This window comes from Sulfitobacter sp. JL08 (genome assembly GCF_003352045.1).
In the GTDB taxonomy this organism is placed as follows: domain Bacteria; phylum Pseudomonadota; class Alphaproteobacteria; order Rhodobacterales; family Rhodobacteraceae; genus JL08.
This window is the reverse complement of record NZ_CP025815.1, coordinates 3,186,207-3,241,710: the sequence shown is the minus strand read 5'-3', so window position 1 is coordinate 3,241,710 and position 55,504 is coordinate 3,186,207. Positions and strand designations below refer to the sequence as shown.

Sequence of the window (55,504 nt, the reverse complement as noted above, 5' to 3'; positions counted from 1 at the left end):
GATATAGGCCGATCCGGCCCCGCCACGCACCTGATTGGCGGCCAGATTGACCGCTTCCATGCCCGAGGCGCAAAACCGGTTAATTGCGAGGCCGGGAATGGATTCATCCAGATCCGACGCCAGAACAGCCGATCGTGCCAGACAACCACCCTGTTCCATCACTTGCGTGACGTTTCCCCAGATCACATCCTCGACGGCGTGGCCGTCCAGATTGTTACGCTCTTTCAGCGCGTTCAGTGTCACGGCGGACAGGCGCAGAGACGTCACTTCGTGCAGGGCACCATCCTTGCGGCCCTTGCCACGGGGGGTGCGCAATGCGTCGTAAATATAGGCTTCGGTCATGTTTAACTCCTTCAGGCGCGGTCGGCGGGAGAGCCGGGCATAAGATCATAGGGGTGTTTCCACCCTTCGGTTTGCGAAATACGGGTCAGCCAGGCGTCGATATGGGGCCAGTCGGCCCGATCAAAGCCGAACGGCTCGGGGTAGAAAAGATAGCCGCAGCAGGCGATATCCGCGATGGTCAAACGGTCGCCCACCAGCCAGTCCTTGTCGGCCAGTTCATCATTCAGAACGGTATAGGCCGCCTTCAGGCGACCCTGCAAAAAGGCGATAACCTCTTTGGGACGTTTGTCTTCGGGCAGAAAATTCATCAGAAACCGTGTGGTTCCGGCGTTCGAGCTCAGCTTGTGATTGTCCCACAGGATCCAGCGCATGATCTCGCGACGTTCGTTCGCGCTGTGGCCGCCCATCTTGCCACCCTTGGTGCTGATATAGTCCTGAATGGCCCCGGATTGCGACAGGGTCAGATCGCGATCGATCATGACCGGCACTTCGCCCATGGAATTGATCTTGCGGAATGCTTCGCTGCGGGCTTCGCCGTTGAAGAAATCCACGAAAACCGGCTCCCATTCCAGACCTGACAGTTCCAGCGTCAACGCGGCCTTGTAGGAATTCCCACTTTCGCCGAAGCAATAGAGTTTGATGGTCATGGTCGCCTACTTTCTGTTGTGGCCCTTTGGGCGGTCGTTGTGCAGTCAAGTATTTTTGAAAAGATGAAGAGCTTGGGTGGCGTTTCTTAACCTCGGTTTAACCTTGATCGTGTGTGCTCGCAGATGCGGTACAGGCGGAAGCGCCGATGGCCGTAAAAGGTGAAGGCACCCTTGTCCTGATGATCATGACCCCGTGGCAAGGGTGTTTTTCCTTTCATCTTTTCATAAATACTTCCGCCGGAGGCATCCTGTAATCTCGGTTTGCGGAACGGTGCGATATGACGTGTCAAAGCGTACGTGAAATCAGTTCCTTCATGATCTCGTTCGTTCCGCCGTAGATGCGTTGCACGCGGGCATCTGTCCACATTTCGGCAATCGCGTATTCCTGCATGTAGCCATAGCCACCGTGCAATTGAAGGCATTCATCCAGAACTTCTCCCTGTGTGTCGGTCAGCCAGTATTTTGCCATGGCGGCCTTTTCCGCCGTCAGGTCGCCGCGCAGGTGTTCGCTGATGCATTCATCCAGAAAGGCCCGTGCAACCATAGTTTTGGTTTTGCACTCCACCAGCTTGAAACGGGTGTTCTGGAACTGGATGATCGGCCCGCCAAAGGCTTCGCGTTCCTTGCAATATGCAATTGTGCGCTCTACCGCGCCTTCCATCGCGCCCATCGCCCCGCAGGCAATGATCAGGCGCTCCTGCGGAAGCTGGTTCATCATCTGGTAGAACCCCTGATTTTCCTGCATGCCAAGAATGTTTTCCGGCGCGATTTCGACATTGTCGAAAAACAGCTCGGATGTATCGGCGGCGTGCAGGCCGATCTTTTCCAGATTGCGTCCGCGGGCAAAGCCGTCGGCATCGTCCGTTTCCACAACCACCAGCGACGTGCCCTTGGCGCCTTGTGTCGTGTCGGTTTTGGCCGCAACGATGATCAGGTTCGCGTGCTGTCCGTTGGTGATAAAAGTCTTCTGGCCGGTCAGCTTGTAATTGTTGCCATCCCGTACCGCGCGGGTTTTGATCCCCTGTACGTCCGACCCGCCGGTGGGTTCCGTCATCGCCAGCGCGCCGACGATTTCGCCGCTGATCATTTTGGGCAGCCAGCGCTGTTTCTGGTCTTCGGTGCCGTAGGCCAGAATATAGTGGGCGACGATGCCGGAATGGATCGCGTGCCCCCACGACGCGAGGTTGGCGCGGCTGCTTTCGATCAGAATGGCTGCTTCGTGGCCAAAGTCACCGCCCGGGCCACCGTATTCCTCGGGGAGCGAAGGGCAGAGCAGCCCCAGTTCACCCGCTTCGGCCCAGGTCGAGCGGTCCATCTCGCCCTGTTTGCGCCATTTGTCGAACCGCGGGGCCCATTCGGTATTGATGAATTGCGCGGTCATGTCCGCGATCATCCGGTGCTCTTCGGTCATCCAGCTGGAACTGTGTTGGGTCATGTCGGGCTTTCGTTCGATTAACGTTTGCGATCATCAAGTTCGGCGTTGAACAGGCGCATCCGGGCGATCAGGTTTTCCGAATTTGTCACGCTGTCAAAGTTTTCGAACAGGAAAGACAATGCCTCGCCTTCGTCCAGACCGGCCTCGGTTGCGAACCGTTTCAGGCGGCGGTAGCCGTCTTCAGTCATGGCCACGGGAAACCGTCGGGTCAGTCGAAAACGTTTGGGCATTGTCGTCCTTTCGGGTTGCTGGCGTTAAAACTGGTCGGCCTCAAGCGCCATGACCGTGTCCGCGCCGCTTTGGATACGGGCAAGATGCATGGACGTCGCGGGCAGTTGTCGTGCCATATAGTAGCGCCCGGTTGCCAGTTTTGTCTCGTAAAACGCGGCGTCAGACGTGCCAGTGGCAAGTGCATCCCGGGCAGCCTTGCCCATGCGGGCCCACATCAGGCCAAGACAGACATGCCCGAACATGTGCATGAAGTCATATGATCCGGCCAACGCGTTATTGGGGTTCTTCATGCCGTTTTGCATAAAGTACATACCAGCGGCCTGCAGATCCTTGGACGCAGCCTTGAGCGGGTCGAGAAACGTGGCGTCGTATTCGGCGTTTTGGCCGGCGTTGTCCTTGATGAAGGATTTCACCAGATCAAAGAACGCCATGACATGTTTGCCGCCATCCTGCGCCAGTTTGCGACCGACCAGATCAAGCGCCTGAACGCCGTTGGCCCCTTCATAGATCATCGCGATACGCGCATCGCGGGCGAACTGGGACATGCCCCATTCTTCGATATATCCGTGACCGCCATAGACCTGCTGGGCCAGAACCGTCATGTCAAAACCCTGATCGGTCAGAAAGCCCTTGATGACAGGGGTCAGCAACGACACAAGGCCGTCGGCTTCCTTGTCCTGACCACGATGCGCGGCATCGATCAATGTGGCGCCCCACAGGATAAAGGCGCGCGCACCTTCGGCAAAGCTTTTCTGATCCATCAGGCTGCGCCGGATATCGGGATGTACGATCAGCGGGTCGGCGGGGCCATCGGGGTTTTCATCGCCGGTGACGGCGCGCCCCTGCAGGCGGTCCTTGGCGTAGATCAGGGCGTTCTGATAGGCGGCCTCGGCCTGGCTCAGACCTTGCATGCCAACACCGATGCGCGCTTCGTTCATCATGGTGAACATTGCGCGCATGCCTTTGTGTTCTTCGCCCAGAAGATAGCCGGTCGCGCCGTCATAGTTCATCACGCAGGTGGAATTGCCGTGAATGCCCATTTTTTCTTCAATGCTGCCCACGGCGACGCCGTTGCGCGCGCCAAGTGAACCATCTTCGTTCACCATGAATTTCGGCACGATGAACAGCGACACGCCTTTGATGCCTTCCGGTCCGCCTTCGATTTTGGCCAGAACCAGATGGATGATGTTGTCCGCCATGTCATGTTCACCGGACGAAATGAAAATCTTTTGCCCGGTGATCTTGTAGCTGCCATCGTCTTGCGGTGCTGCCTTGGTACGCATCAGGCCCAGATCGGTGCCGCAATGCGGTTCGGTCAGGTTCATTGTGCCTGTCCAGTCGCAGGCAACCATTTTGGGCAGGTACATATCCTTTTGCGCATCGGTTCCGTGCACCAGAATGGCCGATGCCGCGCCATGCGTCAGGCCCTGATACATGGTGAAGGCCATGTTTGCGCTGGAAAACATCTCGCCCACGGCGGAACCAAGCACATAAGGCATGTTCTGCCCGCCATATTCTTCTGGCATGTCCAGGCCGGGCCAGCCACCGGCCTTGACCTGTTCAAAGGCGTCCTTGAAGCCGGTCGGTGTGCGGACAACACCGTTCTCCAGTGTGCAGCCTTCTGCATCGCCGACCACGTTCAAGGGGGCCAGAACCTCGGTTGTCAGCTTGCCTGCTTCTTCCAGAACAGCGGCGGTAAAATCCGGTTCCAGTTCGTCATATCCGGGAATATCGGAGTGCGAGACATTCAGAACGTCGTGCAGAACGAATTGCATGTCTTTCGTCGGAGCAGTGTAGCTGGGCATGGTGGTTTTCCCTTGAACGTTGTGGTTGTGGCCTTATTCGGCGGCTTTTTGTCGTGTCGTCATCGAGGCGATCATGTCTTCGCCCCATTTCAATTGGTCTTTCAGATCGTCGATGGCTTCTGTCAGTTCATCGCGCTGGGATTCCATGTCTGCCAACCGAGCACGGGCAATTTCGTAGGTGCGCACCAGCTGCGTGTGCTGCTGATCGCCGGCGTGGTAAAGATCCAGAAGCTGGCGAATTTCTTCCAGGCTGAACCCAAAGCGTTTTCCGCGCAGGATCAGTTTCAATCTGGCCCGGTCCCGTTTGGTAAACAGGCGTTTTTGCCCTTCCCGGATCGGAAACAGCAATTCCTTCGCTTCGTAAAATCGCAATGTGCGCGGTGTCACTTCGTAGGCGTCGCACATTTCGCGAATTGTAAGGGTTTCGGTTGTCATCGTCTTTCTCTCATGGTTGTGGAACTCTCGGTGTCTTGGACCTGAGATGGAAACCACCTGATCCTGTTACAACACCGGTTGACGTTGACGTAAGCTGAACGTCACGTCACTTTTCAGGGTGACGTAGCATAAAGCCGCGTCAACTATGAGGAATCAGGTCTTAAGGGGGAATTGGGGCGAAAATCGCCCCCTAGCGGATTTCCGCAGCGATACTATCACGCAAGGATTGCAGCTCGTCCATGGCTTCGTTCAGTTGCGATTTCTGCTCCGCAAGTTCCAGCAACTGCCGGTCTGCAAGTTCAACCCACGCCTGCATCTGCGCCTTGGTGCCTTCGTTTTCATAAATCAAAAGCCACTGCCGAATGTCTTCAAGCTGAAACCCGAATTTGCGCCCCCGCAGGATCAGTTTCATGCGGGCGACTTCACGCGGGCCATAAAACCTCGACCGGCCTTCGCGGTCGGGTTGCAGTAATTCGATGTATTCGTAATACCGCAGCGTACGTGGCGTCACGTCAAACTCGGCGCACATTTCTTTGAATGAACGGCGTGACTCGGTCATGAAAAAATCTCCCTGACGAATCGTAAAACGATGTCACCGAAAGCGCAACACATGGGCTTGCCCTCGGGCACTGGCGGGGATCATAAAGGCGTGACAGACCAGACAAGGATTTGGGTATGGTAGACAAAACCAAACTGGCACGGCAGTTCATCGAAGCAATTCCCCATTCGCAGGCTCTGGGAATGCATTTGACGGAACTGCAGGACGGGACGGCAGTGATTACGATGCCCTATGCGCCGCATCTGGTCGGGGATCCGGAAACAGGTGTTTTGCATGGGGGGGCCGTTTCGGCGCTGATGGATACGTGCTGCGGGGCCGCGGTGATGAGCCACCCCGCCGCGCCGGCGGGCACCGCGACCATTGATTTACGCATCGATTACATGCGCGCGGCAACGCCGGGGCAGGCGATCACAACCCGCGCAACCTGTTATCATGTGACCCGTTCGGTTGCGTTTGTGCGTGCCACTGCATGTGATGATGACACCGAAAACCCGGTGGCAACAGCCACCGGGGCCTTTACTATCGAAGGGCGATAACATGGCGCGACCAACCCCAGAACCTGTGCAAGTCGTTAAACAGCGGCGCGATGCGGCCCTGCGCGCGCTGGCCAAAGGTGTCCCTTACATCCAGTTTCTGGGTATTGAGTTTGACAGGCGCGGCGACGAACTGACCGCGATCCTGCCATTTGACGACAAGCTGATCGGCAATCCGCTGCTGCCGGCGTTACATGGTGGTGTTACTGCCGCCTTTCTCGAGGTGACTTCGGTTATTTCGCTCAGTTGGACCTATCTGTGGGAAGATATCGAATCCGGTGCGATCCAACTGGATCAGCTTGAAGCGGGGGAATTGCCGCGACTGCCGAAAACAATCGATTTCACAGTGGATTATCTAAGATCCGGTTTGCCCCGCGATGCCTATGCGCGCGCACGGGTCAACCGGTCCGGGCGTCGGTACGCGTCCGTGCATGTTGAAGCATGGCAGGACAACCGCCACCGTCTTTTCGCGCAGGCCACAGGGCATTTCCTGATGCCTTCGCGAAATGGCTGAAGCGATCGAATTTCGGGATAAGGCAAAACCGGTCACCCACCGGCGTGTTCTGAACATTGCCCTGCCAATCGTACTGTCAAATGCGACCGTGCCGATATTGGGCGCGGTTGATACCGGTGTGGTCGGGCAGATGGGGCTGGCAGCGCCAATTGGCGCAGTGGGGATCGGTGCCATCGTTCTCAGCGCGATCTACTGGATATTCGGGTTCTTGCGGATGGGCACCGTGGGATTGACGGCGCAGGCCGTCGGCCAGCGCAATGACGGAGAGGTGGCTGCGTTGCTGACTCGCAGCCAGATCATCGGATTGTCCGCCGGTCTGTTGTTGATCCTGTTGCAGGTGCCGGTGTTCTGGACGGCGTTCATGGCGGCCCCCGCCAGCGCCGAGGTCGAGGCGCTGGCGCGGGATTATATGCAAATCCGGATATGGTCGGCGCCGGCGGCCATCGGGCTATATGGCATCACAGGCTGGCTGATCGCGCAGGAACGCACCCGCGCGGTTCTGGTCATGCAGGTCTGGATGAACGGATTGAACATCCTGCTTGACCTGTGGTTCGTGCTTGGTCTGAACTGGGGCGTGCAGGGCGTTGCTTTTGCAACATTTCTTGCTGAATGGAGCGGCTTTGCGCTGGGCCTGTGGCTGTGTCGTTCGGCCTTTGCCGTACCTGCTTGGCGCGACTGGTCGCGGGTGTTTGACGCGGTTCGCCTGAAACACATGGCGGTGGTGAATTCGGATATCCTGATCCGCTCGCTGTTGCTTGAAGCGATATTCGTGTCGTTCCTGTTTGTCGGGTCGGGTTTCGGCGATGTCACGCTGGCCGCCAATCAGGTGCTGGTGCAATTCATGATGATCACGGCCTTCGCACTGGACGGGTTCGCCTTTGCCGCCGAAGCGATTGTGGGGCAGGCCATGGGTGCAAGGGCGCGGGCGACATTGCGGCGCGGTGCTTTGCTGACCAGCGGTTGGGGACTGTTCTGTGTCAGTCTCCTGTCCCTCAGCTTTGCCTTTTTCGGGGGATGGATCATTGATGTCATGTCCACTTCACCCGATGTCAGAGAAGAGGCGCGTATCTATCTGATTTACATGATTTTCACACCACTTGCGGGCCTTGCCGCATGGATGCTGGACGGTATCTTTATCGGCGCAACACGAACGCGCGACATGCGCAACATGATGGCGATCAGCTTTGTCATTTATGTTGTTGCCGCCAGTCTGATGGTTCCGGCCTTTGGCAACCATGGATTGTGGCTGGCCCTGATCATTTCCTTTGTCGCGCGCGGTATCACGCTGGGCGCGCGATACCCTGCACTGGAACGGTTGGCCGATTAGCCGCTACACCAGATTCAGCACGTTTTCCGGCGGTCGCCCGATCACGGCGTGATTGCCTGCAAAAGCAATGGGTCGTTCGATCAGGATCGGGTGCTGTGCCATCGCCGCGATCAGGGTCGTGTCATCCGTGGTCTTGGTCAGGCCCAGTTCTTTGAACAGCTTTTCACCAATGCGCATCATGGTGATGGCAGGCGGGTGACCCAGCGCGGCGAGGGTCGCGCGAATTTCCGCTTCCGATGGTGCATCGTCAAGATATCTGCGCACTGTGACATCTGTCTTGCCTTCGATCAGGGCAAGCGCCTGACGGGATTTGGAACAGCGCGGGTTGTGCCATATCGTGATCATGTCCATTCCTTTTTGCCGGTGCCGACAGCGTCTGCGACCGTATCAAACCCGTCGCGGCGCAACAATTCGTCCAGCCCGCGGACGATGTTGGCACCCAATGACAGACCGCCATATACAAGCGCCGTATAAAGCTGGACGGCCGATGCGCCGGCGCGGATTTTTGCATAGGCCTGATCGGGCGAACCGATACCGCCAACCCCGATCAGCGGCAGATCGCTAAGCGTTGCAAGCTGCGCAAGAACGTGTGTCGATTTTTCAAACAGGGGTGCGCCCGAAAGGCCGCCCGCTTCTGAGGCGTGCGGGCCATGTAGGCCCGCCCTGTCCAGCGTGGTATTGGTGGCAATGATCGCATCCACACCGGCTTTGCTGGCGACCGCAGCAATATCTGTCAGATCGTTTTCTGTAAGATCCGGCGCGATTTTCAGAAACACCGGAATGGGGCGCGCCAGCGCATCGCGCACGCGCATCACACCGTTCAACAGCTCGCTCAGGGCGGCGGGGCCCTGAAGATCCCGCAGCTTTTCGGTGTTGGGCGACGACACATTGACGGTCGCAAAATCCAGATATGCACCGCATGTGTTCAGGACTGTGGCAAAATCCGCTGATTTGTCAGGGCTGTCCTTGTTCGCCCCAAGGTTCAGCCCGATCACTGCATCACAGGGACGTTTTGCAAGACGGGCTGCAATCACATCCATTCCGTCATTATTGAACCCGAACCTGTTGATCGCCGCCTTGTCGCGTGTCAGGCGGAACAGGCGCGGTTTGGGGTTTCCGGGCTGGGCGCGAGGCGTGGCGGCGCCCACCTCGATGAATCCGAACCCTGCACGCGACAGCGGGTGCAGCGCCTCGGCGTTCTTGTCAAACCCTGCGGCCAGCCCCACAGGATTGGGCAACGTCAGACCGGCCAGCGTGGTTTGCAGACGCGGCGAAGTCACAGGCCCCGGCATCGGGGCAAGCCCTGCGCGCAATGCGCGCAGCGCCAGCGTGTGCGCCGCTTCGGGGTCGATCCTGCGCAATGCGGACAGACCGACCCGTTCCAGAACGCTCACAACAACCCCGGCGGAAAGGCGTGGGTGTCCCCGTTCAGCGGCAAAGGCTGCGCCCATTCCACGTCGGAAAGCTTCAGCGGTCCGTAGAGATGCGGAAACAACGCGCCGCCGCGGGACGGTTCCCATTTCAGCGCGGGGCCAAGGTGTTCGCTGTCCAGTGACAACAGCATAAGATCGCCAACGCCGGCGAAATGTTTGGACGCCGTTTCGACAACCTGTTCGGGGGTTGAAAAATGGATATAGCCGTCCGCGATGTCGATCGGCGCACCTTGGGTTTCTTTTTCGGCGCGCAGCGCCTTCCATTCGTCCTGGCGGAGGATTTTGAATATCTGCATGGCATTTGTGATGCCTTGGGCACTTGCGGTGGTCAAGCGGGATCGGGCGATTTACGTCAGGTGAATGTGCGTGACCTTTGACTTTGGCGCGTCTTGGGCGCAGCATTTGGGTTAGCGCCATTTTCAAAAGGAATCTCTGCCATGATGTCCCGCCTGCTAGCCTCTGTCGCCGCCCTGACCCTGACTGCCGGAGTGGCGGCCGCCGACTATACGTTGACGATCCTGCATACCAACGATTTTCACGCCCGCTTTGAGCCGATCAACAAATATGACAGCGGATGCGGCGCAGAAGACGCCGCCGAAGGCAAATGTTTTGGCGGATCTGCTCGTTTGGTGACAGCCATCGCCGGGGCCCGCGCACGATCGAACAATTCCATTCTGGTCGATGGCGGGGATCAGTTTCAGGGCACGCTGTTTTACACCTATTACAAGGGCCAGTTGGCCGCCGAAATGATGAACAAGATGGGCTATGATGCGATGACCGTGGGAAACCATGAATTCGATGATGGCCCCGAAGTGCTGCGCGGGTTCATGGATGCCGTCGACTTTCCTGTTCTGATGTCCAACGCCGATTTTTCGGCGGAACCGCTGCTGGCGGACAAATTGCTGAAATCCACCGTGATCGAACGCGGGGGCGAAAAACTTGGCCTGATCGGGCTGACCCCGCAGGATACCGACGAACTGGCCAGCCCGGGACCGAATATCGTTTTTAGCGATCCGGTGCCTGCCGTTCAGGGCGAGGTGGACCGTCTGACGGCGCAGGGCATCAACAAGATTATCGTGCTCAGCCACTCTGGCTATTTTGTGGACCAGATTGTTGCTGCGGGCACAACCGGTGTGGATGTGATTGTGGGGGGGCATTCCAACACGTTGCTCAGCAACACGTCCGACCGCGCTGTCGGGCCATATCCTACAATGGTGGGGAACACTGCGATCGTTCAGGCCTATGCCTATGGCAAGTTTCTGGGCGAACTGAATGTAACCTTTAATGATGCGGGCGATGTCGTGACTGCAATCGGTGAACCGCTGATCATGGATGCAGGTGTTAGCGAAGATGAAAGCACACTTGCACGGATTGCGGAAATGGCTGCCCCGCTGAATGAAATCCGTGAAAAGGTGGTGGCGCAGGCCGCAGCGCCTATTGGCGGTGACCGTGATGTGTGCCGCGTTCAGGAATGTGACATGGGCAATCTGGTGGCTGATGCCATGCTGGACCGTGTCAAAGATCAGGGTGTCACGATCGCGATTGCCAATTCCGGCGGTTTACGGGCCAGCATTGATGCAGGCGAAATCACAATGGGCGAAGTGCTGACTGTGCTGCCGTTTCAGAACACGCTGTCCACATTCGAAATCAACGGCGCGGGCGTGATCGCGGCATTGGAAAACGGGGTAAGCCAGGTCGAAGAAGTAAAGGGCCGTTTTCCGCAAGTCGCAGGCATCAAGTTTACCTGGAATCCGGCGGCATCCCCGATGGACGGGCGGATCACCGAAGTTCTGGTTGCCGAGGGAGATGCTTTTGTGCCGATTGATCCTGCCAAAACCTACAAGGTCGTGACAAACAACTACGTGCGAAACGGCGGTGACGGGTATGACATGTTCAAAGGCGATGACAAGAACGCCTATGATTACGGCCCCGATCTGGCAGATGTCACAGCCGAGTATCTGGCGGCGCAGGGCCCGTACACGCCCTATACCGACGGGCGCATCGCGCGAAAATAGTCAAGCGTTGTCAAAGACCTCGGGCCAAAGCTCGGGGTCCAGCGCCTTGATGAAGGGCGTAAGTTCCTGTTCGTGCTTTTGCCAGTTGCCGATAGATTTGGTATGAACCGGCTCGCGCACCTGGTTGACGGACGCCGTCAGAACGGGGGCAGTGCTGGTGTGCGGCGCGGCCATTTCAGGGATCCAGTCCAGTCCGATATAGGCGGCCAGATTACGGCTGGCCGCGTCGATATCGGACACAAGATCATCGTATTTCAGATCATGGATGACGCCGGGGCAGACCCTGTGCCAATGCGCCATCAGGCGTTTGTAATCGTTGCAACGCTGGGCCATGCGCTTCATGTCGTAGGTGTACACACGCAAACCACCAGTGAAATAATTGCTCCAGATCGACCATGCGACATCACGGGGATCGCGCACCAGATGCACGATCTTGGCCTTTGGGAACGCCATGTGCAGAAAGCCGATCAGCCGGTAGTTTTCAGGCATCTTGTCGATGAAAAATTCCGGGCCTTCCGGCATACCGTGCAGGTCTGCGCGGTAATCGGCGGCAAACTGGCGGGCCTCTTCGTTGCCAAAGGGCAGATCATCGCGCAGGACATAGCGCAGCAGCGTTGCCGCCGTGGCGCGTTCGCCCATGCCCGCGATATTTGGGTGGGTGGCCAGAACCGTTTCCGTCAGCGTGGTGCCAGAACGCGGCATGCCCAGAACGAAAACAGGCGTCGGTTTTTCTGCATCCCCCTTTGCATCCGGCGTGATGACATCCGCAAAACGTTCGGTGATGCGTTTGTGCAGGTTGACCTGATACTTTTCAAACGTGTCCTGTTGCACGGTGGGCGTCAGCATGGATTGTGCCGCATTCGCCTGCGCCAGCCAGTGATGCACCTGTTCCGTGTTGCGCTGTTTCTTGAACGCTTCTGCCAGACCATAGGCCAGCTGCACGCGATCCTCGCCGCGTTTCGGCGCGGCGTTAAAGGCGGGCACAAGTTGTTCTATCACTTCATCCAGTTGATCGGCGGGGGCAATCATCGCCAGACGAGTCAGTGCCGTGGGATGGCCGGGGGCCAGATCCAGCACCTGACGATAGGCCTGCACCGCCTCGTCCACGCGGCCAAGTTCATTCAGCTGGACGCCATACCGCAAAATCGTGGCGATATTCAATGGCGCGATGGACAGCGCCTTTTCAATGACTTTCATCGCATCTTCGTGGCGGTTCTGGCGCGCCAGTGGCAGCGATATGTTGGTCAGCGCATTGGGATCATTCGGATTGAAAGACAACGCTGATTCATAGTCTTTCAATGCCTCGTCATAGCGTTGAAAGCCGCTGTGCAGGACCGCGCGCAGGTTATAGGCCTTGGCCATGCGCGGGTTCAGTTCAATGGCACGGCTGGCATGACCTTCGGCTGTGACAGGGTCTTCGGCCTGCGAATAGGATTGTGCCAGCAGATATTCCGCCTCAGCATCTTTCGGGGATCTGGCCAGGTGGCGTTTCAGCACTGTAACCGCTTTGTCCGGCTGTCCGATCAGAACAAGGGTTTGCGCCAGATTGCGATGTGCATCAGGAAATTCCGGCTGTGTCTTGACCGCGTCCTGAAAATATCTGATCGCCTCGCGCGGCTGGCCTGACGTGCTCAGCGCCAATCCCGCAAGGTTCATGAAAAACGCCGTGCGCGGATAACGTTTGATCGCGATCTTGGCCTGTTTCAATGCCTTCTTCGCTTCGCCCTGATTCAGCAATGCGGCGATGGCTTTGGCGTCTTGTTCAGCAGTCATGACGGGCCCTTTGGATTGGCAACGGTGCCTGCGTTTTAGGGGGCGGCATGGATGAACACAAGGTCGCCGAAACGCATCTGGAAAGCGCGACGCGATGAACTTAGAATGACATCCATGTGCGGACGTTTTGCGATCACCCTGCCCAATGACGCGATGGCGCAGCTTTTTGCGGCGGCCCCGGCCAACACTTTGCCGGATGTGCCCAATTACAATGTTTGCCCGACCAATGAGGTGCATGTAGTATCATTGGCCGAAACCGGCCGCGTCTTGACCCCGATGCGCTGGGGGTTTGTGCCGCATTGGTACAAGAAACCCAATGACGGGCCGCTGCTGATCAATGCCCGCGCGGAAACGATTGCGGAAAAACCGGCCTTCAAATCAGCCTGTCGGGAACGGCGCTGCCTGATCGTGGCGTCCGGGTTTTACGAATGGACAAAAACACCCGAAGGCAACCGTTTGCCGTGGTACATTCACGCAGCCGATCAAAGGCCGCTGGCCTTTGCCGGCATCTGGCAAAGCTGGGGCGGCGAAGGGGAAAAAATGCATACCTGCGCGATTGTCACCACCGGTGCAAATGCAGCAATTGCCCCAATTCACCACCGGATGCCTGTGGTGCTGGCACAAAAAGACTGGCCGTTGTGGTTGGGCGAAGACGGAAAGGGGGCCGCTGCCCTTATGGCCTCCGCGCCCGACGGCACGCTGGCGTTCCATCGTGTTGATCCGGCTGTCAATTCAAACCGCGCCAGTGGGCAGGAATTGATCGAACCGGTTTAGGGCAGGGTGGTGGATCGCCGTGCCGCGATCATTCCATCGGGGTCGGAGCAAAGCTGAAACTGCCATCCATGCTGACAAGGGCAGCGCTGCGAAACTCGGTTGAAATGCCCTGGACCACGGTCATAACCGCTTCTTGCCCGGCGGCCAGTGGGCCAACGGACCAGGCCGCATCTGCGGATATGATGGTTTGATCCTGCGTGGTGGAATTGACGAACCGTATCGTATCTCCGACTTCGACGTAGGATATGTCGGGAAAGAACGTGTTGCTCATCACGATGATAACCTGTTCGTCGGCGCGGCCAATGCTGGCCAGACACATGAACGTGGCGAATGCGATAATTTCCAATCTGCTCAACATGGTACTTGTTTCCGTTTTGCCTGTTTTTTTTATTTGCCTGACCTCTGTCTAGAAACGGAGTGCGACCGAAATGGGGCCGCGCCAAGAAAGCATTGCGTCGGACTGGGCGCGAGTTGGGGACAATCGCGCGGAAAACCTGCGGTTGTTGAGAAAAACGTGCCTTCAATCAAAGAAAACAAACAAAATGACGTAACAGTGCGGGCAGGTCAGGCGGAACAATGGGCATCCACGACCCGCTGCACCATCGGTGCAAAATGCGCGAAACCCGGCGTTTCCATGTCCGCATGCTTGCCTGCATCATCCAGATATCGCACCTGAATGATCTGTTCCAAATTCGGGTTTTGTTCGAATTCTGCTACTTCTTGCGGGCTCATCGGGCCGCCTTGCAGGTTCAGCGAATGTACGGATGCGTCGGACAGGCGGTTGAAATAGTCCGGTCTGGTGGCGCACAGATACCGTTTGGCAGCCACGTGGTAGCGAACGCAATCTGTCACCAAAATCGGAAAGAACGCCTCTAGCACCTGTGCGCCGGCCTCTTCGTGATACCGGTCTTCGGTGTCGTCCATCCGGAAGGTTCCAAATTCGCTGGTGAAGTGGCCGATATCATGCAGCAGGGCAGCCACCACAATGATTTCCGGCAGGTTTGCGTTTTCGGCCAGCGTGGCGCCTTGCAGCATATGTTCGGCCATGGTGACCGGTTCGCCCAGATATTCCTCTCCGCCGCGGCGTTCAAAGATGTCGGCCAGAAACGCAACGATGGTTCGGGCGGTCAGCGGGTTTGATGTTGGATCTGTCATTGTGCGGCCATGGCTTTGGGGGCGTCCAGCGTTGCCAGTTTTGACAACAGACCATCCTTATCCGCATAACATCCCTGCAACCACCGGTTGCCGGTGCCGCTATAGGCCTTTCGCGCATGTAGAACACGCGTGTTATCAACAACAAAGCTTTCGCCGGGGTTCAGGCGAAAGGTGACTTCCATCATCGGGTCATCAATGATTTCACCCAGACGGCGGTAGGCGGCATAATAGGTTTCCATCTGATCAAAAGGCACATCCGTTATCGCGGCGGAAGACCGGTTATTGAAGCGGATGGCAATTAATTCGCCATCAGGTGCCAGTTCGATCATCGGGCGTCTTGTACGCAAGGCAACACTGTCATCACCGGCATATTCAAAGCGCGCGCAATAGCGTGATAGGACGTCGAAGTAGCCGGGGTTTTCGTCCCGCAACCGCAGCGCTGCGGCAAAGCCATCGACAACCATATTCTCGCCCCCCGCCGCCGAGCTTTCCAGACAGTAAAGCACCTGAATGGTCGGCACCGGATCACGATAGGGGTTGTCGGTATGCGCCTGAAGGCCAAGCCCGGTATAGGCAAGGTTGGTCGGGTTCACTTCGGTGCGTACTTCGAAATGGCGCCCGTAATTGGTTTCACGCACGAAACCGAACAGATCGACAACCTGCATCAATGCCTGATCGGCAATGGGGCCGCCATTCAGCTTTGCGAAACCATAGCGGGCAATCTGCGCCAGCCAGTTTTTCAACGCGTCGGGATTTGTTTTGACAGTTTCGAAATCGGCTTGCGGAAGGTCGGCTTCAAGGTTGCTGTTCCAAGGAACGGTCTCGGGCGGCATCCAGCCGGTCGCGGAACTAGCCGGCCGATCATAGCGGTTTTCCATCAACCAAGGGACATCATACGTGATCACCTTGTTTTCCGGAGAAAATTCAACCGTCACTGTATTCTCGGTCATCGTTGCCGATCGTATTTTTGTGTCAGTCGGGATATCGCGCAGGGCGATCAGACGTTGCCCGTTTCCGGGCGAACGTGTCGCGCTGTCCCATGCATTGTCGCGCAGCCACACAGCATGAAACCGGGCGCTTTGTGTGCCGTCTGTCAAGGTCAGAACCTGACCGTCGGAAGATATACCATGGGTCCACATAGGGCCGTCACTTTAACAAGTGCGTCGATTGATTTGTTTGAATTTGACAGGTTTTGACATAAACACAATTAAGGGAAATGTGATCTGGGGTATCGAAACGCTAATGGCTAAACCCGGCTTTCAGGACTTGCCGCTAGAATGGATCCGCGCTTACGAAGTTGCGGCGCGGCTGGGTAGTTTTACGGCGGCCGCAACGGAAACCGGACTGACTCAGGCGGCGATCAGTCAGCGTATCGGGCACCTGGAACGGCGTCTGGGGACGCGATTGTTTGTACGCTCGGCCCGAGGCGTGAGCCTGAGCGTCGATGGTGAAGCGTGGCTGCCTTATGTCAGTGATGCCTTGCGCACGCTGCGCGACAGTTCGCAGGATTTGTTTGGCGCGCGGCAGGGCAAAATCACCATCACGGCAAGCGCTTCTGTCACCCAGCTTTGGCTGGCGCCGCGCTTGCGTGCCCTTCCCGACGGTATGGAGGTTTCTTTTGCCAGCATGGTGTTGCAATCCGATTTCAGCCCAAAGGAGTCAGGCGTTGAAATCCGGTACGGTCTGGGCGATTGGCCGGGGCGATATGCCGTGCGTCTGTTTGAAGAGGCCCTGAGCCCGGTTGCCCAAATAGGGCATCAGGAATGGCAGGATATTCCGCGTCTGGGTGTGTCCGGCCCGCGTGCCGGATGGCAGGACTGGGCGCGATATTCGGGCACGTCTGCAACACCCGTTCCGCATCTGAGATTTGACAGTTATTCCGGCGCACTGGCGGCGGCAATGGCCGGGGCAGGTGTTTTGCTGGCGTCCCTGCCGCTGAGTGACGCCGCATTGAAGAGAGGCGCGGTACGGCGGTTGACGGATGCCGTTCTGAAGACCGAGGCGACATACTGGATGTGCGCGGATCGCTCCGCGATCACCAGGCGGCAATGGGAAATCCTGTGTCGTGCGTTTTGTCAGGATCAGGGTTGAGAGGAGTATGCAACGCATTGTTGCGGGCCTGTGGAAAAACTAGCTGTTTCCACCGGTAAAGCGTGATGCATCTGCCGCCGCGCGCCGGATCGCGTTCGATTTATGCACTGTCTCCTGATATTCGGCCTCGGGATCGCTGTCGTAAACCACGCCGCCCCCGGCTTGAATAAACAGCTTTTTGTCCTGCACAACGGCGGTGCGCAAAGCGATGCACATATCCATGTCGCCGCCGGCGCTGAAATAGCCAACGCCACCGCCATAAAGGCCCCGTTTTTCGGGCTCAAGCTCATCTATGATTTCCATCGCACGCACCTTGGGTGCGCCCGAAACCGTTCCTGCGGGCATTCCGGCAAAAAACGCGTCCAGCGCATCACAGCCATCGGCCAGTTCACCCACCACGTTGGACACGATGTGCATGACGTGACTGTAGCGTTCGATGATAAATTGTTCTGTCGGGCGCACCGTGCCGATTTTTGAAACGCGCCCCGTATCGTTTCGGCCCAGATCCAACAGCATCAAATGTTCCGCCAGTTCCTTTTTGTCAGCCAGCAGTTCTGCTTCCAACGCGCGGTCTTCTTCGGGGGTGGCACCGCGCGGACGGGTGCCTGCGATGGGGCGGATTGTAACCTGTTTGCCAAAGACACGGACAAGGATTTCGGGGCTGGCCCCGATCACCTGAAAGCCGCCAAAATTGAAATAGAACATGAACGGCGACGGGTTCGTGCGTCGCAGGCTGCGATAAAGCGTAAAGGGCGGCAGGGTAAATTCCTGTGTCCAGCGCTGTGACGGGACAACCTGAAAAATATCGCCGGCGGCAATGTAGTCTTTCGCCTTTTCAACGGCCTGCATATACGCGGCTTGGGTAAAGTTTGAAACCGGCGCGGGGGCATCTGCGGCTTCACCCAGATCGCGGGCTTCGGTTGGCATGGCACGTTCCAGATCGCGCACGGCATCCATGACGCGTTCGGCGGCCTGCGCATAGGCGGCGCGAGCGGATTGCCCATCGTTGACCCATGCGGGCGAAACAACGGTCACTTCGCCTTTGACACCGTCCAGAACGGCCACCACCGAAGGGCGCAACATCACAGCATCGGGCAGGCCGATCGGGTCGGGATTGATATGGGGTAGGTGTTCGACCAGACGCACCATGTCATAGCCCAGATAGCCAAACAGCCCCGAAGCCGCCTGTGGCAGATCATCGGGCAGATCGATCCTGCTTTCGGCAATCAGCGCGCGCAGGTTGTCCATCGGATTGCCCTGCTGGGCCTCGAACGCTGTGCTGTCAAAGCGTGCGGTGCGGTTCAGTTCGGATTTTGTGCCGTGACAGCGCCACACCAGATCGGGCTTCATTCCGATGATGGAATAGCGCCCCCGCACTTCGCCCCCTGTGACGGATTCAAGCATGAACGCGTCTTTCTGGGCGCCCGTCAGCTTGAGCATCAAAGACACCGGCGTATCCAGATCGGCAGCCAGACGCGTGTAGACGATCTGGTTCTGGCCGGATGCATACGCGGCTTCGAACGCTTCGAAACTGGGGATCAGCGCCATTCAGACGGCCCTATTGAAAGTTGGCGTGGACCGCATTGATCGCCCTTTGGTCAATTGTGGGGTTGGCGCGCAACTGCACATCACGGGCGAAGACCTGGAACAGATCCTGTGCCACCGCCTGATCCATCTGCTGCCCCAAGCCATCGCGCAATGCATTCATTTCGACACTATCATCGGGCGGGTTGATGCCATCTAGGCGCACGATCAGGACAGCCTGTTCACTGTCGACAATCGCGACGTCGCCAATCTCCATGTCAAAGACCTGCGTCATGAAATCCGGTGGCGTGCCGGGCACAAATGCGCTGCGGATCAGATCGGTTTCAACAACGGCGTCCAGCGCCACGTCGCCAAAACCTGCACCGCGTTCCAATTCAGGTAACACCGCCTTGGCTTGTGCGCGCAACTGGGTCAGCAACTGGTTGTTTTCCCAGTCGGCGATCACATCACGCCGCACATCTTCCAAGGGTGCGGGGCGCGGCGGCAAAACGGCATCAAGGCGCATGGCGAACATGCCACCATCTTCCAGGCCTGTGATTTGCGGGAAATCGTCGGCGCTCAGCGCAATCGCGGCTTCGTTGAAATCATTATAGGCTGCGATGCCTTCGCCGATTGAATCGAACCAGTCGATCTGGCCCAGTTCCATATCGGTTTCGGCAGCCACCTCTTCCAGTGTCGCGCCGCCGGCAAGCATATCGTCGATGGATTGCGCCTCGGCTTCGATCACGCGGCGGGCGCGATCTGCGGCCAGTTCTTCCTGAAGGTCGGGCCGTGCGTCTTCAAAGCTGGTATTGACGGCGGGCAATACGCCGTTCACGCGAAATAGTGCCGGACCAAGCGGCGAGGGTGCCGGGCCGACAACATCCCCGACCTCTGCGGCAAAAACCGTGTCGCCGGCAGCGCCCAGGTCCTGGCCTGTAACATCACCCAGATCAACATCGGCCAGGGCCAGACCGCGTTCTTCCACCAGTGCCTCGAATGTTGTGCCGGACACTTCCAACGCCGCCATGGCCGCGCTGGCATCGGCATCGGTGGCAAACACCAGACGTTCCACCAGACGGCGTTCGGGCTGATCGTATTCGTTTGCACGCTCTTCATAAAGTTGACGCAGGGCCTCTTCGTCAACTTCGACCTGATCAAGGATCATGTCAGGCGTCAGCATTGCGTAGGTAATCTGTTTGGTTTCCGGCAGCGTGAACCGGTCGATGTTCTGTTCGTAATGCTGCGTGATCTGGCTTTCCGAGGCAGAGGCCAGCGGCGTTTCCAGATTGTTACGGTCCAGTGTCGTCCATGTGAAACTGCGCCGTTGTCCGACATAGGTCATCAGCGTTTCGATAAAGGTTTCCGGCATCTTGACGCCGGTAACGATTGCGGCCTGAACCAAGGTCCGCGCACTTTCGTCGCGAATGCTTTCCTCGAACCGTGCCTCTGTCATGCCGCGCTGTTCCAGCAAAAAGCGATAGCCTTCGCGGTCAAACTGACCGTCCACGCCGGAAAAGGCTGGGATTTGGACGATCTGTTCGCGCAGGTTTTCGTCACCAATGGACAGACCCAGTTGCGCCGCTTCGTTATCAAGCGCGCGGGCAGTGACAAGGCGCGACAACACCGCCCGATCCACCCCCAGCGCCAGCGCCTGATCAAAGGGCAGCGCCTGACCTGTCTCTGCTTCGATCGCGCGGATTTCCTGTTGCAGGCTTCGCGCGTAATCCTCTACGTCGATGTATTTATCGCCGACATGGCCGACAGTGCGGATCGTGCCCGACAGGTTCGTGGCGCCAAAGCCGGCAAGCCCCAGAATAAGAAGCGCCAGAATGATCCAGACAAAGGTTTTCGAAAGACTAGCGCGCGCGGCCATGATGCCCCCTTGGTTGACTTCAAGCGTGTCTACGATGCACGCCAGTGCGGGGCAAGGCCGGATGGATCAATAGTTGAGGTCTGAAAGCCGCGAAATCAGAGTTCCGATGCCGTCACGGTCCAGATTGGCGAAAGCGACACGCAATTGGCGCTGTCCGCTGGCATCCTCTGGCGGGGTGAACATCGTGCCCGGCAGCGCCAGAACGGATGCATCGGCTACCAGTTTGCGCGCAAGATCTGCCGATGACATATCAAAGGGATGTTCCAGATAGGCGAAATACGCCCCCAGCCCGAGCAACGACCAGCCCTTGGCCGCAAGCGCTGGAAATCCATCCTGAATGGCGGCGCGCCGGTCCAGAATTTCCGACCGCTCTCCGGCAAGCCACTGTTTCAGGTTGCGCATTCCCCACAGGGCGGCGTGCTGGCCGATCTGTGCCGGGCAGATCGCAACCGTATCGAGGAATTTTTCAACCTCGGCCAGACGCGCGGGCGAAGTGATCAGCGCGCCGACACGGTGGCCTGTCAGGCGGTACGCTTTCGAAAAGGAATACAGATGGATCAGCGTGTCGTCCCAGTCGGGATCGGTGAACAGATCGTGCGGTGCGCCTGTGCGGCTGTCAAAATCGCGATAGGTTTCATCGACGATCAGCGCGATGCCGTTGGCACGGGCAACATCGAAAAATGCACGCAGCAGATCCGCCGGATATTCCACGCCGCTGGGGTTATTGGGGCTGACCAGGGCGATGGCGCGGGTGCGTGGTGTGATCAGCGCGGCGGCCTGTTCCGGATCGGGCAGCATGGCCGCACCACAGGGCAGCGCCACCGACGCAACGCCGGTCATGTCCAGCCACATCTTGTGATTGAAGTACCACGGCGTGGGCAGGATCACGTCGTCGCCTTCGCTGGTCAGGGACATGATTGCGGCGGCAAACGCCTGATTGCAGCCTGAAGTGATGCCGACGTTTTCCTGCGTTACCTTGCCGTTATAATGTTCACCTGTCTGCTGCGCCAGTTCGGTGCGCAATGCGTCAAGCCCCAGAACCGGACCGTAAAGATGTGTGCTGTTGTCGTTCAGCGCAACATCGGCCATGACCTGACGCAAACTGTCGGGGGGTGGATCAACCGGGGCGGCCTGACTGACGTTGATCAGCGGGCGGTCGGCTGGAAAAGCGATCCCGTCCAGCCAGCGGCGGGCCTCCATTACGGGTGGGGCGAAGGTGGCTACGGTGCGGGTCAGGGGCATCGGTTCAATCCAGTTGCGGCGCAATACGCGCGATTTCGGTCAGGGTTTCATGCTGTGTCGCGCTTTGCGCGACGGGCCTCCGGCGGAAGTATTTTCGAAAAGATGAAAGCCGGGGCTGGCATGGGGTGGTTTTGTCTTTTTTCGCGCGGGGAGGCCTGATCAGTCGGTGCCGCGATAGGGTTCAACATATTGCAGCGCCATATCCCACGGAAAGAAGATCCACGTGTCCTGACTGACCTCGGTGATAAAGGTATCGACCTGCGGGCGGCCCTTTGGTTTTGCATAGACAGTGGCAAAATGCGCCTTTGGGAACATCGCGCGCACCACTTCCAGAGTTTTTCCGCTGTCGACCAGATCATCGATGATCAGAATTCCGGTGCCATCTCCCATCAGTTCGACATCGGGGGATTTCAGAACCTTGGCTTCTGATTGAGCCTGATGGTCGTAGGATTTGATGCTGATTGTATCGACGGTGCGAATATCCAATTCACGGCTTACGATCATCGCGGGGGCCATGCCGCCCCGGGTAATCGCCACCACCGCGCGCCATGCGCCGTCATCCGGTCCATGACCATCCAGCCGCCAGGCCAGTGCACGGCTGTCGCGGTGAATTTGATCCCAGCTGATGTGGAAGCCTTTTTCGTGAGGGAGGCGGTCTGTCATTTGGTTACCTGTCCGTTAATAGTTTCAGCCCGAGTGCCCCCAGCAACGTAGCGGCAATACGATCCAGCAAAGGTTTAAGCCGCAGATAGCGCGTGCGCGCCGCGTTTGAGCCAAGCGCAAATGCAAAAACCGCGTAAAACGCAAGCTCTAGCAGCCAGTGGTTCAGCACGATCAGCGCAATTTCCGGAGAGGTCAGGCCCTGCGGGAACACCACCACAATCACCGCAGCGGCAAACAGCATGGATTTTGGGTTTCCTGCATTGACCAGCAGTCCGGACAGGAAGGCCCGTCCGTGCGGCATCGGTGTGTCTGGAAGCGGATGTCTGGCATGGCGCCACGTCTGGATCGCGATCCAGATCAGGTAGAGGGCACCGCCGATACGCAGAGCGGAATAGGCCCATGGAAACAACCGGAACACACTTTCCAGCCCGATCAGGGCCGCCAGAGTCCAGCCGGCAGCAGCCGTTCCCAAACCCAGCCCGGTCATCAATCCCGCGCGGCGACCGGCTGCGACCGTTGTTTTGACAAAATAAAGCAGCGCCGCGCCGGGACTGGCAATCGCCGCCATCAGCACAAGGTTGAAGGCGATCAGGCTTTCAAATGTCATCCTGTCCCTAGTCCTTTGACATATCCGGCGCGTCGACGGCCTTCATGCCGACGACATGGTATCCTGCATCGACATGCAGGTTTTCACCCGTTGTGCCCGATCCGAGATCGGAGAGCAGAAACAACGCAGCCTTGCCGACATCTTCGGTGGTTACATTGCGCCGCAGCGGTGAATTGTATTCGTTCCACTTCATGATGTAGCGGAAATCACCGATACCCGATGCCGCAAGTGTCTTGATCGGTCCGGCCGAAATTGCATTCACGCGGATACCGTCCTTGCCAAGATCTTCGGCAAGATACTGGACCGACGCTTCCAGCGCGGCCTTGGCCACGCCCATCACATTGTAATGCGGCATCACTTTTTCTGCGCCGTAATAGGTCAGCGTCAGACACGATCCACCTTCGTTCATCATCTTTTCTGCGCGTTGCACGACGGCGGTAAAGGAGTAGACGGATATATCCATGCTCATCTGGAAATTCGAACGGCTGGTATCCACGTAGCGGCCGCGAAGTTCGTTTTTATCAGAAAATCCAATGGCATGAACCAGAAAATCAATGCTGCCCCAAACGTCTTTCAGCGCGGCGAACAGCGCATCCATCGATGCCTCGTCCCCGACATCGCAGGGCAAAACGATGTTGCTGCCCAATTGCGCCGCCAACGGTTCAACCCGCTTTTTCAACGCGTCGCCCTGAAAGGAAAACGCCAGGTCCGCACCGGCATCCGCACAGGCCTTTGCAATGCCCCAGGCGATTGACTTGTCGTTGGCCAAGCCCATGATCAGACCGCGCTTGCCGGTCATCAGATTATTTGACATATCAGCCTCTCTGCCCTTTGGCATTTCTGGTATCATGTCCTTTAGGCGATTGGACAGACTGCATCAAGAGCGCGCTCTGTGTGCCGGTTTGCCGGAGCAGGGCAATCCTTGTGAACGTATTATTTTGAAGGCAGGACGAGCGTGATGGAAAAACGAAGCGGAATTTTTGCCGGGGATGACCCGATCGCAATTGCACGGCGCTGGCTGGACGAGGCGGAAAGCAGCGAACCCAACGATCCCAATGCGATCGCGCTGTCGACGGTCGATGCCGATGGTATGCCCAATGTGCGTATGGTTCTGCTGAAGGAAATCGAAGACCGCGCGTTTGTCTTTTACACCAACTACACAAGCCAAAAGGCACTAGAGATCGACCAGGCCGGCAAAGCCGCATTCGTCATGCACTGGAAAAGTCTGCGCCGCCAAGTTCGGGTGCGCGGAGTGGTCACGAAAGAGAACGGCCCTGCCGCTGATGCCTATTATGCCTCCCGGTCTTTGCAAAGCCGGTTGGGCGCGTGGGCATCGGATCAGTCGTCGCCCTTAAAATCGCGGGCGACTTTGTTGGCAGAAGTTGCTAAGATCACGGCATCGAAGGGTCCAAACCCGCCACGGCCGCCGTTTTGGGGCGGCTACCGGATTGTTCCCACCGAGATTGAATTATGGGCGGATGGCGCTTTTCGGTTGCACGACCGTCTTGTCTGGAGACGTGAAAATGAGGGGTCAGACTGGGCGGTTTCCCGCCTAAATCCGTGAATTTCACGTGACGTGAAATGCAACAGTATGAAAACAGGTTGCTTTTTAAGCTTGAATCAAAAGGGCAATATGTCGCAAGAGTGAACAGAAAGTTACATGCGCGGGACGCGATTGAGGTTTGAAGTTTTGACGGACAGTGAACAGAACATGCGCCAGGTTCATGGCCTTGTTAAGTGGTTTGACCCGGTTAAGGGGTTTGGCTTTGTCGTCGCGGAAACCGGCGGCCCGGATATTCTGTTGCATGTGAACGTGTTGCGTAATTTTGGCCAAAGCTCTGTCGCCGATTCTGCACAGGTTGATATCATGGTGCAGGACACTGACCGTGGTGTGCAGGCCGTCGAAGTTCTGTCGATCGAACCGCCTGTCGGCAATGATCAGGTAACTCTTGCGGATTTCGTTGATCTTGATCTGGATGCGGTGCGCAACACGCCGCTTGCCCCCGGACGGGTGAAATGGTTCGACAAAGGCAAGGGTTTTGGCTTTGCCAATGTTTTCGGCCAGCCCGAAGATGTGTTTCTTCACATGGAAGTCCTGCGCCGGTCCGGTCTGGCCGATCTGCAACCGGGCGAGGCATTGGCCCTGCGCGTTGTAGCAGGCAAACGCGGCCGCATGGCGGCAGAAGTGTTCGCATGGGAAGCGGCGCTGGGCAAAAGCGAAACGTGATCCGGCTTTTTTCTGTTACGGCTTTTCTGGTGATGCTGTGCGGCACCGCATTTGCGGCATGTCAGCAAAACGCAGTTACCTTGCGCGGCGACTGGGGGCAGGCCCGTTTCACTGTTGAAATCGCCGACACCGCAGAAGAACGTGGTCGCGGCCTGATGTTTCGCGAAAACCTGCCGCAGTCTTCGGGCATGTTGTTTGTCTATGATGAACCGCAAACGCTTTCGTTCTGGATGAAGAACACCCTGATTGAACTGGACATGATCTTTCTGGACAAGACGGGAACCGTGCGCAGCATACATCACCGCGCGCAACCCGGTGATTTGCAGCCCAAATCCGGCGGCGATAATCTGTTGGCGGTTCTGGAAATAAATGGCGGGCTGTCAAAATCTCTGGGCATTTCCGTCGGCAGCGAAATGCGCCATCCGGCTTTTTCCGACGGGCCCGCCGCGTGGCCGTGTTAATTCGATCAATGGGGCTTTTCAAATCCGGCAGGCCAGTCTAAGGAGAGGCTCTGGTTCGGGGCGTGGCGCAGCCTGGTAGCGCACCTGTTTTGGGTACAGGGGGTCGTAAGTTCGAATCTTACCGTCCCGACCAGTAAGAAAACCCTCGCAAAATATCGGATTTCACGGGTTCGCCACGGATCGCTTCATTTTAATGCTCAACCGGCCGTGACTTCGTGACGATCATTCTTCCGGCGTGTGTCGTTCAACCCGGTTTTCTATGGAAAGCCCTGCGTTTTCCCATCTTTCTCAAGTATCTGTTCAAGTTTCGGGGGATGCGATTGAGTGCGTGTTCTGTCCATGTATCTTGACCTCCCCAAATTGGGAAATGCCGTCCAATCCGGGCGAAACCATCATCCATCATGAATCGTGCCAGTTTCTGATCTTTATCTCCGGCCGAATAGATCATCTGAGCCGGGTAGGCCAAGTTACCGACCACTGGCAACAGACCAACACCCAGAGCAATCCAAGGTTTTTCATGTCCATTGGCGGCTGATTGCAGCATACGCCCGAGAGTATAGGCGGAACGCCCGATGGCACCGCCGGTAAGGATCAGAATTGCGACGGTTTTCCCACCTAACAATCCGAACGCAAACAAGGCCGGTAGCACCCAGTATTGAGTTGCTTTTACAGCCGGTTTGATCGCGATATGTATGCCGAAATCCGTTATGTACACGCTGGAGTTAGGTGATCCGATTTGTTCACGAAGGATGTTCGCATGCTCGTTCGTTAACTGACCCCGTTTGGTCCATTGGTTAATGCTTCGGTCGAGATAACCGTGGACAAAAGCTTCTCGGTACTTCTGCGAAATCAGAAATTTCCAGCAAACGTGAACAAGGCTTTTCAAGTCGAGACGTTTCAGTCGTTTCCAAACCGAAAGAAACCCACCCTTCAAAGCTTTCAGGGACGATAGCAGGCCTCGAACCCACTCTCTGAACAGCCATCGCAGCCGGTGCTTGGAATAGTAGTCAGCCTGAGATTGGTCGATATCGCCACGTGCCACTCGGTATTGAATGGATGATTGCAGCCGCCCGATTGATTTCCATTTGACCTGATGTTTTCCCAGACGCTCCGCATCTGAAACCACGGACTCATAATTCTTCACACCAAGCGATAGCTTAAGTTCCTTAGCGTTTGCTTTGAGATAGTCTTTGAGGCGGGTGATTTCGACGTCATCAAACATTGGACGTCCAAGCCGCCACCAATGCGCGAGAGAATAATTAAGCAGTACTTTTGGCGAGATCGGAAAAATGGCCGGCACACCGGACTCAAGATCAATCCAGACCCAGCGTCCGTCGCTGCTTTCTGTATTGGTCGTTTCCGCTTCTTCATCGTTCGGTTCATACAGAAAATTGTTCAGTGCCACCGGATTACCAGCGCCTGCCTGCCATAACAGGCCGTCAAATCCCGCATCTTGGAGATGCGCACGAAGCGCCGGCATCATACGCCGCCACAGGTTTTCCGCTTCGTCGTCGAATTCGTCGCTTAATGGATGATGCAAATGAGCGGCCCAACCACGCACCAGTCTGGTTTGCAATTCAAATGTCATTTCTTCTTTATTCAAGACGACGGCACTGGCATCGGCAACATCGACATCGCCATCCATCCAGACCGGAACCAGCAGTTTGAGAATGTTACGGCGGATTTTTGCACATTCAGCAGCATCAACATTCCACACATACGGATTTGGAGCACCCAATGTGAACCATTGAACGGCTTTAGTAAGTCCCCGAGAGTCAAAGACCTTGCAGGCAAGCTTGCCGCCACTCTCATCGTCCTGCAAATAGACTATGCCGGATCGGCCACGTCCAATTTCGGGGCGAGAGCTGCTTTGCGCCACTATTTCCATTCCATCACCTGCAATCTTTGGTTTGATTAGCTCGACCTGCACTTCCCTATCTGACACATTATGCAGCTAACGCGTAGTGTTTACCCAACAACTTGACGGCAAGCTCGCAACAATTCACCCGTGCATTCCAAAGGATTGGTTCTTTGATGGGGTGTGGAAGCGGTATTTGCCGCGCACGAGTTTGTCAGGTTTGGGCAGTGACCTGATTTACCACACCCGACGTCTGGCCGCTGAATTCGGCGAACGTTGCTACCGGCCAATCAAAGATTGGTAGGTGGACAACCGGGTAGGTCGATACCATTGGAATGGGAAAACTATCTTTAAGTAGGTGTTAAAAAAGTAATGGTGCTGTGAGAGGGCATTGAATTACTATATCTTGGTATCCCATGGGACATGTGATTTTACAAAATATGCCTAAATACAATAATATAACCGTTTCACCCTATTCCATTGTGCCCCACTATATACCATATATAGAGGTGGATAGCAGGGTGGATAGAAAATGGCTTGACCAAAACACAAGCTTACAAACGCAGAACTGAAGGCCAAACCTCCTGGCAAATACTCGGACGGTGGCGGGCTTTGGTTCCACATGCGGCGGGACGGTGGCTCTCAATGGTTTCTGCGCTATACGATTTTCGGGCGGCGGCACGAGATGGGGCTTGGCGGCTTTCCCGATGTTTCATTGAAAGCCGCGCGGGACGAGGCTGACAAGTGGCACGCGGTTCTGCGCGAAGGCAAGGACGCCATCAAAGAACGTGAGCGCCAGCAGCGCGAAGCCGAAAATAACATGTATATTCTAAGAGACGTCGCGCTTGATGCTTTCGAAAGCCGCAAAGCGGAACTGAAGGGTGACGGTGAGGCTGGGCGTTGGTTTAGCCCGCTCGAGCTACATGTACTACCGAAGCTAGGTAAGATGCCTGTGTCGCAGATCGACCAGCGCGATATTCGCGACACACTGGCCCCCATCTGGCATGAAAAAGCCCATACCGCGCAAAAGGCCATGAACCGTCTGAGCATATGCATGCGCCACGCGGCGGCGCTGGGCTTGGACGTTGACTTACAAGCAACCGACAAGGCCAAGGCGCTTTTAGGCAAACAGCGCCACAAGACGCAGAACGTACCTGCCTTGCACTGGCGGGACGTGCCGGAATTTTATCAAAACCTGACTGACGGTTCCGTAACCCATCTGGCATTGCGCCTTCTCATTCTGACTGCTGTACGTTCACGGCCATTGCGGTTCATGCGTCTTGACCAGATCGAAGGCGACATCTGGACTATCCCCGCAGAGATGATGAAAGGCCGCAAGGACGCCACCAGCGATTTTCGGGTACCGTTGTCGCAAGAGGCGCTGGGCGTGATTAATCAAGCCGCTGCCTTTCAGCGCGACGGGTACCTGTTCCCAAGCGTCCGCAAGGGCGTGATTTCTGACGCCACAATGTCGCGTTTCATGGAACGGCGTGGCATGGCCGAACGCCCACACGGCTTTCGGTCGTAATTCCGCGACTGGGTCGCCGAAACCACCAACACGCCGCATGACGTAGCTGAAACCTGCCTTGGGCATATGGGAGGTAACGTTGGTAACGCTGACCCATTGTCGCCGAGGTTCGATAAGGCGCTACGGCTAGCAGGAACTCTTTGAGTTCAATTCGAAGGGAAGTAAAAACTCAAAATCTTTTTGATTGCGACTATTAACCCGCTTTTGGGTGCCGATTAACCAACAATGAGGATTCATCGACATGCCAGGTCCAGACCCGGATACGCTTTGGTTTGAAAGATATGATGGCAGACTGATAGCCAATTTTCAGCCCTACCTTTGGACTGGAAACACGGGGAACAGGAAATCCCGCGCAATAGCGATTATGCGGCGTATGCAGCGCGGTGACTGGCAGTGCCGATACTGCTTTGATGACCTACCGCACTGGCGTCGGGCGGATGCGCAATACTGCTGCGAAGGTTGCCGAAAACGCGCGGCAAGGGATAGGCGGCTACGGCGCGGTTAGGTTGAACATTTCGAATTTTTGGAAGCGCTCATGCGCGAAACGTTCATTTGGGCAGCTGCATACACGACGCAGACGGTGGTGCGCCATCAGGACGGCGGTTAGCGCCTCAGCAGACATCGATTAAAAGTCAGATGAACTGACGGGTCGAAAGGTAGACACTTGTTGCTTCGCGCACCGCGCTGATTGCCCAGCCTTCGGTTAAAAGTGCCCGTTCAACTTCTTCGATTGGGACCCCGCGAAATCGCTGCCAGATCAAGACGACCAACCGCGAAACAATCTCTTGTTTACTCATTACTAAACCTCAAACTCAACCAACTACACCTCTAGGATACCACCAAAACCGTTCGTTTCTGTCGCGTTCTGAGAAACAGATTGTTCATTATTAAGGAACGTCTGATCAACGCCTTCGGCTTCGCCGCCGTGCCGGCTTGAAGGTAGTTTGGGGCGTCAGACGTCCCATTTCCAGCGATTTTCCCGCTGTTTCGGCCGCCTGAGTGGCGGTTTCGGCGTTTTTGGGCAGACTCTGCCTCATGCTGCCAGCTTTCTCCGGGTCATGAACAGGTTGCCGAGGGCGAAGAGCGTGAACAGATGCGCCCGGTTCTTGGCCAGCCCACGGTAGCGCGTCTTCACGTGGCCGAACTGGCGCTTCAGGATCCGGAACGGGTGCTCAACCTTGGCCCGGACCTTTGCGATGATCCGGTTGATCTGCACGTCGAGCGGATCCAGTTCGCCACCTTTGGGTGCCTTGCGCATCACGCCCCAGAACCGGCCTGCATCCTTGGTGAAGGCCGCCTCTCGTTCGGAATGCACGTAGCCCTTGTCCGCCCAGACGGATGTTTCGTTGCCGTGCAGCAGTTCGTCCCAGACCTGGCTATCGTGGGTCTTGGCAGTGGTGGTCTCCAGGCTGTGGACGATGCCGCTGTCTGCATCGACGCCAACATGGGCCTTCATGCCGAAGTACCAGTCATTACCCTTCTTGGTGGATGACATCTCGGGATCGCGGGCCTTGGCTTCATTCTTGGTCGAGGACGGCGCATCGATGATCGTCGCATCCACCAACGTGCCAGAGCGCAGCGTGACGCCCTTGTCGGCAAGATAGGCATTCACCTCGGCAAACAGCTTCTCGGTCAGCTGATGCTTCTCCAGCAGGTGCCGGAAGTTCAGGATCGTTGTTTCGTCGGGGATGCGGTCATCGCCAAGCTCGATACCGGCAAACCGGCGCATGGCCTCGCTGTCATACAGGCTCTCTTCGGCCATCGGATCGCTCAGCGCGTACCAGCTCTGAAGGAAATACACTCGCAGCATCGTCTCCAGTGGCATCGGTGGCCGACCACCCTTTGACCCAACCTTCGGATAGTGCGGCTCGATCAGCGCCAACAGACGACCCCAAGGCACCACCGCATCCATCTCCGACAGGAACTTCTCGCGGCGCGTCACCTTCTTCTTCACCGCATCACCAAGGCCGGGAATGGCAGGCTGTTTGGGCATCGGCGGGCTCCTCTCTCATCCGCAGAAACCATACCAAATCAAGCCAAAATGGGGAAGTTCTTCAGAGATTCCTTAACTTAGAACCGCGAGAACTTCATTTAGCGCGATGTCAAAACTTTGCGCGATAGCCTCTTCACAAAAGCCATGACACATATAAATCCGTTCTCTTGCCGACCAGATCCATAATTAGCCAAATTTTCGACTAATTCTCGCTGTTGTTTTGGTTTACTGCCTAGTGGTCGCAACTTGATGGTACGGTAAGGCAGGGTAGCAAATGTCTAGTTATAAAATGCGCGTGTACAATAGGCTGTTTAACCGCGTTATTTCACGTTCCAGAGGCAAGGTAAGAACTTTGCGCGACAATAGTGTTGATTGTGGTGCAAGGCTGTTGGTATCGCTTTTCGTAGTATCGTTTAGCCCGTCTTCAGCGAAAGCAGCTTGTTCTCCCGCAGCGACCAACGGTCCCGACACCATCGTGTGCACTGGTAACACCTCGTCTCAGCTGAGGGCGCGCGGCGGTGATGACACCGTTACCATTTCGGCAGGTAGCACAAACACGGCGAGAATAGCACTTAATGGCGGTGACGATACATTCGTACTTGATGGAAATTTGCAGGCACGATTGGAAGGTGGATCTGGTGACGATACGGCTTGGCTGAATATCGGAAGCTCTATTGTCGGACAATTATTTATGGGGTCAGCCTCGGACAGCATAAATGTTGCTGCAGGCGCTGACATCTCGGGAGTTACTCGGTTCGATGGTGGCGACGGGCCTGTGGACACCATCACATTTCAGGGGGTGTCTGCAGGCATAAGTGGCGCGATTGTTCTAAACTGGGAAAACATAATCCTTGACGGAGGGACATTAAGCTTTGGCCCAACACTTTCTACTAGTTCAGTCGCCGGCAACGGTTTAATCCTGATTAACGATGCAACCTTGAATGCCGCGGGGGGCTTTTCTTTAACCGGCAATCTGAGCAACAGCGGCATTGTTTCTATGAACGATGGAACTGCGGGCGATATTTCAGGGGTAAGCGCAGACTACGCCGGTGGTGGCCAACTGTTTGTTGATGTCGATTTTGCTACAGATACGTCTGATACACTTGTTATCGGAGGGAACGTGACCGGCGCTGCAACGGCGGTCACTCTGACAAATGCCTCGACTGGGGTCGAAACTGGCAATGACATATTGGTCATCGACGTTGCGGGCACAACCGCACTGGGTGACTTTACTCTATCGGGCGGAGCATATTCCGTCGGCGCATTCCGGTACAATCTGGATTTGCAGGGCAGTCAATGGTTTTTGTCAAATATTGGGGCCAATGGAACAGGCGCAGTTTACGAGGCGGCACCCGACGCTCTTCTCAGGTTTTCTTCGATCCCAACTTTGGACCAACGGGTAAGCCAACGCCAATCGTTGGGCAAAGCTAATAGTAGTAATTCAACGTCCCCTGCAGAAGGGGCCTGGCTTCGCATCCATGGCCGCAAATTTGATATCGCGCCCCAGCAAAGCACCAGTGGTAACACGTATGATGGCAATATTTGGGGCGTTCAAATCGGTGTTGATACCCAAAGCATTGAGGGTGGAAATGGTCATTGGGTATTTGGTCTAACCGGCCAGTTTGGCAAGCTTGATTCCACGGCTGCGAACGGTCTGGGTAGTGGCAATATTTATGCTGAAGGATACGGGATTGGCGCAACTGCGACATGGTATGCTGATCAAGGAAGCTACTTGGACGCGCAAGCTCAGATCAACTGGATCGATAGCGAAATCTCGTCTTCAACAAGCGGTTCACTTGTAAACGGACACAGTTCCACGGCCTATGCGTTGAGTATCGAGGGCGGGCACCGGATCAAAATGGGTTCACAAAACGCTCTGATTCCGCAGGCTCAGTTGACGTGGGGCCACTTGGACGGGGGTCGTTTTACAGACACCGCAGGGGACACCGTAAATCTGGGTTCGACTGAAAGTCTGCTTGGGCGGATTGGACTGGCTTATGAGTATGAATACGACGGAGCATCTTCTGGCACAGGCAGCTCTACTGCTGGACCCGATCAGGACCGCAAGAGAGTTTACGTTATAGGTAACATCCTGCACGATTTTTCTGGGACAAGTTCGGTGAACGTCTCTGGAGCCAACCTAAGCGCGAAAAATGAGTCGACCTGGGCCGAGCTGGGTGTTGGAGGTTCCATTGTCTGGGACGAAAATATGGCCCTTTTTGCGGAAGGGTCCTACCGGACCGAAATCAGTGGAAATTTAGGGAACAATCAAGGTGTTGGTCTTACTGCGGGCTTTCGTATGACTTGGTGAAGGCTTTCGCCAGTCTTTCACTTATTTGGATAACCTTACCTATTCAAAACGTTGGCGGTCTTGAACGCCAACGCGATGAGCGGTCATTTGAGCATCCGCGGTGAGTGTCTGTTTTGTCCGGCGGTTTCAACGGGTCGACGCAACGCATGCATTGAAACGGTCGGCGGGTGTTTCGTAGTTGAGCGTCTTTCAAGGTCATTCGTTGAGCTACCTTGCGACGACGCTCATGCACTGGCAAACATATCACCGTCTCGTTGCAGAATTGGATGAATGGGACCGCAAAAGTGATGGAGGTTTTGCTTCTTACATTTCTCAGCGTTTGGGGCGACTTAAACCGCTCCAATGAAAACCTTAAGGGTGGACAGTAGGGTGGATAAAGCTCACACTAAATTAGGAAAATAATTTTAAAACAATTACTTAGTATGTTTTAGTGGTGCTGTGAGAGAGGATTGAACTCTAGTTGTTTCAATTTATCATATTGATTAATATAGATAAAAAATCTCGTAGTGCAATCCTTGTGTAGGAGTCTTGTGGGGGGAAGTTTTGACAGGCTACGTGTAAAATCGGCACCATTGTAGCGATTGTATCAAGCCTCCCAGTTATCCTTACCTTGGTCGAGAAGTGAGAAGCGCAGTTTGCCAGCGCACAGAGCAATTCAGGTGCACCTGAGTAGGGCCGTTGCGGCATTCTGCCCTGAAGGAATTTCGTAGAGCACCAGTGGAGGACGTGAGGCGCGTTTCAGGGAGTTCGCGAAATTGGTCGAGAACGCTACACTGTAGGTAGGGATTTCAGAAATGCTGCGTAGCCGAAACACTATCGCACGAACATTTTATCAAGACAGTTTTCGGCCAGAAGTGCGCACGCTTTCTCAAGGTCTTCGCCAATGTGTCTCAAGACCCTTCCACGCGAGTGCGGATAGACGTGTATTTCCTGTGTCCATGAACCGCTCCCATCGAGGCGATCTTGGGTCCATTTATTGTGGCTTCCTGACGCCATCCTGTGGACGACCTTTGCGGCTTGCACCCTTTTGTATTCTGGCCGCCAATCCGGTTGCGTGTCTGACTTGATCACCATCTCGACGGCCAACCAAACCGACACCACCTTTACGGGGTCGACCCCAGATGTCCTTAATCTGGCCCAATGCGCCCAAGCGCGCTGCCTTGGCTTCAACCCTCGCAACCTGAATGCTTCCACGTGAGGTCCAGCGGTTTGATACAACTGCTTAACCGCTGCGACCGCATTTTGAACCCAAGCATCTTCTCGGTTTTCTTCAAGCCACTTGAGAGCGACTTTTCGGAACGGGTTTAGCTCGCTTGCCTTGTAGCTTGGTTTGAACAGTGACCCATGACGTTGGTAGTGATCATGGTGTTTTCGACAGTAAAGTCTTCCAAGGCCGTCTGAAGTTCCCGCACGTGCCGGATTGGGGCAACCAACAGCACGACATTGAGAATACATGCTATTGGGCTGTGATGCCCGCTGCTTAACGTCTTCCTTGCGTTTTTTGCGCCTCGCAAAGTTCATAGCTTTACCATGCGCGACTTCGCGCCGCGACCACGTCCAGCGATGTAGTTGACCTTGATAGTGGCTAAGTCTTTTGTCAGCGGGTGATCTGCAACCCGCAACGCCTTGGCTACGCTTTCTTTCCAAAGGCTGTCGCTCAGGTCCAAGTCCGACTTGATCTTCGCAACTGCATATTCGCCGGGAGATTGGTTTTGCATGTATGCCAACAGGGCTTCGTGGGCTGAACCTTTACGTATCTTTGACTTCTGCTTGAGCGATTCATCAAGGACAAAGCCCCAGTCTTTCGTGCGAATGTGCGGCATCTCCATTTCGATTGCGTGCAATACGGCCTCTCCCGCTACCCCCTCAGGCAACAGGATAAATACATCGGTCGGTGAACAGTTTCCGGCACTGTCGATTACCTTTCGACACTGAACTCGGTTGATTGCCTGAATGACAGATACCGAGATTTGGCGAATTTGCATTTCCCCGCGCACGTCCGCGTGCTCCTCAAACTCAGGCTCTCTAAACCATTCGTCTTCTTGCCTTCCTCGGAACGCCATAAAGGTGTTGTTGGCCCAGATGGGATTGCGGAATGATAGACCGAACAGAACGGCTACATCGCAATCCTTCCAATCATTGCGTCCATCAATCGCCCCCCAGTGTCCTATGTCGAACCTTGCGAACTTCGGGTCGAACGTCTTGGCGAAAGGCTCAACGGCTTTATGGCAACACAGGAAAACCTTGCGGTCACTTGATAGGTTGCTTTCAAGGTCCTCAATGAGCCTTGTAATACGGTCCTTAGCTTCGCATCATCAGTTCCCGCCTGAGAATTCAAGCGTTGGACCTGTTGCCAAATCACAGTTTCTCCGGGTTCGTTCTCTAAGGATGCCATCACATTGTCATAGACCCGACCAGCCAGACTCACGATGCGTTTCAGAGGCAGAGGTTCGGGCTTGGCTCTTAAAGCCGCCCAGCGCTTCTGAACAACCGCGTATTCCGCTGCAAAGCGTTCTTTGGCCTCACTCGGCTCTCGTGTTCGCAGCGACTTTGAAACCTCCGCTTGTCCGTATTTTGCCACAAGGTCCACCGGAACGCGCACCCGAAGGTAGTAGATGCCACTCTTTTTGTCTTTGATTGGTGTAGGCATGATGAGGGCCACTGTGTAGGTCTCCCGTGTAGGAGTTCCGTCCTTTAAGTAGCTGTTTTCCTTTATATATCTGATAATACATGAGAAAGGATGGTGCTGTGAGAGAGGATTGAACTCTCGACCTCACCCTTACCAAGGGTGTGCTCTACCACTGAGCTACCACAGCATCTTGCATTCGGGGCAGCGCCCGAACGATTTGGCGGGTGATTAGACGCAAATCACCGGTCACGCAAGCGCAATCTGGACCCTTTCGGGGCGGTGCTATAGACATCGGCTATGGCAAACAAAAAACCCTCTGACCGCAACGCAAAACCGGGGCCGGCACCAAAACAATCGCGCGAAGACAGGCTGAAGTCGGCGCTCAAGGAAAATCTGGCGAAGCGCAAAGCACAAATGCGGGCCAGAAATGCGGTGCAAAACACAGAGAAAACCGATAACGGCGCAAACATAACACGCCCGGCGCAGCAGGACATGGCCGGAAAACCCGAGGAATAGAGCAGATGGATTCAATTGTAGTGACTGGCAACGGCCCGTTGAAAGGAAAAATTCCGATCGCGGGTGCCAAAAACGCCTGTCTGACTCTGATGCCGGCAACCTTGCTGAGTGAAGAGCCCCTGACCCTGACCAACACGCCGCGATTGAGCGATATTAAGACCATGACGGAATTGCTGGCGTCACTGGGTGCTGAAGTCACTCAGTTGCAGGATGGTCAGGTGTTGGCAATGTCGAGCCACGATATCAACAACCACACGGCACACTATGATATCGTACGCAAAATGCGCGCGTCGATCCTTGTTCTGGGGCCGATGCTGGCGCGCGACGGCCATGCCATCGTTTCCTTGCCGGGCGGATGCGCCATCGGCGCGCGCCCGGTTGATCTGCATCTGAAGGCACTGGAAGCATTGGGCGCAGAACTGGATCTGAAAGACGGTTATGTGCATGCCAAGGCCATGAAGGGATTGCGTGGCGGCACAATCAATTTCCCGATCGTATCGGTTGGCGCAACCGAAAATGCGCTTATGGCGGCCACGCTGGCCAAGGGAACGACCGTGATCAACAACGCGGCCCGTGAACCTGAAATCGTGGATCTTGCCACCTGTCTGCGCAAGATGGGGGCACAGATCGAAGGGGACGGTACATCGACAATCACAATTCAGGGCGTGGACCGTTTGAACGGCGCGACCCATCCCGTCGTGACCGACCGGATTGAATTGGGTACCTACATGCTGGCCCCAGCGATCTGTGGCGGAGAGGTGGAACTGCTGGGTGGCCGGATGGATCTGCTGGCTGCGTTTTGTGAAAAGCTGGACCAGGCCGGTATCGACGTGAGCGAAACACAAACGGGGCTGGTGGTGCGCCGGCGTGACGACGTGATCAAGGCGGTTGATGTGGTCACCGAACCATTCCCCGGGTTCCCGACAGATTTGCAGGCGCAGATGATGGCGTTGCTTTGCACGGCAGACGGCACTTCGGTTCTGGAAGAAAAGATCTTTGAAAATCGCTTTATGCATGCGCCCGAGCTCATACGGATGGGGGCCAGGATCGATGTGCACGGCGGCACGGCCCGCGTGACCGGTGTCAAGCAACTGAAAGGCGCGCCGGTGATGGCCACTGATCTGCGGGCGTCGGTATCGCTTATTCTGGCGGGTTTGGCGGCGCAGGGTGAAACCGTTGTCAGCCGGGTCTATCATTTGGATCGCGGGTATGAACATGTGGTGCGCAAGCTCGAAGGTGTCGGCGCCAGAATAGAACGGATCAAAGACAAGTGACACAGGACGCAACATTCGAAGACGGACGCGAAGCGCCGCTGAACCTTGGCGGGCTGGACGCCGAAGATCTCAAGGTGATTTCATCACTGGCGCAGGATGCAGTATTTCCGATCACTGAAATGACCTGGCGTGCGGCGGATCGCCGGTTTGCCGTGTTGCTGAACCGATTTCGCTGGGAAGATGCCGATGCAGCCAAGGCGCGTAAACGGAAGGTTGAACGTGTCCAATCGCTTTTGGTGATCGATCAGGTGCTGAATGTCGCGTCGCAGGGCATTGACCGGTCAGACAAGGATACAATCCTGTCGCTTTTGTCCGTGACGTTCGAACCGGGTGCGGATGGGGCGGGGTACGTGGGCTTGACTTTGGCAGGTGACGGCGCGATCAGGCTTGAAGTCGAAGCCTTGGATGTATCGCTGCGCGATGTGACGCGGCCCTATCTGGCACCCTCAAAGAAAGTACCGGATCACCCTTTATGATCATTCGACGCCTGACTGCGGACGATCTGGCGGACTGGCGGGACATCAGGCTTGAAGCCTTGCAGCGATTGCCCGAGGCGTTCTTGACCACATACGCCGAGGAACGTCAGAAAAAAGATGCCGATGTGTCAAAGATGCTGGATCAGGGGTGCGTACTAGGTGCGTATTCGGATCGGGATCTGGCGGCGGTCTTGTCACTGGATCCTGAAACCAGAACGGCACTGGCGCACCGGGCATGGATAAATGCGGTTTATGTGCGTCCGGACTGGCAAGGCAGCGGCGCGGCGCATCAACTGCTGAACGCGGCGATCATTCAGGCGAAAGCCCGCGGAATTGTCCAGCTTGAACTCTACGTCGCATGTGACAATCCGCATGCGATCCGGTTTTACGAACGCGCGGGATTTGTACTGGCGGGGCGTATGCCGCGGGCCGTGCGCCTGGCTGACCGGTATCAGGACGATCTGCATTATGTGCTGAAGATTGACGCATAGCGCCTTGCGGGCTTGAGCCTGCAAGTGCGGCCCGCTATGTCCCCCCTGAACAGCGGAGCGATCATGCCAGTTTTTCTGAACTTTTCCGAACCCGATTTTGAGGCACATTTTGCGGACCTGTTGGGCGCCAAGCGCGAGGACAGCCCGGACGTTGATGCCACGGTTGCAGACATCATCGCGGATGTGCGCACGCGTGGGGATGCTGCGCTGATCGAACTGACAGCCAGATTTGATCGTTTGCAGCTTTCGCCGGACACGCTTGCCTTTACCAAGGGCGAGGTGGACGCCGAATGCGCCAAAGTCGCGCCGCAAGACCGCGCGGCGCTGGAACTGGCGGCAGAACGTATCGATGCCTATCATCGGCGGCAGATGCCCGAAGATGCCAGTTGGACCGATCCAACCGGTGCACAGCTTGGGTGGCGCTGGACACCGGTAAGTGCCGCCGGACTTTATGTACCCGGTGGTATTGCCTCATACCCGTCTTCGGTGCTGATGAATGCTATCCCTGCAAAGGTCGCGGGGGTTGAACGGTTGGCCATTGTGGTGCCGACACCGGATGGCAAGACCAATCCGCTGGTTTTGCAGGCCGCACGCCTTGCCGGTGTTGATGAAATCTACCGCATTGGCGGGGCGCAGGCGATTGCCGCACTGGCTTACGGAACTGAAACGATTGCGCCCGTGGACAAGATCACCGGGCCGGGAAATGCCTATGTGGCGGCCGCCAAACGGCGCGTGTTCGGCAAGGTCGGCATTGATATGATCGCGGGACCGTCGGAAATTCTGGTGATCGCGGATGGCGATAACAATCCGGACTGGATCGCGCTTGATCTGATGTCGCAGGCCGAACACGACGAAAGTGCGCAGTCGATCCTGATCACGACGGATGCGGGGTTCGGTAAGTCGGTTGCAGATTCCGTTGCGAAACGGCTTGAAACGCTGGAACGGCGCGCGATCGCCGGGGCAAGCTGGCGGGATTTCGGGGCTGTGATCGCCGTACCTGATCTGGCAACGGCGGCAGCACTTTCCAACCGGATCGCGCCGGAACATCTTGAATTATGTGTGGCTGACCCCGACGCGCTGGCCGCTGACATCACCCATGCGGGGGCGATTTTTCTGGGCCAGTGGACGCCCGAGGCTATCGGCGATTATGTCGGCGGGCCGAACCATGTGCTGCCCACCGCCCGATCCGCACGGTTTTCATCGGGTCTGTCCGTTATGGATTTCCTGAAGCGCACAACACTCGCGCGGATGACACCGGAAAGTTTGCGTGCTATCGGGCCTTCAGCCGAGCGGCTGGCCCGTTCAGAAAGTCTTGAGGCGCACGGTTTGTCTGTGCGGGCGCGCTTGGATCACTTGAATGACTGAAAATGTACTTGATATGACCCGTATTTCGCAAATCGAGCTGGATGATTCCGGCCTGCCGCCCCCCACGCCAGAGATTGAACAGGAACGCAAGGTCGCCATGTTCGACCTGCTGGAAAGCAACAGTTTTTCTCTTCCGGCGCGCACGGACCGTCCGGTGCCCGATGGCCCGTACCATCTGGGGCTGGCCATCCGTGATAAACGTCTGGTGTTTGACGTGCAGACCGAAGCGCGCGAACCGGCGGCTGAATTTCATCTGTCGCTTGGACCGTTCCGGCAGGTTGTCAAAGACTACTTCCAGATCTGCGAAAGCTATTTTGATGCGGTCAAGAATCTGCCGCCCAGCCAGATCGAAACCATCGATATGGCGCGGCGCGGCATCCACAACGAAGGCAGTCGCGTTTTGCAGGAACGTCTGGAAGGCAAGGCAGATGTGGATACAGATACCGCGCGCCGCCTGTTCACCCTGATTTGCGTCCTGCATTTCGGAGGTTGAACGTTGGATCCGCTGCCACAATCCGTTTTGTTTTGTTGCGACCACAATGCCGTGCGGTCTCCGATGGCCGAAGCGATCATGAAAAAGTTCTACGGGACCGGGACGTATGTGCAATCTGTCGGCGTGAAGAATGATCTGGAAATTGACGGTTTTTCGATCGCGGTCTGTCAGGAAATCGACGTGGAACTGTCGCGCCACCGGTCGCGATCTTTTGATGAAATGGAACAATGGGGTGATGATCTTTCGTCCTTTGATCTGGTGGTGGCGCTGTCGCCCGCATCACAGCGCCGCGCGCTTGATCTTACGCGCGTGTTCCATCTGGATGTCGAATACTGGCCCATTCTGGACCCCACCGGTCTGGGCGAAACACGCGAAGCCAAGCTGGACAGTTACCGGCAGGCCCGCGATCAGATCATTGAAAAACTGCAGGCCCGCTGGGGGCCACCAACGGAGGGACCATGAGCGACGTTATCAAACGGTATTTCGCCGCCTTTAATCTGGGCGATGTTGAAAGCATGCTGGACTGCGTGTCCGACGATGTGGCGCATCACGTAAACGAGGGCCAGATCCGGCGTGGCAAGGACGCATTCGCGGAATTCTGCGCCCATATGAACCGCTGTTACAAAGAAGAACTGACCGATATCGTTGTGTTCGAGGCCGATGGCGGTACCCGTGGCGCAGCCGAATTTACCGTCAACGGCACTTACCTTGAAACCGATAGTGGACTGCCCGAGGCTAAGGGTCAGCGTTACAAGCTGCCGGGCGGGTCGTTCTTTGATATGGCAGACGGTAAAATCACCCGCGTGACGACCTATTACAATCTGGCCGACTGGATCCGGCAGGTGTCTTGATTGACGTTCGCACCCTGACCGGTCCGGCGCTCGGGTCTGCGCTGGATGATGTGGCAACCTTGCGGATCAGGGTGTTTCGTGACTGGCCATATCTTTACGATGGCGATCACGAATATGAGCGTAATTATCTGCAGGTCTACCGCGACGATCCCCGTTCCATTCTGGTGGGTGCATTTGACGGAACGCGTCTGATCGGCGCATCAACCGGCGGGCCGCTTGTCAGCCATGCCAGCGATTTCGCCGATGCGTTTCAGGACAGCGGCATAGACCTTGAAACGGTGTTTTATTGTGCGGAATCCGTTCTTTTGCCGGCTTATCGCGGGCAGGGTATCGGTCACGCGTTCTTTGATCAGCGCGAGGTACATGCCCGCGCGCTGGGGTTTGAAAACGTCGCGTTCTGTGCGGTGATGCGCCCTGCCGATCATCCGGCGCGTCCGCCCGATTACCGGGCGCTGGATACGTTCTGGCGGGGCAGGGGATATGCGCCACTGGATGGTGTGATTGCAAAGTTTTTCTGGAAAGACATTGGCGAACCTGAACAGACCGCCAAACCGCTGCAATTCTGGATGCGGTCGCTAAAATCCTGAATCGCCCAGCAATGCCTTGCACAGCGGGCTGTTCACATCGGCCAGACCGTCAATCACATTGAAATGGTGCCTGTCGGGTTCTGCAATCGCCTGTGTGCTGGCGCCCAGCCCCTTCCAGATATTGGGCAACAGATCATTCTGGCGCAGGAATTCGGACCGTTCCGATTGTCCGACCCAACAGGTCAGCGGGATACCACCGCGCGGTGTACACAGGGCAGGGCTTTGGCGGGTGGCCTCGTCTGGTGTTAACCGGATCGCATCATTCAGTTTCGTGCGCAAAAGCGGGCGCAGATCGTGCAGGCCCGAAATCGAAACCACATGCCGGACCCGGTCTGCAACGTCATTTGACAGCGGGCTGTCGTCACACATCAGGCGGGTGACAATGTGCCCACCTGCGGAATGGCCGGTCAATCGCACCGGCCCGGCCACCTGGCCTGCCGCATGTTCGACCGCGCTTGCGATCTGGGCAACGATGCCTGTCACGCTGGTGTCGGGGCACAAGGTATAAGACGGCATTACAACAGCCCACCCCGCAGCCACAGGCCCCGCTGCAAGGTTGGACCAATAAGATTTGTCCAGCCGCACCCAAAACCCGCCATGTACGAAAACGACCAGCCCTTTTGGCGCATCTTCGGGCAGAAACAGATCGTAGGCTTCACGCGGGTCTGCACCATAAGCTATGTCCAGTTGGCCGCGCGCCTGATCACGGAATTTCTGCGCAGGCGCGACCCACGCGGCGGGCCAATTGTCGCCTCCGGGAATGTTGGCGGCGTTCGCGTAGGCATCGTCCCAATCGGTGATATTGAACATGTAAAGGCTTTCCGCTGGCTGGCAATAAGTTTGAGGCTTAGATATTTTATACTCAAAATAATACTTGATTGAAAAGACGAGTTATGACGAAGATGGGTGGACCTTTCGTTTGAAAGAACAGAATGTCGTATCCGGAAGACGGATAAACCAATGGGGAGTAAACCAAAATGTCACAAAAGATGACCAGAATTACAACAACACTGACAGCGGCAGCGCTTGGCGTTGGCCTTGCCAGCGGCGCTTTTGCCGAAAACCTTAAAATCGGCATGGTTGTCACGCTGTCCGGCCCTCCGGGTGCGCTGGGCAAACAGGCGGCGGATGGCTTTGCCCTCGCGCTTGAGGAAAAAGGCGGCAAGCTGGGCGGCCAGACGGTCGAGATGTTTGTCGAAGATGACGAGCTGAAACCTGATGTCGCGCTGTTGAAGGCCAAGAACCTGATTGAACGTGAAGAAGTTGATATCGTAGTCGGTACGATTTTTTCCAACATGCTTCAGGCGATCTTCAAGCCGGTCGTGGAATCCGAAACATTTCTGATCAGCCCCAATGCGGGCCCGTCCACGTTCGCCGGTAAGAACTGTAATCCGTATTTCTTTGTGACGTCCTATCAGAACAACCAGAACGCCGAAGTTGCGGGCATGATCGCCAATTCAAAGGGATATGAAAACGTCTTTGTCATGGTGCCCAACTATCAGGCTGGCCGCGACAACGTCGAAGGGTTCAAAAGCACGTTCAAGGGCAATGTCGTAACCGAAGTGTTCACGCCGCTTGGCCATCAGGATTTCTCGGCCGAACTGGCGCAGATTTCCACATCGGACGCGGACGCGCTGTTTACGTTCATGCCGGGCGGCATGGGGGTGCGACTGGTCAAACAGTTCGCCGGCGCGGGCCTCAAGGACAAGATGGATTTCATGTCGGTGTTCACGACCGATGAAACCACTTTGCCGGGACAGCAGCAGGATGCGGTCGGATTTCTTGCGGCAGGCAACTGGGCCCCTGATATGGACAACGCCGCCAACAAGGCATTCGTTGACGCATTCGAGGCGAAATACGATTACGTTCCCGGTGGTTATGCGATGCAGGCCTATGATACGGCCATGCTGATTGACAGTGCCGTATCCAAAGTGGGCGGCGATATGTCGAACAAGGACGCGGTGCGCGAGGCGTTGAAAGCGGCTGACTTTACGTCGGTGCGCGGTGATTTCGCATTCAGCAACAACCACTATCCGGTGCAGGATTTCCACATGCTGCAAGTGGTGGAACGGGCTGATGGCAAATTCCATACATCCTACATGGAAACCATGATCGAAGACTATTCCGACAGCTTCAAGCAAGACTGCGCAATGTAACTCTGAATTGGCCCTCCGGATCGTCCGGGGGGCCAATCCTTGACAGAGGCATGGTGTCTTGTCCTTTTCCCTTCTTCTGATTCAATGCCTGAACGGGCTGCAATACGGCGTGTTGCTGTTTCTAATCGCGGCGGGCCTTACTCTGGTTTTCGGGGTGATGGGATTTATCAATCTGGCGCATGGAGTGCAGTACATGGTGGGGGCCTATCTGGCCTTCGCGTTTTACGGGCTGACCGGAAATTTCTTTCTGGCGCTGGTGTTATCCCTGATTGTCGCGCTGATCTTTGGTCTGTTGCTGGAAGTGCTGGTGTTCCGACACTTATATGATCGCGACCATCTGGATCAGGTGCTGGCCACGTTCGGGATCATCCTGTTTCTGAACGAAGCGGCCAAGGTTATCTTTGGCCCGCTGACACTGACGATACCGCCGCCCGAATTCCTGTCAGGATCAGTGCAACTGACCGAAAACCTGCGCTATCCGGTGTATCGTTTTGCGACCATCGCCGCCGGTCTGACCGTTGCGATCGCATTGTGGGCAATTGTCACCCGCACCCGCGTGGGCATGTTGATCCGCGCCGGGGCCAGCAACCCCACGATGGTGTCGGCGCTTGGCGTGAACATCCAGCGTTTGTTTATGGTGGTGTTCGGGTTTGGCGCGATGCTGGCCGGGTTTGCCGGCGTGATTGCGGCACCGATCTTTTCCATCGAACCGGGTATGGGCGACAACATTCTGATCGTGGCGTTTGTCGTCATAATCATTGGCGGGATCGGATCCATTCGCGGCGCGTTTATTGCGGCGCTGCTGGTTGGGTTGATCGACACGATGGGCCGCAGCCTTGCCACCAGCACGCTCAGTCTGGTTCTTGACGGTTCCATGGCCAACCAGATCGGACCGGCGCTGGCGTCGATGCTGATCTATATCCTGATGGCCGCCATCCTGATCGTGCGCCCCGAAGGTCTTTTTCCGACGAAAGGGGCGGCCTGAAATGGATCGCTCTGTCCTGATTGCAGCTGTGATCTTTGCGATTTTGCTGGCGGCACCGGTTCTGGCGAACCAGTTTGGCGGCAGCTATCTTTTGTCCCTTCTGATCAAGGCGATGTTGCTGGCCATCGCGGCACTGTCGCTTGATCTGTTGATCGGGCAGGGCGGTATGGTCAGTTTCGGGCACACGGCCTTTATCGGGCTGGGGGCTTATGTCACTGGCATCGGACTGGAAGAAGGGATTGATAATATCCTGATCCTGTTGCTGATCACGCTGTTGGTCAGCGGGCTGTTCGCCCTGATCACCGGCGCGCTCGCGTTGCGCACATCGGGCGTTTATTTCATCATGATCACTCTGGCCTTCGGGCAGATGGCGTATTTTACATTTACGTCCCTTGCGGCCTATGGCGGCGATGACGGGCTGACCTTGTGGAGCATGGCAGAGCTGTTTGGTACCGATATCGTCCAGAACGGTGGCGGGTTGTATTTCATTATCGTGGGCGCGCTGATCGGCACCTGGTGGCTGGTTCACCGGATTGCGGGGTCACGCTTTGGCCGGGTCTTGCGCGCGGCCAAGGAAAACCCGGGACGTACCGAAGTTATGGGGTTTTCGGTCTTCCGCTACCGCCTGATCGCCTATGTGATCGCCGGCATGATCGCCGGTGTGTCTGGTCTGTTGATGGCGCAGCATACCGAATTCATCAGCCCCGCCATTTCGACATGGCAGAAATCCGGTGAACTGATCGTTGTTGTCGTCCTTGGCGGCATGGGCACCCGTAACGGTGCCATTCTGGGCGCGTTCTTTTTTGTTCTGGTCGAAGAATTCCTGGGCGGCCTGTTCCACGAATGGAAGCTGATTTTCGGCCCGCTATTGGTGCTGATGGTGCTGTATGCGCGCGGCGGTCTGTCGGACCTTCTTAAGGTGCGCAGCAAAAAGGCCGCTGCAACATGAGCGTGCTGATCATTGAAAATCTGAACAAATCGTTCGGATCGGTGAATGTCACGAACAACGTGTCGCTCAGCGTGGATGAGGGAGAGTGTCACGCGCTGATCGGGCCGAACGGTGCGGGCAAAACCACCCTGATCCACCAGATATCCGGCGTTCTGTCGCCCGACAGCGGACATGTGCGCTTTGATGGCCATGATGTGACCCATCTGCCCGTGTGGCAACGGGTTCAGGCCGGGCTAAGCCGCACATTCCAGATCACCTCGATCATTCCGTCGTTTTCGGTGCTCGAAAACGTGGCTCTCGCGGTGCAGGCCAAACAGGGGTCCAGCCTGCGGTTCTTCAAACCGGCGCGGGATGAAAAGGCGCTGAACGATGCTGCGATGCAGGCCATTTCGGATATCGGACTGGCCGACCGGGCCGATATGGCCGCACAGGATCTGTCGCATGGCGAACGCCGGTTGCTGGAACTGGGGATCGCATTGGCTGGCCGGCCGAAATTTCTGTTGCTGGATGAACCGATGGCCGGGCTGGGGCGCGCCGAAAGCGAAACGCTGATCGGTATTCTGGACGCATTGCGCCGCGATATCCCGATGCTGCTGGTCGAACACGATATGGATGCAATATTCCGGCTGGCCGATGTGGTGTCGGTGCTGGTCGATGGCGTGGTGGTTGCCCGTGGCACGCCGGACGAGGTGCGCCAAGACCCTGCTGCACGCGCGGCCTATCTGGGAGACAGCGCGGCATGACCGGTTTTGTCGAGATATCGGGCCTTTGCGCGGGCTATGGTGCGGCAAAGGTTCTGTTTGATGTGTCGATGTCTTTGCCCAAAGGGCAGGTCACAACCCTGATGGGGCGCAATGGCATGGGCAAGACAACGACTGTGCGGTGTATCATGGGCCTACTGAAACCGACTGCAGGGCACATCGCGATTGCCGGACAGGACATGACAGGCGCACAGCCCTTTGATATTGCACGCGCCGGTCTGGGGCTGGTGCCCGAAGGGCGGCAGGTTTTTCCAACACTCAGCGTCAGTGAAAATCTGCGCGCCACGGCACGCGGGTTGCTGGGCTGGAACGAAGAAAAAGTCTATCAGGCGTTTCCGCGTCTGGCCGAACGCAAACGCAATCTGGGGCGCGAATTGTCGGGTGGTGAACAACAGATGCTGGCCATCGGGCGGGCACTGATGACGAACCCGGAATTGCTGATCCTGGACGAGGCGACCGAAGGTCTGGCCCCGCTGATCCGTGCCGAGATCTGGGACATGCTGGCGCATCTGAAATCCCAAGGTCTGTCGATCCTGCTGATCGACAAGAACCTTGATGAGTTGTCGCGCATTTCCGATCATTACTATGTGATCGAAAAGGGCGAAATCGTGTGGTCGGGCGATCATACGAGATTTGCCGATGCCCGTAGCGAAGTCGAAGGGTACCTGCACTTGTAAACGCAGATCAGAAAGGGAGAATAAGATGAAACTGGAACATGGTGTCACGCTGTCCTCGGACAGTTTCAAGGACAAGCCGTGGAATGTGGTTGGCCACACCTACACGCCCAAACTTTTGTCGGACAATGCGTTTGTCTGGCACGCGGTCCTTCCGGCAGACACGTTTGTGCCGCCGCATATCCACACCACGCAGGACGAATGGATTTCCGTTCTGAGCGGGCAGCTTGAGGTCGAATTCGGTTCTGAAAAGCTGGTTGCGAATGCCGGTGATCTGGTGCGGATGCCGATGAACGAACCCCACGGCATCTTCAACCGATCCGGGGCCGAGGCGACGGCGATGTTTGGCGTTGCGCCCTGTGGCAAGTTGTTCGAACTGTTCCAGAATCTGAACAACGTCACCGATCCGGCCGAACTCGTTCGGATTTCCGCAGAGCATGATGTGGATTTTCTGCCGCCCCCCGAATGATCAACGAATGATCCCGCCGCGTGGTCAGGCGCGGTTCACCTGTTCTGGCCGATAGCCCGCCATCGTCTGGTATTCGCCGACGATGGCGCGCAACTCGTCCGGTGTGGCGACCTGATCCAGTGCCTGAAATCCTTTTGGCGCGCGATCCTCGACCAGATCGATCACCCGTTCCGGCCCGCCCTTGCGGTTGGCCCGCACGATATCGGCGGTGGTGGTGCGCCGTTCGACATCATAGGGCGCCAACCCGGCAATCCCGTTCTGTTTCAGGTATCCGGCCAGCGCCACGGCATCCAGTATTGCCTGACTGGCCCCGTTCGATCCAACCGGATACATCGGGTGCGCCGCATCGCCCAGCAATGTCACACGCCCGTGTGTCCATTGATCCAGCGGATCACGATCGCACATCGGATAGACATAGATATCCTCCGTTGCCTTGATCAGCGCGGGGATGTCCATTTCGGGAATGTCGATCTTGCCCGTGACATGCTGCATCACTTCGTCCAGATCGCCGCGGCGCGACCAGTCATCCGGATGCGGCAGTGCATCGTCAGCCGTGGCGACATTGGCGCAAATCACCCAGTTCATCAGCGTTTCATCAGGGCGTGCCGGATCATTATAGATCGGATACAGCACCAGCTTTGATCGCATTCCCCCTGCAATGATCATGGTTTGCCCATCAAGATACGGCGCCGACCAAGTGGCCCCGCGCCACATCACGATGCCCTGCCAGCTGGGCGGCCCCTGTTCGCCGTGCCACGCCTTGCGCACCTTAGAATGGATGCCATCGGCCCCGACTAGAACGTCAAACCTGTCGGACACCGGGCCGGTGTCAGTTTCAAACCGGACGCTGACCCCGGTATCATCCTGCGTGAAATCGACCAGTTTATGGCCGGTCCGGATCGCGTTTGGCCCCAGACGTTCCGTTACCGCATCGGCAAGGCAGGCTTGCAGTTTGCCGCGATGGATCGAAAATTGCGGTACGTCATATCCGGCCCATGTACCGCGCGGCTGGCGCAGAATGTCCTGACCCGTGGTGGTCTTGTACACCAGTTCGCGCGTCCGGATGCCGATTTTGTCCAGCGCGTCCAGCAACCCCAGATCGGCAAGTTGCCGGATTGCGTGGGGCAGAATGTTAATGCCGACGCCCAGTTCGTTGATGGATTTCGAACGTTCGAACACCACTGGTGAAAACCCGGCCGGATGCAGGGTCAGAGCAAGAGCAAGGCCGCCAATGCCACCGCCCGCGATTGCAATTTTCAGGGGTTCGGTCATCGTGCGTCTCCGTTTTGGGCTTAGATATTTTAAGTATATAATATATCGGACGCGAGTCTACGGATTGATCAGTGGCTGTGCTGATTCTCTGAGTTCCGGGGGAGTTTGCTGCCCGCATGATTTGAAAATCCCGCGTGAAACGATTTGTTTCGATTCCGGAAATCCTGCGAAATAAGGCCAACCGGCCTCAATCGGCGGCGTCCTGAAACATGCTTCTCAGACTCGTATTTGGAAACAATTTTCGGATAATTGCTTGTTTTTCCTGAAACAGAAAAACTGACTATCTTGGATTGTTTCGCATGTTGTTACAATGTGAAGGGTTTTTGCGTTATCCAACTGCCCTTGTTCTGACCAAAACTTGCCGCGGCATCAAAAGAAATCCGTCATACCAACACCTTGTTGTTCAGCGAAAACGTAAGTGTAGTTGGTAAAGAGTATCCGCAAACGGCAATTTGGTGTATGCTGATTGTCAGCCGCTGTCTGGTTCCTGCCGGGGCTTGCCGCGTGTGGCCCCGGCAGTTGTGTTCCGGGCTGCGTGACTGGGGTGGGCCCAGTTTTAGTGTTTGTAGTTCAAGTGACGAGTGTAAAATGAGTAACCAGAACAATGATGCCGCCATTTTGTCGGCCGTAACGCAAAGTGTCCTGTCAGATGTAAAACTGCGGGCACCGACGCCGAAACCCCGTATCGCCAAAACCTGGAGCTTGCCCGGCTTTTTCGGCAAGTGCCGTATCATGACGTCTTTTGGCAAGCTGCCGATCGAAGCGTTGCGCAAGCGTGATCCCGTCAAAACCCTTTCGGGAGAATACCTTGAAGTGACGTGGGTCGACAAAATCCAGTTGGACGAAGATTTCCTGTTACATCATCCGCAGGCGCAACCTGTGTTCATCCCGCGCAATGGTCTGGGATCATTGCAGCCGGAAACGAACATGCTGGTTTCACCGGCGCAACGGCTGAAAGAACCGGGGCGTGTGGGCCGTGAAGCGTTGAAACCTGCGTCAGAACTCGTGGGGCGCACATCGGCGACGCGCCTGCCGCATTCCGGTTTCACCTATTATGTATTCCACTGTGAAAAACCGGCGGTGATCAACGTGGAAGGGATATGGTTTCACGTTGCGCCGTAGGTGAACGTGAAAACAATCTGTTCAGCGCGATTTTTCTTCGGCCTTTTTCCGAAATGCCGGTTTTTGATCATGGTGGCGGAACGCCGGAATATTTTGCAAAAGTTCGAATATTGCTGTAGAATTAAAAAACCTTGCGCTGTTTTCCATTGCGATTCCGGCGCGCCCTGATTGTAAAACTCTGGAGCTTGTTTTGCTACGCTCGATCATCACAGTCGCACTTGTCGGTTCTTCTGCACCTTGGGGTGCGGCTTTGGCGCAGGATGGCCGGGTTTCGACCATGTCGGGCAGCGACTGGACCTTTACGGCAGCGCCCTATGTCTGGGGCACGGGGCTTGACGGCGATATAGGGTTGTTCGGCTTTCCGGCACAGGATGTCGATATCAGCTTTGGCGACGTTCTTGATAATCTTGATATGGCATTCATGGGCGTTTTTACGGCGCGCAACGGCCCCTACAGTTTCGGCGTTGATCTGGTCTATTCGAAACTTGGCACAAATATCGGAACACCCAACGGCATCGCTGCATCCGATATCGATGTCGATGCTACGACATTCTGGGGCACTTTTTACGGCGGATATCAGATTGTTGACGAACCCACCGCATCGGTCGATGTCATCGGGGGCATTCGGGTCTGGTCGGTTGAAAACGATTTCCGCTTTAACGGCGGTGCACTGGCCGGCACGTCCGCCAGTGACGGTGATGACTGGATAGATCCGGTTATCGGCCTGCAATTCCGCAAGGATCTTTCGGAAAACTTCTATGTATCCGGCTGGGGCATGGTGGGCGGCTTTGGCGTGTCTTCCGATCTGGTCTGGGATGCACTTGGGGTCGTCGGTTACGAGGTCAGCGATGTGACTTCGATCATCGTTGGCTACCGGGCATCGGGCGTGGATTACAGCAGCGGCGGTTTTTCATATGACACCGTGCAGCAGGGCCCGATTGTCGGTGCTGCCTTTCGGTTCTAGAAAGTTGGTGGCGTACTTGCGCTCATGATCTCGCAATGGGTTTTGCCGATGTTGCGAAACCGGTGGGGCAGGCGGCTATCGAAAAGGTAACCATCCCCGGCTTTTAGCACGCAAACCTGATCCGCTACCGTAATCTCGATTTCGCCGGAAATGACGATACCGGCCTCTTCGCCGGGATGTGACAAAAGCTCGGGTCCGGTATCACCGCCCGGTGGGTAGTTTTCATGCAGAAACTGCAGCGTATGCTGGGATGCATCGCCGACCTGTCGCAAAGACAGGACGGCCGACCCGTTGGCATGGCCCTGGGGGGCAATCTCGGTGAATTCATCCGCGCGAAAGAAAATCTTGGCCCGGTCTTCGACCTCGAAGTCGGAAAAGAATTCGGACAGGCTGATCGGCACGGCATCCAATAGCCGCTTGAGAGACGCGACCGAAGGACTGGACTTGTTCTTTTCGATCAGGGAAATCGTTCCGTTGGTCAGGCCAGCGCGCGATGCCAGTTCCCGTTGCGACAGACCGCGTGCCTTTCGGATCATCTTGATTTTCTGTCCAATATCCAACGCAAACTCCTTTGACCTGACAGGTGGCACAAACATGTGCTAAATAAAAGGCCCAAGGCGGTCAGCGCCAAAGCGCTTGAACCAGTCGGATTCTGCCGCCAAACGGTATCTTGGCCAAATCCGTATTGACAATAATATTAAACGCAATATTGAAAATTTAAACGTAACGGAACATTTCTTTTGAAAGGGAACCCTGCAATGGCCCGTGCTGCTAAAAAACAAACTGCAAAATCCGCCGTAAAGAACAAACCGAAAATCGTAGCTGTTTCCGATCTGACGCCGTCGGCGCAAACCAATGCATCCCTTGTCGCGCGTCGTGATGCGGCGGTGCCGCGCGGTGTTGCATCAGCGGCGCCGATCTATGCGAAATACGCCGAGAATGCGGAATTGTGGGACGTTGAAGGCAACCGCTACATTGATTTCGCGGGTGGCATCGGCGTTTTGAATACAGGCCATCGCCACCCCAATGTGGTGGCCGCTGCCAAGGCGCAGGAAGATCACTATACCCACACAAGTTTTCAGGTTGTGCCTTATGAGCCCTATGTGGCGCTGGCAGAAAAGCTGAACGAACTGGCCCCGGGCAGCCATCCGAAGAAAACGCTTTTGGTGACAACCGGTGCAGAAGCCGTTGAAAACGCAGTTAAAATCGCGCGCGCTGCCACTGGCCGCCCCGGTATCATCGCGTTCACTGGTTCTTATCATGGTCGTACGTTGCTGACCCTTGGGATGACGGGCAAGGTTTCGCCCTACAAGAAAGACGTTGGCCCGTTCCCCGCCGATGTGTTCCGCGCACCGTTCCCGTCCGTGCGGGATGGTATCACGGTCGAGGATGCGCTGATCGGGCTGAAAAACCTGTTCCTGACAGACGCCCAGCCCAGCCGCGTGGCCGCGATCATTCTGGAACCTGTTCTGGGCGAAGGCGGTTACATTCCCGTTCCGTTCGAAATGATGCAGGCATTGCGTGAAATCTGTGACGAGCACGGCATCCTGTTGATCGCGGACGAGGTTCAGGCCGGATTTGGCCGGACAGGCACATGGTTTGCCATCGAACATTCCGGTGTGGTGCCTGACCTGATCACAGTCGCCAAAAGCATGGCAGGGGGCTATCCTCTGGCCGGTGTGATCGGGCGCGCCGACATCATGGATGCGCTGGAACCGGGCGGTCTGGGGGGCACATATGGTGGCAACCCTGTCGCGTGTGCCGCCGCACTGGCTGCCATTCAGGCAATCGACGAAGAAGGTTTGCTGGAACGCTCGACCAAGATGGGTGAACATTTTCGCGCCCGTTTCGCCGAGATTGGCGCACGGTCCGCACCCTACCGCATGTGGGATATTCGCGGGCTGGGCGCGATGGTTGCTGTTGAATTCGTTACCGATTTCGAAAGTGCCAAACCTGATGCAGCCCTTGCCAAATCGATCTGCGCCCATGCGCTGAAACGCGGCTTGATCCTGCTGGGATGTGGCATGCACGGCAACGCGCTGCGTATCATGGTGCCGCTGACGGCGTCTGATGAACTGATCGAGGAAGGCCTTGCAATCTTCGAAGACGCCCTGAGCGCAGCTGTTGCGGAACAAATGGCCGCCTGACGCGTTAAGACCTTGTGTGACTGAAAGGCGCGCATCATTGTGCGCCTTTTTCGTTTCGGATCACATCGACAGGTCTGCCCGGTGAAAAGCACGGGAAAACCCAAATCGCGCAAGCCTGTTGATTAATAAAATAAACGCTCATATCGTGAGTATCCGGGCCGGCGGTTGCAACGACAAGCGCTATACACGGCCCAAATGGGAGAAAAACAGATACTGAACACTCGGTTCATCAAACAAACCGGTTTCCGGGGGCAAAATTGGCGCATTTCGCCTGTTTCCGTTCCGGTTGGAAGGGCGTAAGACGTGCCGGACACGAAGCCAATCACCGGGTTGATCCGCAATCCGCTTCGTCAGCACGGAGACCGATGAGTATGACCCCTTTCGCAATTGCGGGCGTTCAGATGTATGTGAACGCGTTGCAGCCCAATGTCGACGGTATGATCCAGCGCCTGGATATCCTGATGGCGCGATTCCCCTGGACGCAGATGGTGCTGTTCAGCGAACTGGCGCCCTTCGGTCCACTGGATCGCTTTGCCCAGACCCCGGAAAACGAAACGCTTGACCGGTTTTGCGAAGCGGCACGGCGCCACCGCGTCTGGCTGATACCGGGGTCGATGTTTCTGAAGGCTGCGGATGGCCAGATTTACAACACCGCCGTCGTGATCAATCCCGAAGGCGAGATTATTCGCCGGTATTCGAAAATGTTCCCGTTCCGCCCGTACGAGGCCGGGATCGCCGCGGGCACTGAATTCTGCGTGTTCGATGTGCCTGATGTGGGGCGGTTCGGTCTGTCGATCTGCTATGATATCTGGTTCCCCGAAACGACACGCCAGCTGACCAGCATGGGCGCCGAGGTGTTGTTGCACCCCGTTCTGACGGGCACCACCGACCGTGATGCGGAACTGGCCATTGCGCGAGCGACTGCGGCACAGTTCCAGTGTTATGTGATTGACGTGAACGGTCTGGGTGCGGGCGGCGTCGGCAAATCCTGCGTGATTGATCCGTCGTCGACCGTTCTGCACCAGTCAGCGGGGCAGGAAGACATGTTCCCGATCGAAGTCGATCTGAGCATGGTGCGCCGCCAGCGCGAAACCGGCATGAAAGGGTTGGGTCAGGTTCTGAAAAGTTTCCGCGACCGGTCCAGCGACTTTCCTGTCTATGACCGCACCAGCGGCACCGATGCGTTCCTCCATACTTTGGGGCCGCTTGAAATTCCGCGACAGGGATCGCGTGCGGGGCTGCATGTCGATGTGCCGACATCAGAACCGGGGGCAGGCATCCAGTCGCAACCATCAGTCCACGATATCGGCGCAACGCCGATCTTGGGAAAAACATCCAGCGGCTAGATATCGCTCTGTTCCGGCCGCCTGAACCGGCCGATTGCATCGGTATCCTGCCCCGGAAACGGAGTATGAACGATGCATTCTGTGAACGACTATCATTCGGCGATCCAGTTGCGTTCGGATCGGTGGAGCGCCCTGCGCGAAGCCACATCCAGCCTTGCGCGCAAGCCTTCTGAAAGACAGGCCAACAAGTGCAAGGCCGCGATTGAAGAATTGTTCGTCTCTCTGGCGGTGATAGAACCCTACTGGGCCTTTCCGGGGATGGCAGCGTTTGACCATATGCGCCGTCAGTTTGAGCATGGCAGCTTTGATGATCTGTCTTTTGCGGTCAATCGTGTCACACGCGCCCTGACGACAGGGGCTTACAGACGCCGGCATATCCCGCTGGAACGGGATTCGATCGACAGCGAAGAGCACGACGACGAGGCGATGCTGTCCCCCGAAGCGCGCGCGATGAGCAAGCCCTATTTCGAGGTCCTGATTGTCGATCAGGTCAACGAACATCAGGAACGCTGGCTGAAAAGCAACGTGAACCGCATGCGCCGCTCCGAAGATCCGTTTATCTACGAGGCCGTAGTGGTGCCGTCGCTCGAAGACGCGTTGATCGCGGTTCTGTTCAAC

General features: G+C 56.4%; 59 protein-coding genes and 2 tRNA genes (2 of these 61 only partly in view). 32 read left to right on the top strand and 29 right to left on the bottom strand.

Going from position 1 to position 55,504, the window contains the following annotated elements:
* The 7 genes from C1J05_RS15995 to C1J05_RS15965 form a co-directional block, all read right to left on the bottom strand.
* Window positions 1-342, bottom strand: the 5' portion of a protein-coding gene (locus C1J05_RS15995; RefSeq protein ID WP_114871119.1) for an acetyl-CoA C-acetyltransferase. It extends 870 nt beyond the left edge of the window; only the first 342 of its 1,212 coding nucleotides appear in the window; its start codon is at window positions 340-342; its stop codon lies off the left edge, out of view.
* Between the two features lie 11 nt (window positions 343-353).
* Entirely contained in the window at window positions 354-989 is a 636-nt protein-coding gene (locus C1J05_RS15990; RefSeq protein ID WP_114871118.1) for a glutathione S-transferase family protein, read from the bottom strand.
* Window positions 990-1,275: 286 nt separating this feature from the next.
* The gene (locus tag C1J05_RS15985; protein WP_114871117.1) at window positions 1,276-2,424 is read right to left on the bottom strand and encodes an acyl-CoA dehydrogenase family protein; all 1,149 of its coding nucleotides are present in this window, start codon (window positions 2,422-2,424) and stop codon (window positions 1,276-1,278) included.
* A 17-nt stretch (window positions 2,425-2,441) separates the two neighbouring features.
* On the bottom strand, window positions 2,442-2,654 hold the full coding sequence (locus tag C1J05_RS15980) for a hypothetical protein (RefSeq protein ID WP_114871116.1): 213 nt from the start codon (window positions 2,652-2,654) through the stop codon (window positions 2,442-2,444).
* Between the two features lie 24 nt (window positions 2,655-2,678).
* Window positions 2,679-4,460: an acyl-CoA dehydrogenase C-terminal domain-containing protein gene (locus C1J05_RS15975; protein ID WP_114871115.1), complete on the bottom strand. Its 1,782-nt coding sequence runs from the start codon at window positions 4,458-4,460 to the stop codon at window positions 2,679-2,681.
* A 33-nt stretch (window positions 4,461-4,493) separates the two neighbouring features.
* Window positions 4,494-4,895 (bottom strand): MerR family transcriptional regulator, encoded by a 402-nt coding sequence (locus C1J05_RS15970; protein WP_114871114.1) that lies wholly within the window; start codon window positions 4,893-4,895, stop codon window positions 4,494-4,496.
* A gap of 190 nt (window positions 4,896-5,085) precedes the next feature.
* The gene (locus C1J05_RS15965; RefSeq protein ID WP_114871113.1) at window positions 5,086-5,454 is read right to left on the bottom strand and encodes a MerR family transcriptional regulator; all 369 of its coding nucleotides are present in this window, start codon (window positions 5,452-5,454) and stop codon (window positions 5,086-5,088) included.
* A 116-nt stretch (window positions 5,455-5,570) separates the two neighbouring features.
* On the opposite strand from C1J05_RS15965, the gene C1J05_RS15960 reads away from it, so the two are divergent.
* The 3 genes from C1J05_RS15960 to C1J05_RS15950 are packed head-to-tail and all read left to right on the top strand — an operon-like array spanning window position 5,571 to window position 7,828.
* Window positions 5,571-5,990 carry a PaaI family thioesterase gene (locus C1J05_RS15960; protein ID WP_114871112.1) on the top strand — a complete coding sequence of 140 codons (420 nt, stop codon included), beginning with the start codon at window positions 5,571-5,573 and terminating at the stop codon, window positions 5,988-5,990.
* Between the two features lies 1 nt (window position 5,991).
* Window positions 5,992-6,501, top strand: a complete 510-nt coding sequence (locus tag C1J05_RS15955; RefSeq protein WP_114871111.1) for a PaaI family thioesterase — start codon at window positions 5,992-5,994, stop codon at window positions 6,499-6,501.
* Window positions 6,494-7,828, top strand: coding sequence for an MATE family efflux transporter (locus C1J05_RS15950; RefSeq protein ID WP_114871110.1), 1,335 nt, complete (start codon window positions 6,494-6,496; stop codon window positions 7,826-7,828). The genes C1J05_RS15955 and C1J05_RS15950 overlap by 8 nt, the downstream gene beginning before the upstream one ends.
* A 3-nt stretch (window positions 7,829-7,831) precedes the next feature.
* Here the strand turns inward: C1J05_RS15950 and arsC are convergent, their stop codons facing one another.
* Genes arsC through C1J05_RS15935 form a run of 3 tightly spaced genes read right to left on the bottom strand, consistent with a single transcriptional unit; the run spans window position 7,832 to window position 9,557 of the window.
* Window positions 7,832-8,173 carry an arsenate reductase (glutaredoxin) gene (gene arsC / locus C1J05_RS15945; protein ID WP_114871109.1) on the bottom strand — a complete coding sequence of 114 codons (342 nt, stop codon included), beginning with the start codon at window positions 8,171-8,173 and terminating at the stop codon, window positions 7,832-7,834.
* A complete protein-coding gene (locus C1J05_RS15940) occupies window positions 8,170-9,222 on the bottom strand; it encodes a quinone-dependent dihydroorotate dehydrogenase (protein ID WP_114871108.1) in 1,053 nt (350 codons plus the stop codon). Before C1J05_RS15940 ends, arsC begins: the two co-directional genes overlap by 4 nt.
* Window positions 9,219-9,557: a DUF952 domain-containing protein gene (locus C1J05_RS15935; RefSeq protein WP_114872378.1), complete on the bottom strand. Its 339-nt coding sequence runs from the start codon at window positions 9,555-9,557 to the stop codon at window positions 9,219-9,221. The genes C1J05_RS15940 and C1J05_RS15935 overlap by 4 nt, the downstream gene beginning before the upstream one ends.
* Window positions 9,558-9,698: 141 nt before the next feature.
* On the opposite strand from C1J05_RS15935, the gene C1J05_RS15930 reads away from it, so the two are divergent.
* A complete protein-coding gene (locus C1J05_RS15930; RefSeq protein WP_114871107.1) occupies window positions 9,699-11,276 on the top strand; it encodes a bifunctional metallophosphatase/5'-nucleotidase in 1,578 nt (525 codons plus the stop codon).
* Here the strand turns inward: C1J05_RS15930 and C1J05_RS15925 are convergent, their stop codons facing one another.
* On the bottom strand, window positions 11,277-13,049 hold the full coding sequence (locus tag C1J05_RS15925; protein WP_114871106.1) for a tetratricopeptide repeat-containing sulfotransferase family protein: 1,773 nt from the start codon (window positions 13,047-13,049) through the stop codon (window positions 11,277-11,279).
* A gap of 114 nt (window positions 13,050-13,163) precedes the next feature.
* Between C1J05_RS15925 and C1J05_RS15920 the strand changes: the two genes are divergently transcribed.
* Window positions 13,164-13,823 carry an SOS response-associated peptidase gene (locus tag C1J05_RS15920; protein ID WP_114872377.1) on the top strand — a complete coding sequence of 220 codons (660 nt, stop codon included), beginning with the start codon at window positions 13,164-13,166 and terminating at the stop codon, window positions 13,821-13,823.
* A gap of 28 nt (window positions 13,824-13,851) precedes the next feature.
* Here C1J05_RS15920 and C1J05_RS15915 read toward each other — a convergent pair whose 3' ends face one another.
* The 3 genes from C1J05_RS15915 to tmpA form a co-directional block, all read right to left on the bottom strand.
* Window positions 13,852-14,181, bottom strand: a complete 330-nt coding sequence (locus C1J05_RS15915) for a cupredoxin domain-containing protein (protein ID WP_162798112.1) — start codon at window positions 14,179-14,181, stop codon at window positions 13,852-13,854.
* 206 nt (window positions 14,182-14,387) lie between these two features.
* A complete protein-coding gene (tmpB, locus tag C1J05_RS15910) occupies window positions 14,388-14,978 on the bottom strand; it encodes a (R)-1-hydroxy-2-trimethylaminoethylphosphonate oxygenase (protein ID WP_114871104.1) in 591 nt (196 codons plus the stop codon).
* A complete protein-coding gene (gene tmpA / locus C1J05_RS15905) occupies window positions 14,975-16,117 on the bottom strand; it encodes a 2-trimethylaminoethylphosphonate dioxygenase (protein WP_114871103.1) in 1,143 nt (380 codons plus the stop codon). The genes tmpB and tmpA overlap by 4 nt, the downstream gene beginning before the upstream one ends.
* A gap of 103 nt (window positions 16,118-16,220) precedes the next feature.
* Between tmpA and C1J05_RS15900 the strand changes: the two genes are divergently transcribed.
* Window positions 16,221-17,069 (top strand): LysR family transcriptional regulator, encoded by an 849-nt coding sequence (locus C1J05_RS15900; protein ID WP_114872376.1) that lies wholly within the window; start codon window positions 16,221-16,223, stop codon window positions 17,067-17,069.
* 39 nt (window positions 17,070-17,108) lie between these two features.
* Here the strand turns inward: C1J05_RS15900 and trpE are convergent, their stop codons facing one another.
* From trpE to fabI, 6 genes are all read right to left on the bottom strand, one after another.
* On the bottom strand, window positions 17,109-18,617 hold the full coding sequence (gene trpE, locus C1J05_RS15895; protein ID WP_114871102.1) for an anthranilate synthase component I: 1,509 nt from the start codon (window positions 18,615-18,617) through the stop codon (window positions 17,109-17,111).
* Window positions 18,618-18,627: 10 nt separating this feature from the next.
* The gene (locus C1J05_RS15890) at window positions 18,628-20,469 is read right to left on the bottom strand and encodes a peptidyl-prolyl cis-trans isomerase (RefSeq protein WP_114871101.1); all 1,842 of its coding nucleotides are present in this window, start codon (window positions 20,467-20,469) and stop codon (window positions 18,628-18,630) included.
* Between the two features lie 66 nt (window positions 20,470-20,535).
* Window positions 20,536-21,711, bottom strand: coding sequence for an aminotransferase (locus C1J05_RS15885; RefSeq protein WP_114872375.1), 1,176 nt, complete (start codon window positions 21,709-21,711; stop codon window positions 20,536-20,538).
* 159 nt (window positions 21,712-21,870) lie between these two features.
* Window positions 21,871-22,374 (bottom strand): xanthine phosphoribosyltransferase, encoded by a 504-nt coding sequence (gene gpt, locus C1J05_RS15880; RefSeq protein ID WP_114871100.1) that lies wholly within the window; start codon window positions 22,372-22,374, stop codon window positions 21,871-21,873.
* Between the two features lie 4 nt (window positions 22,375-22,378).
* The gene (locus tag C1J05_RS15875; RefSeq protein WP_114871099.1) at window positions 22,379-22,981 is read right to left on the bottom strand and encodes a LysE family translocator; all 603 of its coding nucleotides are present in this window, start codon (window positions 22,979-22,981) and stop codon (window positions 22,379-22,381) included.
* A 7-nt stretch (window positions 22,982-22,988) separates the two neighbouring features.
* Window positions 22,989-23,795 carry an enoyl-ACP reductase FabI gene (fabI, locus tag C1J05_RS15870; protein WP_114871098.1) on the bottom strand — a complete coding sequence of 269 codons (807 nt, stop codon included), beginning with the start codon at window positions 23,793-23,795 and terminating at the stop codon, window positions 22,989-22,991.
* A gap of 144 nt (window positions 23,796-23,939) precedes the next feature.
* Between fabI and pdxH the strand changes: the two genes are divergently transcribed.
* From pdxH to C1J05_RS15850, 4 genes are all read left to right on the top strand, one after another.
* Window positions 23,940-24,545: a pyridoxamine 5'-phosphate oxidase gene (pdxH, locus tag C1J05_RS15865; protein WP_114871097.1), complete on the top strand. Its 606-nt coding sequence runs from the start codon at window positions 23,940-23,942 to the stop codon at window positions 24,543-24,545.
* A gap of 147 nt (window positions 24,546-24,692) precedes the next feature.
* Window positions 24,693-25,208, top strand: coding sequence for a cold-shock protein (locus C1J05_RS15860; protein WP_114872374.1), 516 nt, complete (start codon window positions 24,693-24,695; stop codon window positions 25,206-25,208).
* Window positions 25,175-25,669 (top strand): DUF192 domain-containing protein, encoded by a 495-nt coding sequence (locus tag C1J05_RS15855; RefSeq protein ID WP_114871096.1) that lies wholly within the window; start codon window positions 25,175-25,177, stop codon window positions 25,667-25,669. Before C1J05_RS15860 ends, C1J05_RS15855 begins: the two co-directional genes overlap by 34 nt.
* 56 nt (window positions 25,670-25,725) lie before the next feature.
* Window positions 25,726-25,802 (top strand) — tRNA-Pro (locus C1J05_RS15850).
* Between the two features lie 111 nt (window positions 25,803-25,913).
* Here the strand turns inward: C1J05_RS15850 and C1J05_RS15845 are convergent.
* A complete protein-coding gene (locus C1J05_RS15845) occupies window positions 25,914-27,599 on the bottom strand; it encodes a hypothetical protein (protein ID WP_162798111.1) in 1,686 nt (561 codons plus the stop codon).
* Window positions 27,600-28,095: 496 nt separating this feature from the next.
* Between C1J05_RS15845 and C1J05_RS15840 the strand changes: the two genes are divergently transcribed.
* Window positions 28,096-29,055 (top strand): tyrosine-type recombinase/integrase, encoded by a 960-nt coding sequence (locus tag C1J05_RS15840; protein ID WP_441351693.1) that lies wholly within the window; start codon window positions 28,096-28,098, stop codon window positions 29,053-29,055.
* Between the two features lie 1,033 nt (window positions 29,056-30,088).
* Here C1J05_RS15840 and C1J05_RS15835 read toward each other — a convergent pair.
* On the bottom strand, window positions 30,089-31,048 hold the full coding sequence (locus tag C1J05_RS15835) for an IS5 family transposase (RefSeq protein WP_114868636.1): 960 nt from the start codon (window positions 31,046-31,048) through the stop codon (window positions 30,089-30,091).
* A gap of 352 nt (window positions 31,049-31,400) precedes the next feature.
* On the opposite strand from C1J05_RS15835, the gene C1J05_RS15830 reads away from it, so the two are divergent.
* Complete coding sequence (locus C1J05_RS15830; RefSeq protein ID WP_162798110.1) at window positions 31,401-33,359, top strand: autotransporter family protein; 1,959 nt, start codon at window positions 31,401-31,403, stop codon at window positions 33,357-33,359.
* A 1,517-nt stretch (window positions 33,360-34,876) separates the two neighbouring features.
* Here C1J05_RS15830 and C1J05_RS15820 read toward each other — a convergent pair.
* The 3 genes from C1J05_RS15820 to C1J05_RS15815 form a co-directional block, all read right to left on the bottom strand.
* Entirely contained in the window at window positions 34,877-35,422 is a 546-nt protein-coding gene (locus tag C1J05_RS15820; RefSeq protein WP_114871093.1) for a hypothetical protein, read from the bottom strand.
* Window positions 35,423-35,526: 104 nt separating this feature from the next.
* Window positions 35,527-36,021 (bottom strand): DUF6538 domain-containing protein, encoded by a 495-nt coding sequence (locus C1J05_RS21575; RefSeq protein ID WP_162798109.1) that lies wholly within the window; start codon window positions 36,019-36,021, stop codon window positions 35,527-35,529.
* Window positions 36,022-36,100: 79 nt separating this feature from the next.
* Window positions 36,101-36,175, bottom strand: a tRNA-Thr gene (locus C1J05_RS15815).
* 110 nt (window positions 36,176-36,285) lie between these two features.
* Here C1J05_RS15815 and C1J05_RS15810 point away from each other — a divergent pair.
* The 9 genes from C1J05_RS15810 to C1J05_RS15770 all read left to right on the top strand — a co-directional run bounded on the left by C1J05_RS15810 (window position 36,286) and on the right by C1J05_RS15770 (window position 42,041).
* Complete coding sequence (locus tag C1J05_RS15810) at window positions 36,286-36,504, top strand: hypothetical protein (RefSeq protein WP_114871092.1); 219 nt, start codon at window positions 36,286-36,288, stop codon at window positions 36,502-36,504.
* Between the two features lie 5 nt (window positions 36,505-36,509).
* Window positions 36,510-37,778 carry a UDP-N-acetylglucosamine 1-carboxyvinyltransferase gene (gene murA / locus C1J05_RS15805; protein WP_114871091.1) on the top strand — a complete coding sequence of 423 codons (1,269 nt, stop codon included), beginning with the start codon at window positions 36,510-36,512 and terminating at the stop codon, window positions 37,776-37,778.
* Complete coding sequence (locus tag C1J05_RS15800; protein ID WP_114871090.1) at window positions 37,775-38,254, top strand: DUF2948 family protein; 480 nt, start codon at window positions 37,775-37,777, stop codon at window positions 38,252-38,254. The genes murA and C1J05_RS15800 overlap by 4 nt, the downstream gene beginning before the upstream one ends.
* Window positions 38,251-38,745, top strand: coding sequence for a GNAT family N-acetyltransferase (locus C1J05_RS15795; RefSeq protein ID WP_114871089.1), 495 nt, complete (start codon window positions 38,251-38,253; stop codon window positions 38,743-38,745). The genes C1J05_RS15800 and C1J05_RS15795 overlap by 4 nt, the downstream gene beginning before the upstream one ends.
* A gap of 63 nt (window positions 38,746-38,808) precedes the next feature.
* Window positions 38,809-40,110: a histidinol dehydrogenase gene (gene hisD / locus C1J05_RS15790; RefSeq protein ID WP_114872372.1), complete on the top strand. Its 1,302-nt coding sequence runs from the start codon at window positions 38,809-38,811 to the stop codon at window positions 40,108-40,110.
* Window positions 40,111-40,123: 13 nt separating this feature from the next.
* A complete protein-coding gene (locus C1J05_RS15785) occupies window positions 40,124-40,603 on the top strand; it encodes a UPF0262 family protein (protein ID WP_114872371.1) in 480 nt (159 codons plus the stop codon).
* Between the two features lie 3 nt (window positions 40,604-40,606).
* Window positions 40,607-41,065 (top strand): arsenate-mycothiol transferase ArsC, encoded by a 459-nt coding sequence (locus tag C1J05_RS15780; protein ID WP_114871088.1) that lies wholly within the window; start codon window positions 40,607-40,609, stop codon window positions 41,063-41,065.
* Window positions 41,062-41,454: a ketosteroid isomerase-related protein gene (locus C1J05_RS15775; protein ID WP_114871087.1), complete on the top strand. Its 393-nt coding sequence runs from the start codon at window positions 41,062-41,064 to the stop codon at window positions 41,452-41,454. Before C1J05_RS15780 ends, C1J05_RS15775 begins: the two co-directional genes overlap by 4 nt.
* Complete coding sequence (locus tag C1J05_RS15770; protein WP_114872370.1) at window positions 41,454-42,041, top strand: GNAT family N-acetyltransferase; 588 nt, start codon at window positions 41,454-41,456, stop codon at window positions 42,039-42,041. Before C1J05_RS15775 ends, C1J05_RS15770 begins: the two co-directional genes overlap by 1 nt.
* Here the strand turns inward: C1J05_RS15770 and C1J05_RS15765 are convergent.
* The gene (locus C1J05_RS15765) at window positions 42,030-42,851 is read right to left on the bottom strand and encodes an alpha/beta hydrolase (protein ID WP_114871086.1); all 822 of its coding nucleotides are present in this window, start codon (window positions 42,849-42,851) and stop codon (window positions 42,030-42,032) included. The genes C1J05_RS15770 and C1J05_RS15765 overlap by 12 nt on opposite strands.
* A gap of 179 nt (window positions 42,852-43,030) precedes the next feature.
* Here C1J05_RS15765 and C1J05_RS15760 point away from each other — a divergent pair, with 179 nt between their 5' ends.
* From C1J05_RS15760 to C1J05_RS15735, 6 genes are read left to right on the top strand one after another with little or no spacing between them, the layout of a single operon-like run.
* Window positions 43,031-44,197 (top strand): ABC transporter substrate-binding protein, encoded by a 1,167-nt coding sequence (locus C1J05_RS15760; protein WP_254684625.1) that lies wholly within the window; start codon window positions 43,031-43,033, stop codon window positions 44,195-44,197.
* Between the two features lie 58 nt (window positions 44,198-44,255).
* The gene (locus C1J05_RS15755; protein WP_114871084.1) at window positions 44,256-45,182 is read left to right on the top strand and encodes a branched-chain amino acid ABC transporter permease; all 927 of its coding nucleotides are present in this window, start codon (window positions 44,256-44,258) and stop codon (window positions 45,180-45,182) included.
* 1 nt (window position 45,183) lies between these two features.
* Window positions 45,184-46,131 carry a branched-chain amino acid ABC transporter permease gene (locus C1J05_RS15750; RefSeq protein ID WP_114871083.1) on the top strand — a complete coding sequence of 316 codons (948 nt, stop codon included), beginning with the start codon at window positions 45,184-45,186 and terminating at the stop codon, window positions 46,129-46,131.
* Complete coding sequence (locus tag C1J05_RS15745; protein ID WP_114871082.1) at window positions 46,128-46,874, top strand: ABC transporter ATP-binding protein; 747 nt, start codon at window positions 46,128-46,130, stop codon at window positions 46,872-46,874. Before C1J05_RS15750 ends, C1J05_RS15745 begins: the two co-directional genes overlap by 4 nt.
* Window positions 46,871-47,569, top strand: coding sequence for an ABC transporter ATP-binding protein (locus tag C1J05_RS15740; RefSeq protein ID WP_114871081.1), 699 nt, complete (start codon window positions 46,871-46,873; stop codon window positions 47,567-47,569). The genes C1J05_RS15745 and C1J05_RS15740 overlap by 4 nt, the downstream gene beginning before the upstream one ends.
* 25 nt (window positions 47,570-47,594) lie before the next feature.
* Entirely contained in the window at window positions 47,595-48,035 is a 441-nt protein-coding gene (locus tag C1J05_RS15735) for a cupin domain-containing protein (RefSeq protein WP_114871080.1), read from the top strand.
* Between the two features lie 24 nt (window positions 48,036-48,059).
* Here C1J05_RS15735 and C1J05_RS15730 read toward each other — a convergent pair whose 3' ends face one another.
* Window positions 48,060-49,307, bottom strand: coding sequence for a flavin-dependent oxidoreductase (locus C1J05_RS15730; RefSeq protein ID WP_254684624.1), 1,248 nt, complete (start codon window positions 49,305-49,307; stop codon window positions 48,060-48,062).
* Between the two features lie 588 nt (window positions 49,308-49,895).
* Between C1J05_RS15730 and C1J05_RS15725 the strand changes: the two genes are divergently transcribed.
* Window positions 49,896-50,429, top strand: a complete 534-nt coding sequence (locus C1J05_RS15725; RefSeq protein WP_162798108.1) for a Hint domain-containing protein — start codon at window positions 49,896-49,898, stop codon at window positions 50,427-50,429.
* Window positions 50,430-50,450: 21 nt separating this feature from the next.
* On the opposite strand, the gene C1J05_RS15720 is transcribed toward C1J05_RS15725, so the two are convergent.
* Entirely contained in the window at window positions 50,451-50,636 is a 186-nt protein-coding gene (locus C1J05_RS15720; RefSeq protein WP_162798107.1) for a hypothetical protein, read from the bottom strand.
* Between C1J05_RS15720 and C1J05_RS15715 the strand changes: the two genes are divergently transcribed.
* Window positions 50,620-51,393, top strand: a complete 774-nt coding sequence (locus C1J05_RS15715) for a hypothetical protein (protein ID WP_162798106.1) — start codon at window positions 50,620-50,622, stop codon at window positions 51,391-51,393. The genes C1J05_RS15720 and C1J05_RS15715 overlap by 17 nt on opposite strands.
* Here the strand turns inward: C1J05_RS15715 and C1J05_RS15710 are convergent.
* Window positions 51,390-51,953 (bottom strand): cupin domain-containing protein, encoded by a 564-nt coding sequence (locus C1J05_RS15710; RefSeq protein ID WP_114872368.1) that lies wholly within the window; start codon window positions 51,951-51,953, stop codon window positions 51,390-51,392. The two genes, C1J05_RS15715 and C1J05_RS15710, sit on opposite strands and share 4 nt — an antisense overlap.
* Before the next feature lie 198 nt (window positions 51,954-52,151).
* Between C1J05_RS15710 and gabT the strand changes: the two genes are divergently transcribed.
* The 3 genes from gabT to C1J05_RS15695 all read left to right on the top strand — a co-directional run.
* The gene (gene gabT / locus C1J05_RS15705) at window positions 52,152-53,540 is read left to right on the top strand and encodes a 4-aminobutyrate--2-oxoglutarate transaminase (protein WP_114871076.1); all 1,389 of its coding nucleotides are present in this window, start codon (window positions 52,152-52,154) and stop codon (window positions 53,538-53,540) included.
* Window positions 53,541-53,911: 371 nt separating this feature from the next.
* Window positions 53,912-54,886, top strand: coding sequence for a carbon-nitrogen hydrolase family protein (locus C1J05_RS15700; protein ID WP_114871075.1), 975 nt, complete (start codon window positions 53,912-53,914; stop codon window positions 54,884-54,886).
* A gap of 72 nt (window positions 54,887-54,958) precedes the next feature.
* On the top strand, window positions 54,959-55,504 hold the 5' portion of the coding sequence (locus C1J05_RS15695) for an aminotransferase class I/II-fold pyridoxal phosphate-dependent enzyme (protein WP_114871074.1). Its footprint extends 2,193 nt past the window's final position; the window shows 546 of its 2,739 coding nt (coding positions 1-546); the start codon lies at window positions 54,959-54,961; the stop codon falls past the right edge of the window.

What these genes read in the sequence shown, in the direction of transcription:
- C1J05_RS15990 (WP_114871118.1), bottom strand. Translation starts at nt 989, where the DNA reads ATGACCATCAAACTCTATTGCTTCGGCGAAAGTGGGAATTCCTACAAG.
- C1J05_RS15985 (WP_114871117.1), bottom strand. Translation starts at nt 2,424, where the DNA reads ATGACCCAACACAGTTCCAGCTGGATGACCGAAGAGCACCGGATGATC.
- C1J05_RS15980 (WP_114871116.1), bottom strand. Translation starts at nt 2,654, where the DNA reads ATGCCCAAACGTTTTCGACTGACCCGACGGTTTCCCGTGGCCATGACT.
- C1J05_RS15975 (WP_114871115.1), bottom strand. Translation starts at nt 4,460, where the DNA reads ATGCCCAGCTACACTGCTCCGACGAAAGACATGCAATTCGTTCTGCAC.
- C1J05_RS15970 (WP_114871114.1), bottom strand. Translation starts at nt 4,895, where the DNA reads ATGACAACCGAAACCCTTACAATTCGCGAAATGTGCGACGCCTACGAA.
- C1J05_RS15965 (WP_114871113.1), bottom strand. Translation starts at nt 5,454, where the DNA reads ATGACCGAGTCACGCCGTTCATTCAAAGAAATGTGCGCCGAGTTTGAC.
- C1J05_RS15960 (WP_114871112.1), top strand. Translation starts at nt 5,571, where the DNA reads ATGGTAGACAAAACCAAACTGGCACGGCAGTTCATCGAAGCAATTCCC.
- C1J05_RS15955 (WP_114871111.1), top strand. Translation starts at nt 5,992, where the DNA reads ATGGCGCGACCAACCCCAGAACCTGTGCAAGTCGTTAAACAGCGGCGC.
- C1J05_RS15950 (WP_114871110.1), top strand. Translation starts at nt 6,494, where the DNA reads ATGGCTGAAGCGATCGAATTTCGGGATAAGGCAAAACCGGTCACCCAC.
- arsC (WP_114871109.1), bottom strand. Translation starts at nt 8,173, where the DNA reads ATGATCACGATATGGCACAACCCGCGCTGTTCCAAATCCCGTCAGGCG.
- C1J05_RS15935 (WP_114872378.1), bottom strand. Translation starts at nt 9,557, where the DNA reads ATGCAGATATTCAAAATCCTCCGCCAGGACGAATGGAAGGCGCTGCGC.
- C1J05_RS15930 (WP_114871107.1), top strand. Translation starts at nt 9,699, where the DNA reads ATGATGTCCCGCCTGCTAGCCTCTGTCGCCGCCCTGACCCTGACTGCC.
- C1J05_RS15925 (WP_114871106.1), bottom strand. Translation starts at nt 13,049, where the DNA reads ATGACTGCTGAACAAGACGCCAAAGCCATCGCCGCATTGCTGAATCAG.
- C1J05_RS15920 (WP_114872377.1), top strand. Translation starts at nt 13,164, where the DNA reads ATGTGCGGACGTTTTGCGATCACCCTGCCCAATGACGCGATGGCGCAG.
- C1J05_RS15915 (WP_162798112.1), bottom strand. Translation starts at nt 14,181, where the DNA reads ATGTTGAGCAGATTGGAAATTATCGCATTCGCCACGTTCATGTGTCTG.
- tmpB (WP_114871104.1), bottom strand. Translation starts at nt 14,978, where the DNA reads ATGACAGATCCAACATCAAACCCGCTGACCGCCCGAACCATCGTTGCG.
- tmpA (WP_114871103.1), bottom strand. Translation starts at nt 16,117, where the DNA reads ATGTGGACCCATGGTATATCTTCCGACGGTCAGGTTCTGACCTTGACA.
- C1J05_RS15900 (WP_114872376.1), top strand. Translation starts at nt 16,221, where the DNA reads ATGGCTAAACCCGGCTTTCAGGACTTGCCGCTAGAATGGATCCGCGCT.
- trpE (WP_114871102.1), bottom strand. Translation starts at nt 18,617, where the DNA reads ATGGCGCTGATCCCCAGTTTCGAAGCGTTCGAAGCCGCGTATGCATCC.
- C1J05_RS15890 (WP_114871101.1), bottom strand. Translation starts at nt 20,469, where the DNA reads ATGGCCGCGCGCGCTAGTCTTTCGAAAACCTTTGTCTGGATCATTCTG.
- C1J05_RS15885 (WP_114872375.1), bottom strand. Translation starts at nt 21,711, where the DNA reads ATGCCCCTGACCCGCACCGTAGCCACCTTCGCCCCACCCGTAATGGAG.
- gpt (WP_114871100.1), bottom strand. Translation starts at nt 22,374, where the DNA reads ATGACAGACCGCCTCCCTCACGAAAAAGGCTTCCACATCAGCTGGGAT.
- C1J05_RS15875 (WP_114871099.1), bottom strand. Translation starts at nt 22,981, where the DNA reads ATGACATTTGAAAGCCTGATCGCCTTCAACCTTGTGCTGATGGCGGCG.
- fabI (WP_114871098.1), bottom strand. Translation starts at nt 23,795, where the DNA reads ATGTCAAATAATCTGATGACCGGCAAGCGCGGTCTGATCATGGGCTTG.
- pdxH (WP_114871097.1), top strand. Translation starts at nt 23,940, where the DNA reads ATGGAAAAACGAAGCGGAATTTTTGCCGGGGATGACCCGATCGCAATT.
- C1J05_RS15860 (WP_114872374.1), top strand. Translation starts at nt 24,693, where the DNA reads ATGCGCCAGGTTCATGGCCTTGTTAAGTGGTTTGACCCGGTTAAGGGG.
- C1J05_RS15855 (WP_114871096.1), top strand. Translation starts at nt 25,175, where the DNA reads ATGGGAAGCGGCGCTGGGCAAAAGCGAAACGTGATCCGGCTTTTTTCT.
- C1J05_RS15835 (WP_114868636.1), bottom strand. Translation starts at nt 31,048, where the DNA reads ATGCCCAAACAGCCTGCCATTCCCGGCCTTGGTGATGCGGTGAAGAAG.
- C1J05_RS15820 (WP_114871093.1), bottom strand. Translation starts at nt 35,422, where the DNA reads ATGGCGTTCCGAGGAAGGCAAGAAGACGAATGGTTTAGAGAGCCTGAG.
- C1J05_RS15810 (WP_114871092.1), top strand. Translation starts at nt 36,286, where the DNA reads ATGGCAAACAAAAAACCCTCTGACCGCAACGCAAAACCGGGGCCGGCA.
- murA (WP_114871091.1), top strand. Translation starts at nt 36,510, where the DNA reads ATGGATTCAATTGTAGTGACTGGCAACGGCCCGTTGAAAGGAAAAATT.
- C1J05_RS15795 (WP_114871089.1), top strand. Translation starts at nt 38,251, where the DNA reads ATGATCATTCGACGCCTGACTGCGGACGATCTGGCGGACTGGCGGGAC.
- hisD (WP_114872372.1), top strand. Translation starts at nt 38,809, where the DNA reads ATGCCAGTTTTTCTGAACTTTTCCGAACCCGATTTTGAGGCACATTTT.
- C1J05_RS15785 (WP_114872371.1), top strand. Translation starts at nt 40,124, where the DNA reads ATGACCCGTATTTCGCAAATCGAGCTGGATGATTCCGGCCTGCCGCCC.
- C1J05_RS15775 (WP_114871087.1), top strand. Translation starts at nt 41,062, where the DNA reads ATGAGCGACGTTATCAAACGGTATTTCGCCGCCTTTAATCTGGGCGAT.
- C1J05_RS15765 (WP_114871086.1), bottom strand. Translation starts at nt 42,851, where the DNA reads ATGTTCAATATCACCGATTGGGACGATGCCTACGCGAACGCCGCCAAC.
- C1J05_RS15760 (WP_254684625.1), top strand. Translation starts at nt 43,031, where the DNA reads ATGACCAGAATTACAACAACACTGACAGCGGCAGCGCTTGGCGTTGGC.
- C1J05_RS15750 (WP_114871083.1), top strand. Translation starts at nt 45,184, where the DNA reads ATGGATCGCTCTGTCCTGATTGCAGCTGTGATCTTTGCGATTTTGCTG.
- C1J05_RS15745 (WP_114871082.1), top strand. Translation starts at nt 46,128, where the DNA reads ATGAGCGTGCTGATCATTGAAAATCTGAACAAATCGTTCGGATCGGTG.
- C1J05_RS15740 (WP_114871081.1), top strand. Translation starts at nt 46,871, where the DNA reads ATGACCGGTTTTGTCGAGATATCGGGCCTTTGCGCGGGCTATGGTGCG.
- C1J05_RS15735 (WP_114871080.1), top strand. Translation starts at nt 47,595, where the DNA reads ATGAAACTGGAACATGGTGTCACGCTGTCCTCGGACAGTTTCAAGGAC.
- C1J05_RS15730 (WP_254684624.1), bottom strand. Translation starts at nt 49,307, where the DNA reads ATGACCGAACCCCTGAAAATTGCAATCGCGGGCGGTGGCATTGGCGGC.
- C1J05_RS15725 (WP_162798108.1), top strand. Translation starts at nt 49,896, where the DNA reads ATGAGTAACCAGAACAATGATGCCGCCATTTTGTCGGCCGTAACGCAA.
- C1J05_RS15720 (WP_162798107.1), bottom strand. Translation starts at nt 50,636, where the DNA reads ATGATCGAGCGTAGCAAAACAAGCTCCAGAGTTTTACAATCAGGGCGC.
- gabT (WP_114871076.1), top strand. Translation starts at nt 52,152, where the DNA reads ATGGCCCGTGCTGCTAAAAAACAAACTGCAAAATCCGCCGTAAAGAAC.
- C1J05_RS15700 (WP_114871075.1), top strand. Translation starts at nt 53,912, where the DNA reads ATGACCCCTTTCGCAATTGCGGGCGTTCAGATGTATGTGAACGCGTTG.